At 63.2% G+C, this 57,671-nt stretch carries 21 protein-coding genes and 1 pseudogene (2 of these 22 cut by a window edge); 12 read left to right on the top strand and 10 right to left on the bottom strand.

Features of this window, described 5'->3' with window-relative positions:
• The 10 genes and pseudogenes from AWB69_RS14180 to AWB69_RS14140 all read right to left on the bottom strand — a co-directional run.
• A protein-coding gene (locus tag AWB69_RS14180; protein ID WP_062085638.1) for an acyl-CoA dehydrogenase family protein crosses the window boundary here: on the bottom strand, nucleotides 1–789 show its 5' portion. It extends 444 nt beyond the left edge of the window; 789 of the gene's 1,233 nt are visible here — the first part of the coding sequence; it begins with the start codon at nucleotides 787–789; its stop codon lies beyond the left edge, outside the window.
• 25 nt (nucleotides 790–814) lie between these two features.
• The gene (locus AWB69_RS14175; protein ID WP_062085637.1) at nucleotides 815–1,750 is read right to left on the bottom strand and encodes an ABC transporter substrate-binding protein; all 936 of its coding nucleotides are present in this window, start codon (nucleotides 1,748–1,750) and stop codon (nucleotides 815–817) included.
• Nucleotides 1,751–1,890: 140 nt separating this feature from the next.
• Nucleotides 1,891–3,480 carry a rhodanese homology domain-containing protein gene (locus tag AWB69_RS14170; protein ID WP_062085635.1) on the bottom strand — a complete coding sequence of 530 codons (1,590 nt, stop codon included), beginning with the start codon at nucleotides 3,478–3,480 and terminating at the stop codon, nucleotides 1,891–1,893.
• A pseudogene (locus tag AWB69_RS49325) lies at nucleotides 3,477–3,632 on the bottom strand (cysteine dioxygenase); the annotation flags it as partial. The gene AWB69_RS14170 and the pseudogene AWB69_RS49325, both read right to left, overlap by 4 nt.
• Nucleotides 3,633–3,671: 39 nt before the next feature.
• Entirely contained in the window at nucleotides 3,672–4,748 is a 1,077-nt protein-coding gene (locus AWB69_RS14165) for an LLM class flavin-dependent oxidoreductase (protein WP_062085633.1), read from the bottom strand.
• A 132-nt stretch (nucleotides 4,749–4,880) separates the two neighbouring features.
• The gene (locus tag AWB69_RS14160) at nucleotides 4,881–5,387 is read right to left on the bottom strand and encodes a hypothetical protein (protein ID WP_156528849.1); all 507 of its coding nucleotides are present in this window, start codon (nucleotides 5,385–5,387) and stop codon (nucleotides 4,881–4,883) included.
• 463 nt (nucleotides 5,388–5,850) lie between these two features.
• Nucleotides 5,851–7,245: a cysteine--tRNA ligase gene (gene cysS / locus AWB69_RS14155; RefSeq protein ID WP_062085629.1), complete on the bottom strand. Its 1,395-nt coding sequence runs from the start codon at nucleotides 7,243–7,245 to the stop codon at nucleotides 5,851–5,853.
• A 95-nt stretch (nucleotides 7,246–7,340) separates the two neighbouring features.
• Nucleotides 7,341–10,412 (bottom strand): efflux RND transporter permease subunit, encoded by a 3,072-nt coding sequence (locus AWB69_RS14150; RefSeq protein WP_062085628.1) that lies wholly within the window; start codon nucleotides 10,410–10,412, stop codon nucleotides 7,341–7,343.
• A gap of 10 nt (nucleotides 10,413–10,422) precedes the next feature.
• Nucleotides 10,423–11,610, bottom strand: coding sequence for an efflux RND transporter periplasmic adaptor subunit (locus AWB69_RS14145; protein ID WP_456236556.1), 1,188 nt, complete (start codon nucleotides 11,608–11,610; stop codon nucleotides 10,423–10,425).
• Nucleotides 11,607–13,148 (bottom strand): efflux transporter outer membrane subunit, encoded by a 1,542-nt coding sequence (locus tag AWB69_RS14140; protein WP_082913391.1) that lies wholly within the window; start codon nucleotides 13,146–13,148, stop codon nucleotides 11,607–11,609. The genes AWB69_RS14145 and AWB69_RS14140 overlap by 4 nt, the downstream gene beginning before the upstream one ends.
• A 401-nt stretch (nucleotides 13,149–13,549) precedes the next feature.
• Here AWB69_RS14140 and AWB69_RS14135 point away from each other — a divergent pair, with 401 nt between their 5' ends.
• The 12 genes in view from AWB69_RS14135 to AWB69_RS14080 are tightly spaced (at most 50 nt apart) and all read left to right on the top strand, a layout consistent with a single transcriptional unit that may run on beyond the window.
• Nucleotides 13,550–20,866 (top strand): SDR family NAD(P)-dependent oxidoreductase, encoded by a 7,317-nt coding sequence (locus AWB69_RS14135; RefSeq protein ID WP_062085621.1) that lies wholly within the window; start codon nucleotides 13,550–13,552, stop codon nucleotides 20,864–20,866.
• A complete protein-coding gene (locus AWB69_RS14130) occupies nucleotides 20,856–24,233 on the top strand; it encodes a type I polyketide synthase (protein ID WP_062085620.1) in 3,378 nt (1,125 codons plus the stop codon). Before AWB69_RS14135 ends, AWB69_RS14130 begins: the two co-directional genes overlap by 11 nt.
• Before the next feature lies 1 nt (nucleotide 24,234).
• Nucleotides 24,235–27,897 carry a beta-ketoacyl synthase N-terminal-like domain-containing protein gene (locus tag AWB69_RS14125; RefSeq protein WP_062085619.1) on the top strand — a complete coding sequence of 1,221 codons (3,663 nt, stop codon included), beginning with the start codon at nucleotides 24,235–24,237 and terminating at the stop codon, nucleotides 27,895–27,897.
• Nucleotides 27,894–29,177, top strand: a complete 1,284-nt coding sequence (locus AWB69_RS14120) for a GMC family oxidoreductase N-terminal domain-containing protein (RefSeq protein WP_062085618.1) — start codon at nucleotides 27,894–27,896, stop codon at nucleotides 29,175–29,177. Before AWB69_RS14125 ends, AWB69_RS14120 begins: the two co-directional genes overlap by 4 nt.
• A gap of 50 nt (nucleotides 29,178–29,227) precedes the next feature.
• Complete coding sequence (locus tag AWB69_RS14115) at nucleotides 29,228–29,971, top strand: SRPBCC family protein (protein ID WP_062085617.1); 744 nt, start codon at nucleotides 29,228–29,230, stop codon at nucleotides 29,969–29,971.
• 16 nt (nucleotides 29,972–29,987) lie between these two features.
• On the top strand, nucleotides 29,988–30,818 hold the full coding sequence (locus tag AWB69_RS14110; RefSeq protein WP_197500233.1) for an START domain-containing protein: 831 nt from the start codon (nucleotides 29,988–29,990) through the stop codon (nucleotides 30,816–30,818).
• A gap of 24 nt (nucleotides 30,819–30,842) precedes the next feature.
• Nucleotides 30,843–31,640 (top strand): SRPBCC family protein, encoded by a 798-nt coding sequence (locus AWB69_RS14105; protein ID WP_062085614.1) that lies wholly within the window; start codon nucleotides 30,843–30,845, stop codon nucleotides 31,638–31,640.
• Between the two features lie 33 nt (nucleotides 31,641–31,673).
• Nucleotides 31,674–33,119 (top strand): long-chain fatty acid--CoA ligase, encoded by a 1,446-nt coding sequence (locus AWB69_RS14100; RefSeq protein WP_062085612.1) that lies wholly within the window; start codon nucleotides 31,674–31,676, stop codon nucleotides 33,117–33,119.
• 19 nt (nucleotides 33,120–33,138) lie between these two features.
• The gene (locus tag AWB69_RS14095; protein WP_062085610.1) at nucleotides 33,139–33,876 is read left to right on the top strand and encodes an SDR family NAD(P)-dependent oxidoreductase; all 738 of its coding nucleotides are present in this window, start codon (nucleotides 33,139–33,141) and stop codon (nucleotides 33,874–33,876) included.
• A gap of 14 nt (nucleotides 33,877–33,890) precedes the next feature.
• A complete protein-coding gene (locus AWB69_RS14090; RefSeq protein WP_062085608.1) occupies nucleotides 33,891–34,157 on the top strand; it encodes an acyl carrier protein in 267 nt (88 codons plus the stop codon).
• A 43-nt stretch (nucleotides 34,158–34,200) separates the two neighbouring features.
• Entirely contained in the window at nucleotides 34,201–51,519 is a 17,319-nt protein-coding gene (locus tag AWB69_RS47685; protein ID WP_062085606.1) for an SDR family NAD(P)-dependent oxidoreductase, read from the top strand.
• Nucleotides 51,516–57,671: the beginning of an SDR family NAD(P)-dependent oxidoreductase gene (locus AWB69_RS14080; RefSeq protein WP_062085604.1), read on the top strand. Its footprint extends 8,124 nt past the window's final position; 6,156 of the gene's 14,280 nt are visible here — the first part of the coding sequence; it begins with the start codon at nucleotides 51,516–51,518; its stop codon lies beyond the right edge, outside the window. The genes AWB69_RS47685 and AWB69_RS14080 overlap by 4 nt, the downstream gene beginning before the upstream one ends.

Genomic DNA, 57,671 nt, shown 5'->3' with positions numbered 1-57,671 from the left:
GTTCATCCACAGCGTGGTGAGCGGGTCCATGCCGCTTGCAGCGATCTCGGGAGAATTCAGGTCGACGGCATGAGCAGCGGGAACACGCACGTTCTCGAAGATCACTTCGTGACTGCCGGTTGCACGCATGCCAAGGTGGTTCCACGGCTCGCCGAAACGAATGCCCTCGGTAGCGTGATGTACCAGGAACGTCCCCACGCGCGGCGGGCTTTCGTCGGTGCGGCCCCAGACAGCGAACCATGTCAGGCCCGGACTGCCGGTCGAATAGATCTTGCGGCCGTTGAGAATCCACGCGTCGCCGTTATCGGTCAGGCGCCCGATCGTGCCGGGCAAACCGCCGCGCGAGGGCGAGCCCAGTTCCGGCTCCACGCGCAGCGAGTTGATGAGCGCGCCATTTTCCACCGCGTCGCGCGCGACTTGCTCTTTCAACGCTTGCGGCCAGTTTGGGTTGGCCTGCAGGCGCAGATGATAAAGGCACTGCATCACGAGGATCAGCGCGGTCGATGGCTCACCGCGTGCAACCGCGCGCACTACCTTGAGCACTTGCGGGAGCGTAGCCTGCCGGCCGCCGAGCGCTTGCGGCACCGTCAGCGCGAGCAGACCGGCGCTTCGCAAACGTGCGAGGTTGTCGTGGGGAAAGAGTGCGTCACGATCGAGCGCCCCGGCGCTCGCGGCGAAATCCTGAGTGAGCGCGGTGAGCCATTGATCGGCCGTGGGGCTATCGAGATCGGCGAGGGCGTCGAGCGCAATGGGGTCTTGCAAGGCAGTGGGCGGATGCCGTACGGTCATCGGAAGGTCCGTTGATGGGATGTTCTTAGTGCGCCGTGAACTGGGCGTCGAAGCTCGGTGTCACGTCGAGCGATGTCTTGATCACGCCTGCGCGAACATAGAGATCGGCAGTGTGTTGCTGCTCGGCGATCACCTTGCTGTCGATCGTGATCGGCTTTAACTGCGCTCGTTGATAGACGACCTTCAGTACATCGGCAGGCAAATGCGTGACGCGTGATTGAATGGCCGCGACTTCGTCGGGATGCGACAACGCCCATTGCTGACCAGCCGCTACACGGCGCACGAAGTCATCAATTTCAGCGCGTTTCGTCTTGATCGATTCGTCGGTGGCGGCCTGGAAGCTGAGTCCCGATGAAAGCCCCACACCATTCGCCACGCTGCGGTTGTTGTCACGCAATTCACCGAGCGCGACATACGGGTCCCATGTAGACCATGCATCGACGTTGCCCGACTCCAGCGCCGACTTGGCATCGGCGGGTTGCATGAACTCCAGCGTCACGTCAGAGAGCTTGATGCCCGCACGTTCCAGCGTCGCGATGGCCAGAAAATGGCCGATGGAACCACGCGTAGTCGCAATGCGTTTGCCCTTCAGATCGGCTGCGCTTTTGATGGGGGACCCGGCCGGCACGAGGATCGCAAGGTCGACCGGTTGTGACCGGGTTGCCGCTACTGCACGCACGCGCGCACCGGCGGCGTAAGCGAAGATCAGCGGTGCGTCACCGAGACCGCCTATATCGATTGCACCTGCATTCAACGCTTCACCAAGCGGTTGCGCGGCAGGAAAGTTGAACCACTCGATCTTGTACGGCACGTCTTTCAACTGGCCGGATGCTTCGAGAATGCCGCGTGTCTGCAACTGCTGGTCGCCGACTTTCAGAACGGTTTCGGCAACCGAAGCAAGAGGACGCAGCGAGGTGAATGCAGTCAGCGCGGTGATCAACAAGAGGCTGCGTCGTTTCATGAATCGTCCAGGCAGGAAAAAAGATTCACGATACGATTCGCCGCGGCATTAGACAAACGCATTGTTCTGCTTTGCTAATCGCCGGGATTGGAATGACGCGGACCGGGCCGCGTCAGACCTTATGCGTCAGACCTTTCGCTTCAGATTGCGAAGAAGCCGTGCGTGCCGTCACGTTCCAGTTGCGCAACGAGGCCGTATTCCCATTCAAGGTACGCGTTCATTGCTTCGCGGGGAGCGTCGGTGCCTTCATACGGGCGCCGATACCGGTCTATGCGCGGCGACGCCAAATGGGTCTCGCCCTTGGCAAGCGGCAAGCCTGCCGCAGTCCAGGCAGCGGTTCCGCCTTCGAGCAACAGGACCGGCTTCGATGTGAGCGCCGCCACTTCCGGCCCGGCGAACGCGGCAAGCGCGCCTGAGCCGCACGTGAGCACGTATTGCTTCGCGTCCGGCAATGCGGGCAGGTCGAGCGCAAGCCGCGAGCGCACGGTCCACCATGCGCCCGGGATGTGTCCCCTCACGTGGTTCGCGCTCGCGGTGAAGTCGAGCACGATGGTCTGGCTTGCGGGATCGTCGAGCAGGGCGGCGAGTTCTTTTGCGGTGATCGTGGGCGTGGCTGCGGGCAGCGGTTTCGCGGCGCGCCACGGGCCTTGTTCAGTGAGATCCGTGCTCGTCGCGCCGTCGATCACATACACGTCATTGTTCATCTGCGCGAGCCACGACGCCGTCATGTTGGCGCGCACGCCGTCGTCGTCGAAGAGGACCACGCGGGCGCCTCGGACCGGCGCAAACATCTCTGTTTCCTGCACGAGCTGGCCGCCCGGCGCGCCTTGAAAACCCGCTGCATGCGCGTGTTCGTATTCGGCGGGCGTGCGGACATCGAAGCGATAGGTTGTGCGTTCCGCGTCGTCAGCCCAGCGTTGCGCCTCCACCAGCGTCGTGCGTTTCACGCCCGCGCGATCGGCTACGGCGCGAGCGGATTCGCGCGATGCGTCGTCGGCACGGCCGTCGTCGGTGCCGAACTGCCGCGCGCTGCCATGCGCGAGCGATTGGCCCGCAAGCAGCCAGCCGATCGTGCCGTTGCGCAATGCCGCCACCGGGTTCGGAAGGCCGGCATTCACCAGCGACTGCGTACCGATGATGCTGCGCGTACGCCCCGCGCAATTCACGATCACGCGCGTCCTGGGATCGGGCGCAAGTGCGCGGGCGCGCAACACGAGTTCGGCGCCCGGCACGCTGATGCTGCCCGGGATGTTCATCGTCTGATATTCGTCGTAGCGGCGCGCGTCCAGCACGACTACGTCCTCGCCGCTTTTCAGCAACGCATCGACGGCTTCAGCCGATAACGCCGGCGTATGCCGCTTCGCTTCCACGAACTCGCCGAACGCCTTGCTCGGCACGTTGACATCGCGGAACACTTCGCCGCCCGCACGTTCCCAGCCTTTCAGACCGCCTTCGAGCAGCGCAACATCGGTATAGCCGAGTTCTTCAAACCGTCGTGCGGCGCGTTCCGCGAGACCTTCGCCGTCGTCAAGCAGAACGATCGGCACGGTCTTGCGCGGCAGCTTCGTCAACGCTTCGAGTTCGATCTTGGACAGCGACAGGTTCGCTGCAAACAACGGATGACGTTGCGCGTGCGGATCTTCTTCGCGAACATCAAGGAAGGCTATTTCGCGCTTTGAAAGCAGGGCGTCGCGCACGTCGTTGAAGCTGCGCTGGGGGATGGCGCTCATGAGTCGAGTCGTTCCTTCGAGAGGTTCCAGAGGTTGGGAAGCGTGTCGTTCGTATAGCCCGAGACGAAGGGTTTCGGCGGACCGTCGAGGGGGTAGACGTGCCGCGAGATGCCGCCGGTGTTCGCACCGTACACATGAATGCTGATGGATAAATCCGCGCAGTTTTACATGGCTTATCGTTTAGTGCGGCTTCACGCAGCGTGTGCTATTTGCGAGGTCAGTTCACGCGTGGCCGGGATCAACTCGCGGCCGTAATCGAGCGCGTCTTCCAGCGGATCGAAGCCGCGAATCAGGAACGTGGTGACGCCGAGTGCGTGATATTCGGCCAGCGTTTGCGCCACTTGAGCCGGGGTGCCAACGAGCGCCGTTGAATTCGAGCGGCCGCCAATCTCCTTCGCCACGCCGGTCCACAGGCGATCGTCTGCACGTACGCCGTCGCCCGCTGCAGCCAGCAGGCGGCGCGCGCCTTCGCTTTGCTGCGGCGTTGCTTCACCAAGACCTTGCAACGCACGCAGCCGCCGCGTTTCAGCAAGGATGTGTTCGGCGCGTTCCCAGGCGGCCTTTTCGGTCGCCGCAAGAATTGGCCGGAACGATACGGAGAAGCGCACGTTGCGTCCATGTCTGGCCGCTTCAGCGCGAACGCGGGTGACCTGTTCGCGCACCTGTTCCTTCGATTCGCCCCACAGCGCGTAGACGTCCGCGTGCTTGCCCGCGACTTCAATAGCCGGCGCCGATGCACCGCCGAAATAGATCGGCACGTACGGGGTTTGCTTGGGCTTTACTTCGGAGAAAGCTTTTTTGAAGCGGTAGTAGCGGCCTTCGTGATCGAAGGGTTCGGATTCGGTCCACACGCGTCGCAGGATCTGCAGATATTCGTCGGTGCGGGCGTAGCGTTCGTCGTGCGAGAGAAAGTCGCCGTCGCGACGTTGCTCGACGTCGCTGCCGCCCGAGATGAAGTGGACCGCTAGCCGGCCGCCGCTCAGTTGATCGAGTGTGGCGAGCTGGCGCGCGGCCAGGGTTGGCGCGACGAAACCGGGGCGATGCGCGAGCATGAAGTGGATGCGCTGCGTGACGCCGGCCGCGTAGGCGACGGTCAGCATGGCGTCGGGACTGGTCGATTGATAGGGCACGAGAATGCGGTCGAAACCGGCTTTTTCGTGCGCCTGGGCGAAGTCGCGGAGGTAGTCTATATCGATTGCCGGACCGCGCGCCAAATGCGTTTCCGACACTTTTTGCTGCTGGATCATGCCAATGAATTCGACGCTCACGGAAGACGCTCCTCGTTGATTCGCACGGTGGGGCAGTGCGTGAAGAGACGCTTCAGGACGCTGCCGGTAGCTTCAAAGGCTAACATCGGCTGACGCAGATCTTAAATATCAAAACCAGCTAAAGATATGCCCTTACGACCCCTTGCCCCGACCCGACGATCCCGACTTCGCACTAGCCGGCGAGCGCGCCCGCCACCGGCTGGTTGTCTCTTTCCCGGCGACTTCATCCATTGCCACGGCAATCAGCTCGACCCGTTGCTCGCGCGTAAAACTCGCGTAAGAAACGCCATCGATCGTGCCGTGTTTCTTCAAAAGATGAATTGCAGCCGACCGGTTCGCTTTCTCGAGTTCCAGGTCTTCCTGCGCGCTGAGCAGCGCCGCGGTCAAACTCGCGACTGCTGCTTTTTCCTGCGCGACGTCGAATTTCATCAGGTCCATCCTGACGTCGATGTCCGGTGCATTCGACGACATCCTGACCTGCAATTGCGTCAGTTCGCGTTTCAAGTCGCCTTCGCGCCGAAGCGCGCGTTCAAGCTTCTGCGCCATGCCGGGGTGTGACCGCCCGTGGCTGCGGAAGAACGTGCTGAAGGTGTTTCCAAGAATTCCCATACCGTCATGACCTCGAGGTGATTTGTTCATCGGCAAGCACTGTCCGATGGCCGCAGTTGTGCACTCGACGTGAGAACAAGGTCTCACTCTCGCTAACTACGGCAACTCCCGGCAATTCTTTAGGCTTTTTATGGACCGCCTAATTAACGGTATTTTTTACACAATGAAAGCTGGAGAAAGGATGAAGAAACGCCCGGCAATCGACGTGATAGTGATTTTTTTCGGACACGCGCCGGACACGGGAGACAGGAAATGAACAAGCCTGACGCGGCAAAAGCAGCGGCGGCGAAGGCATGGGATCGGCCTTACAAGCTGATCGGCGGCAACGGCCTGCAATTGCGGGTCGCAACGGACGGCGGCAAGACATGAACAGGCAATGTCGAGCTCCTTATCGCTCGCGACATGGCCCTCCGGATCATAGGAAACACCGCTAGCCCCTGGCGCAGCAGGCCTGGCGTCGAACCAGCAGGCGAGGGTGCGAAAGAATCAACGCTCATGCGCGGCGCCACTCGGTCAGCCCGCCCGGTTTGTCTTCAAGCGCAACCCCGGCCTCGAGCAATTGTGCGCGAATCCCGTCTGCCTCCGCATAATTCTTGGCCCGCTTCGCGGCGGTACGCTCGGCGATCTTCGCCTCGACCGCCGTCGCGTCGAGCACCGCCCCGACATCGCCCGCCGCTTGCTGGAGGAAAGCCCGCGGTGCACGGCCAAGCAGGCCGATCGTCTGCGCCAACGCCCGTAGCTGACGCGCGAGCGCAGCGTCGCGTGTGCGATTGACGCCGCTGGCGAGCTCGAACAGCACCGACACGGCAACCGGCGTATTGAAGTCGTCGTTCATCGCCGCGCGAAAACGCACGGCATGTTCCTCGTTCCAGTCGAGTTCGCCCCCGTCGGGGCTCACATCCTTCAGCGCGGTATAAAGACGCGTGAGCGCCGCGCGTGCATCGTCGAGGTGCACGTCGCTGTAATTGAGCGGCGACCGATAATGCGCACGCGCGATGAAGACGCGCACAACCTCGGGATCGTACTTCGCGATCACCTCGCGAATCGTAAAGAAGTTGCCGAGCGACTTCGACATCTTCTCGTCGTCGATTTTCACGAACCCGTTGTGCATCCAGTAATTGACGAACCTCTGCCCCGTCGCCCCCTCGCTTTGCGCGATCTCGTTTTCGTGGTGCGGAAACTGCAGATCCTGTCCGCCGCCGTGCAGGTCGAAATGCTCGCCGAGCAGCGCGCAGCTCATCGCCGAGCACTCGATATGCCAACCCGGGCGCCCGGGTCCGTACTGTGAATCCCAGCTCGATCCCTCCGGCTCCCCGGGCTTCGCGGGTTTCCACAGCACAAAGTCGAGCGGATCTTCCTTGGCCTCGTTTGCGGTGACGCGTTCACCGGCACGGAGGTCTTCGAGCGACTTGCCCGAGAGCGCGCCGTAACACGCGAACTTGCGCACGGCGTAATTGACGTTGCCGTCCGTCGCCCGGTAGGCATACCCGTTCGCCTCGAGCTTCCCGATCATGCCGAGCATCGGCGCAACGTACTCGGTCGCTCGTGGTTCGATGTCGGGACGCGCCACGCCGAGCGCGTCGGCATCCTCGTGCATTGCTGCGATGAAGCGGTCCGTGAGCGATCTGATCGTCTCGCGATTTTCGATCGCACGGCGGATGATCTTGTCGTCGATATCCGTAATATTGCGCGCGTATGTCACGCGGTATCCGAGCGTGCGTAACCACCGCTGCACGACATCGAACACGACCATCATCCGCGCATGTCCGATATGGCAATAGTCGTAGACCGTGATCCCGCAGACGTACATTCGCACTTCACCTGCGCGGCGCGGCACGAAAGCTTGCTTGTCACGCGTGAGCGTGTTGTAGATGCACAATGATTTCATGGTTACGATGTGTGCGAGCTGCGGGAATTCCCAATCTGGCGACGTTTGAGGCGCCTCGCACGAGAGCGAGCGGACGCTGTCAGAATGGGCCTTAGCTATATCTCTAAGCTCTGCACCGCTGGCTGTACCGCACGCGCTTGCTTATGACGATCGGGTGCAAGAAACAGGTACATAGCCGGCACGACAAACAGCGTGAAGAGCGTGCCGATCGTCAGGCCGGCGAAGATCACGAGCCCCATCGCGTTGCGGCCTGCAGCGCCCGCGCCCGAGGCGACAAGCAGCGGCACCGCGCCAAGCGCCATCGCCGCAGTCGTCATCAGGATCGGCCGCAACCGTACGCCCGCCGCTTCTTCCAGTGCTTCACGCTTGGAGTGTCCGGCGCGCTGCAGTTCGTTCGCGTACTGCACGATGAGAATCCCGTGCTTGCTGATCAGCCCCATCAGTGTCACGAGCCCGACCTGCGTGTAGATGTTCAGCGACGTGAGGCCGACGTTGATGAAAATCATCGCGCCGAACAACGCCATCGGGACCGACACGAGAATCACGATCGGATCGCGGAAGCTTTCATATTGTGCGGCGAGCACAAGGAAGACGATAAGCGTTGCGAACAGCAGCGTCGCGGCGAATCCGCCGGATTCCTGCATGTACTGCCGCGACTGTCCGGCATAGTCGGCCGCGTAGCCCCCGTTTGGCGCGGCCTGCGCCAGCGCTTCGCGCAAGAAGTCGAGCACCTTGCCTTGCGAAAGGCCCGGAAGCGTGACGCCCGAGATCGTTGCCGAGTTGAGCTGCTGGAAGTGGTTGGTCGATTCCGGTACGACACTCTTCTCGAAGTGCGCGACCGTCGACACCGGGATGATGCTGCCGTCAGGCGTACGCAGATGGTAGTCGAGCACCTGCGACGGGTTCAGACGGTCCGTTTGCAGCACCTGAGGGATCACTTTGTACGAGCGTCCGTCGATTGAAAAGTAGTTGACGTAGGCACCGCCGAGCGCATCGCTGAGCGTCTGGCCAATATCGCTTTGCGTGAGCCCGAGCGAGGCGACTTTGTCACTGTCGATGACGAGCGTCGATTGCGGTCTATCGATTTTCAGATCGCTGTCAACGAAAAAGAACATGCCGCTGTCGTTAGCTGTCTTCAACACCGCCTGCGCCACCTCGTCCAGATTTGCGATCGGCTCCGTCGTCGTGATCACGAATTGCATAGGCAAGCCTTGCGAGCCGGGCAGGGGAGGCATCTGGAACGCCGCGACGCGCGCACCGGCCACCACCGAAAACTTCTGCATCAGATCCCGCTGCACCTGGGTGGCGTCCCTCTTGCGCTTGTCCCACGTCTTCAACAGCATGCCGCCGATGACCTGGTTCATGGTGGGTGTGCCGGTGAACTCGAACATCTGCTCGAATTCGGGTTCCTTCTTCGCGATCGAGTACACCTGGTCCGCGTAGGTCTGCATCTGCTGGATCGTCGCATTGGGCGGGCCCTGGACCTGCGCCATCACGATGCCCAGATCTTCTTGCGGTGCGAGCTCCGATGTCGACGTTGAAAACAGATACACGAGCCCGCCGAGCATCAGCACGCCCATCACGGCGAGCACAGGCCACGTATCGAGTGAGCCCTTGAGCGTGCGCGCATAGAGGCGATGCACGCGAGCCAACTGACGATCGATAAACTCTATGAGCCGCCCCGGCCGCTCCTTGCGCAGGATGCGGGAGCACATCATGGGCGACAGCGTCAGCGCAACGATTCCCGAGATCGTCACGGCACCCGCAAGCGTGAACGCGAACTCCGTGAAGAGGGCGCCGGTCAGGCCGCCCTGGATGCCTATTGGAACGTAAGCCGCAATCAGCACGACAGTCATCGCGATGATCGGCCCGCACAGCTGACGTGCCGCCATGCGCGCTGCCTCCAGGGGCGATTTGCCTCCCTCTCTCATGTGGCGGTCGACGTTCTCGACGATGATGATCGCGTCGTCGACCACAAGGCCGATCGCCAGCACGAGCGCGAGCAGCGTCAGCAGATTCAGGGAATAGCCAAGCACCTGCATCACGAAAAACGTGCCGATCAGCGAAATCGGTATCGTGATGACGGGAATGATCACCGCGCGCATATTGCCGAGGAAGAGGAAGACGACTGCCGTGACGATCAGGAACGCCTCGATGAGCGTCTTGACCACCTCGTCGACCGATTTTTCGATGAACTCCGTCGTGTCGTAGACAATCTTTCCAGTGAGCCCCGTCGGAAGCTCTTTCTGCAGGCTCGGGAACACCGCGTGCACACGCTTTGCGATGTCCAGTGCGTTGGCGCCGGGCGCGACCTTGATGCCGATGAACACCGAACGCTTGCCGTCGAGGGAGACGTTGGAGTCGTAGTTGTCGGCGCCGAGCTCGACCTTGGCAACATCCTCGAGCCGCACGAGAACACCGTTTTGTTGCTTGACGACGAGGCGCTTGAAGTCGTCGACCGTATGCAGATCAGTGCCGGCGCTCAGATCGACGTTGACCATCTGCCCCTTGGTTGTGCCGAGGGTGGTCAGGTAGTTATTGTTGGCGAGCGCTGTACTGACGTCGGACGCCGTCACGTTGTGCGCGGCGAGGCGCCTCGGGTCGAGCCAGGCGCGCATTGCAAAGCGCCGGTCGCCGAGCATTTCGGTTCCTTGCACGCCTTCGATTGCATCCAGCTTCGGCTTCACTACGCGCAGCAAGTAGTCGGTGATGTCGTTGGCGGGCAGCACGTTGCTGTAATAACCGATGTACATGGCGTCGGTCGTTTGTCCGACCTGCACCGTCAGCACCGGCTGCTGCGATTGCGGCGGAAGCTGATTCTTGATTGACTGGATCTGCGTGCTGATCTCGGTCAGCGCACGGTTCGCATCGTAGTTGAGCCGCAGCGTGGCGGTGATCGTCGAGACGCCCGTGGTGCTCGTCGACGAGAGATAGTCGATGCCCTGTGCTTGCGCGATCGCGGCTTCGAGCGGTTGCGTGATGAAGCCGGCGACCGTTTTGGCGGGGGCGCCGGGGTAGGTCGTCATGACGACGACGACCGCATTTTGCGTTTTCGGAAATTCGCTGACTTGCAGCACGGCAAGCGCGCGCAGCCCTAGCACGAGGATCAGCAGGCTGATGACCAATGCGAGCACCGGCCGTCGAATGAAGATGTCCGTAAAGTTCATCGTGCTGCCTTCAATGGTCCTGCGGTGTCGGGTTGGCATCGTTCGCGGGATTCGCGCTGTTGTCGATCAGCAGCTGCGTACCGTTCTTGAGCTTCATTTGCCCGCTCGTGACCACCTGCGTGTCGTCCGGGACACCCGTCAAGATGGCGACCTGGTCGCCGCGCGTGGCGCCCGGTGTGACGAACACCTGCTCGGCAACAGGCAGGACTTTGCCTTTCTCGTCCGGCTGTGTACCTGGCTTGACGACGAACACCGTCGCACCATACGAGTTGTAGGTGAGGGCGGTTTGCGGCAACGTCAGGTAGCGCTCGGTCGTGCCCGCTTCGATCTCCACATTTGCATACATGCCCGGCAACAGTTTCTGATCGTGATTGTCCACGCGTGCTTCCACCTGCACTTGACGTGTTGCGCTGTCCACCTTTGGGTCAATCGACGTGATCGTGCCCAGGCGCGTTTTTTCGCCGTGAGCGCCGCTGTCGACGGTGATCGCCTGGCCCAGCGCAAGCTTGCCGAGCTGCTCTTGCGGCACGTGGAAGTCCGCGTAAACCGGCTCGAGCGCTTGAAGCGTGACGATAGCGTCGCCCGGATTCAAATACTGGCCAGGGTTGATCTTCGTGATGCCGAGGCGCCCCGAGAACGGCGCGCGGATCGTCTTTTTGTCGAGCACCGCCTGCTGTTGCGCGACCTGTGCATTCTTGCCGCGCAGGTCGGCGGCATCGGCGTCGAGGGTTGCCTTCGCGATCGCTTTGAATTCGTATTGGGCCTTGTCGCGGTTATAGATGGTCTGCGCGAGGTCCGCCGCGGCTTTCAGCGATTGAAGCTGGGCCACGTCGGCGTCGTCGGTCAGGCGCACGAGGACCTGGCCGGCCTTCACTTCGCCAGACTTGAAATTGACCTGACGAACGAGTCCCGCCACTTCGGTCGTGACTTCGACGCCCTGGGCGGCACGAATGTTGCCCACCGCGGCGATCCGCGGCTGCCAGGTCTGATAGGTCGCGCGCGTCGCGCTCACGGTGACCGGGGCGTTCGCATAGGTCGCCATGTACTTCGCGATCATTTTCGTCTTGACGATGTTGAAGGCGACCAGGAGGCCGAACAGCAGGCAGATCAAGATCAGCATCACCGTCATCCGCTTGCGCAGCCGCCGGTTGCCCGGCGCAGATGTCGTGGTGGTTATCCTGGTCGTCGTGGTTGTCATTGGTCACTCTCCTGTACCTGCTGTGCTCCGGGTTGTCCTGTGTCTTCCCCCGTCCACCATCCGCCGCCGAGCGCCTGGAACAGCGCCGCCGTGTCCGCATAACGCGCGGCGCGAGATTGGGCAAGGCTTACGACCGTTTGCTGGTATTGCCGCTGCGCGTCAACCAACGACAAATAACCCACGGAGCCGATCTTGTACTGGTCGCGCGTGAGCGTAAGCAAGTCGCGCGCGGCGCCGGAGGCGTCGGTTTGCGCATGCAGGGCTTGAGCGTCATGGTCGAGCGCGCGCAGTGCGTCGGCGACATTCTGGAAGGCGAGAAGCACTGTTTCGCGATACTGAGCATCCGCCTGTTCATAGGCGGCCTGGGCGGCGCGTTTTTCTGCCTGCAATTGGCCGCCGTGGAAGAGGGGTTGCGTGAGGCCTGCGCCGAGGCTCCAGATCGCGCTGCCTGCACCAAACAGTTGTGCAGGCGTAAGCGACTGGGCGCCATAGCTGGCCGATAGCGTCAGCTGCGGGTAGAGCGCCGCGGTCGCAACGCCAACTTTTGCGCTTGCCTGATGCAGCAGCGCCTCCGAGGCGAGGATGTCGGGCCGTTGCCGCACCAGCGCCGACGGCAAGCTGACCGGCAATGTGTCCGGCAGCGTGAACATGTCGAGGCGGAATTCAGGCACGGTGGCATCGCTCGGCAGCCGCCCTGCGAGTGCAGCGAGTTGGTGACGCACCTGGTCGAGCGAGTCGCGCAGCGGCGGCAGTGTCGCGGACGTTTGGGCGAGCTGGGTCTGCTGTGCGAGCACGGCCGTGCGCGCCACGCCGCCAACCTCGAATTGCTTGCGCAACACGTCGAGCTGATCCTGCTCACTGGCGACAATTTGCTCGGTCGCCTCGATCTGTGCGCGCAGCGAAGCCTCACGCACTGCGGCGGTCACGATATTGGCCGTGAGCGTGAGATGGGCGCCTTGCAGTTGGTTGTTCTGGTAGTCGATCTGCGCTTTCAGCGACTCGAGCTGGCGTCGCCCGCTGCCGAACAGATCGAGGTTGTACGATACGTTGACCGACGCGTTGTACAGGTTCAGGTCTTCGCTGAAGCCAGGTTGTCCGAACGTCAATCCAGTCAGCTTCTGGCGCTGCGCACCCAGTTGCGCGTCAACGCCCGGCAGCAAGGTGGCGCCCCTTTGCGCGGCGTAATTCTCGCGGGACTGACGCAATGCGGCTTGCGCAGCCGTGATGTTGGGACTGTCGGCGAGCGCCTGGCGGATTAACGCGTCGAGCGGTTCGCAATGAAACAGCGTCCACCAGGCAGCCGGAATATTCTCGCCAGGGGCGAAACGCTGCGATGCGCCGGACGCGCCAGGCGTTTCGACCGTCTGCGCCGGTAATGGCGCAGACGTGTAGCCCTCGGCGTTCGGCGCCGCTGGATGCCGAAAATCCGGCCCCACGGTGCAAGCCGAAAAGACGGAGGCGACGAATATGGCACACAGCACGAGCGACGCGCGCAGCCTGATCTCTTCGCGAGCTCTGCGCCGCGACCCTTCGCTCATTCGACTCACTCCTTAAGGAGGTTAATTAAAGACGAACAACGCTTGCAGTCATTAAGAAGACATTTTTGTCATGTAGGTGAAAATCGTTTTAGTCTTTAATTCAGACATCTTGAAATCAAGATGGAAGTTGAATTCGACCTTTCAAGAACAGCCCGAGCACTATAGCGGCCGCATGTTGTATGCCGGCATGCAGGTGCGAAGCTGAGCGCGAGAACGCGAAGTTTTGCAGGTGCGCGCGATGCCGCGCTGCTTCGCATTGCTCAGAAGCCACACAAAAATCATCTGCTACAGTCGCCGTGGCTGCGAGAACAAGAATAATGGATCAGGGATTAATTGGGTAGCCGATTTATATGAGAAGGTATGCTAATTACATTTAGTGAATCCCATTGACCCGGAACGAAATGCTCAATCATGAACAGTTGCTGGAGCTGACGCTGTCCTATCTCAAGTCGCTCGTGGCGGAGGCTATTGGCGGGCAGCTGTTGGACTTCGATGGTTCGGCGCCGTTCGGAGAGTTGGGGATCGACTCGTTCCGCGTCCTGAAGCTCATCAAAACGCTGGAAGAGGACTTCGGCACGCTGCCCAAGACCCTGCTGTTCGAATATTTCAACGTTGAATCGCTTGCGCGCTACTTCGCCGACAAGCACGGGGCTACGTTGTCAGCCAAGTTCAGTACGCGTGCGCCCGAGGTGCTTGGAGCACCTTCGGCGCCAGCGCAGGTCAGTGTAGCCGTCGTGAGTCAGCCTGCGCCCGTGCAAGCTTCGAGCCTTCGCGTTTTGGAAAAGAATCTGCCGAAGCACCCCGAGCTGCAGGCGGTGGTCGCGGAACTCTCGGTGACCTATAGGAATGAGGGCGGCGCTTCACGCGGCACCCGCAACATCGCACCGAATCTGTTCATCGGCAGTGCGAAGCGAGGCTACTTCAACTACAGCCGCACGAAGAATCTTCTTCTCGTCTATGCCTATACCGGACCGTCAGACTATTTCACTGAAATAGCAGGGGAGCTGAACAGCTACTGCAACCAGAAGGCCTACCAGCTCAATATCTTTACCGACCAATCAATCGGCACGATCGATGGCGTCGAGTTCTCCGCCACGCCGTTCGGCGCCTTGCAGCGCGTGCTGGATATTCGCGCGTTCTCGCTCGAAGGCGGCGCAATGCGCCGCCTTCGGTATCAGGTTTCCAAGTTCGAGAAGGCTGGCGCCTGCCGCACCGTCGAGTATCGGTGCGGCACTGATCCGGCGGTGGACCAGGACATTGCCCGTGTCATCGATCTGTGGTGCGCGACCAAGCCCATGGTCAACCCACTGGTCCATATCGTCAAAGAGGAAATTCTTGCCGCACGCCTGGATTCGCAGCATCGTCTGTTCCTGACCTATCTCGATGACGTGCTGCAAAACGCCATTCTGCTTTCGCCGCTTGCGGCCTCGCTGAATGGCTATTTGATGGATCTCGAGTTCTATTCGGACGACATGCCGCTCGGCGGACTCGAGTATGCGATCGTCAACATCATCTCGGCGCTAGCCGCCGAGGGATGCAACATGCTCAGCCTGGGCGGCACCTACGGCATAAGACTGACAACCGGGGAGAGCGCCGACCCGGAGGTCGATCGGATTCTCGATGATCTGCATAAGCAGAAGATCTTCAACGACGAAGGCAATCTGCAGTTCAAGAACAAGTTCCGTCCGGAGAACCGCACGATCTACCTGTGCCGGCCGGTCGGCGGCGGCAAGGCCGACAACGTCATCGACATCATCATGATGATCGCTGATCCCGCGAAGGCGCAAACCTCCGACGAGGAGAACCATAACGTCGGAGTGGCAGTTGCCGCGGCCCAGGCGGTGCCGGGTGCGCCGCGCGCGTCGGCGAGCGAGCCGCCATTGGCCGGCATGCAGACCGGCGAGGTGATGGTGCTCGAAGGTATTGGGCGCTCGCATGTCCTGGCCGATGCGGGTTTCAATCCGATCAATGTTGCCGCGCAGGAGATTGAGTTCGATCTGAAAACGGACTCCTGGGCGCAGCTGGAAACCGAATACGTCGCGCGGCGCATGGCCAATCTGCGCGCTCAACTGCATCAGCCTCTCGACGTCGAGAGCGTGCTCAAGGACGTGTTCGGCTTCAGCCATTGCTTGCTGACCGACTCCGGCGCCACGGCGGAACAACTGCTTTGCAAAGCCTGGCCCAAGCGTGGTCTGGTGCCGCAGAATATGTTGTTTCCTTCGGGCATCTTCCATCAGATCGATCAGGGCTTCACGCCGCGCGAGCTGCCTCATCCGCAGGCGCTGCGTCCGGAATCGAGCGAGCCCTACAAGGGCAACATCAATCTGGATGCGCTGCGGGAGCAAATCGCACGGCATGCGAACGAGATCGCCTTCGTCTGTATCGAAGTTTGCAACAACGCGAGTGGAGGGCATCCGGTATCCATCGAACACCTGCGCGAGGTCAAGACGCTGCTCGCGCAGCATTCGATCGCGCTCGTCATCGACGGCACCCGGGTGCTCGAGAACGCACAGTATCTGATCGATCACGCGGCCGACGGTGCTGGTAAGAGTGTCTTGACGATGGCGCGGGAGATCCTCGCTTTCGCCGATATTGTCACCGGCGCGCTTACGAAGGATTTCGGCATCAATCGCGGGGGGATGATCGCGACGAACGACGAAGCCCTGTTCCGCAAGCTTCAGGATAGGCTCCATCGCGACGGCGGCCGGCTCGACGTCATTGAAAAGAAACTCATCGGCCTCGCGTTGCTCAATCACTCGTTGATCGAGCGTCAAGTGCAACGTCGTACGCAAGCGGCCCGCACGATCTGGGAGGCGCTGCGCGCACGCGGTGTGCCTGTCGTCGAGCCGGCGGGCGGGCATTGCGTGCTGATCGACGTCAAGCGCATCGCACAGTTTGCCGGTTTTGCGTATCCGGTTGCCTCATTCCTCGCGTGGCTCTACCTCAATACTGGCATCCGCGCCGGTGCCCATAGCGTGGGCATGCAGAAAAACTCTGCCATCAACGACCTGGTCCGGCTGGCGATTCCGGTCGGGCTCAAGCCGGCCGAGGTGGAGGAACTGGTTGCTCGTCTCACACGGCTTTTCGACGAGATCCGCAACATTCCCGAGATTGCGCCGCGCGGCGGTGCCACAGAGGCTTTCGGCAATCTGCATGTCAGGCATGGCTTGATTCGCTATCACCATGCCTCGTCGGCTGTCGTTGCGGCTGTCGTTGCGACTGGACCCGCGTCGTCCCCGATCCTTGCCGCGGCGCCGGTGACGGCACCGGCGCCATCGGTGAGCGTCGTCCGGGCGGCGAACCGCGAGATCGCCATCGTCGGCATGGCGGGCCGCTATCCGAAGTCCGCTTCGCTCGACGAGTTCTGGGACAACTTGCGCCAGGGCCGCGACTGCGTCGGCGACATGCCCGCCAATCGCTTCGAGAAGCGGGTACAGGCAGGGTTCAACCGCCAATACCGCGGTGGATTCATTGAGGCTGTCGACAAGTTCGATTCGCTGTTCTTCAACATCTCACCGCGCGAAGCGGAATTGCTGGACCCGCAGGAGCGCCTGTTCCTCGAGGTCGCATGGGAAGCCGTCGAAGACGCCGGTTATTACCCGGAGGCAGTGGCGGCAGACGGCGCGTCGCGCAATGTCGGCGTGTTTGTCGGAGCGGTCTGGGCGATGTATCAGATCGTCGGCGTCGAGCAGAAGCTGGCCGGCAGCGATGTCAACCCGAACTCGTTCCTGTGGAGCATCGCGAACCGCGTTTCGTACTGGATGAATCTCAACGGGCCGAGCCTTAGCGTCGATACGGCGTGCTCGTCGAGCTTGACCGCGATTCATCTGGCTTGCGAGGCCATTCGTCAAGGCGAGTGTTCGAGCGCCATCGTCGGTGGCGTCAACCTCGATCTGCATCAGCACAAGTTCGATATCAACTCGGCAGGCGGTGCGCTGTCTCCAGATGGGACCTGCCGCACTTTCGGCGCCGGCGCTAATGGCTATGTGGCCGGGGAGGGCGTTGGTGCTCTGTTCATCAAGCCACTCGATCAGGCGCTGCAAGACCGCGACCATATCTACGGCGTGATCAAAGGCGTGACGGTCAATCATGGCGGTCGCACGAGCGGCTACACGGTGCCGAGCCCCAAGGCGCAGGGTGAAGTGATCGCGGCTGCGCTGATCAAGGCCGGCGTCGCGGCCGACACCATCGGCTACATCGAAGCGCACGGCACTGGTACGGAGTTGGGCGATCCGATCGAGATCTCGGGCCTCACGAACGCCTTCGAATCGAGTCAAATCGATCGGCAATCCTGTCCGATCGGCTCGGTCAAGACCAATATCGGGCACCTGGAGGCGGCCGCTGGCGTGGTTGGCGTCAGCAAGGTGCTGCTGCAGATGAAGTACGCTCAGATCGTGCCGTCGCTGCATTCGGCTGAGCCCAATACGCTGATCGATTTCGAACAAACACCGTTCTACGTGCCGCAGCAGCTTCAAGCCTGGACGCCCCGGCACGTCGGTGCGAGCCCGGTGCCGCTGCGCGCCGGCGTGAGTTCGTTCGGCGCTGGCGGGGCCAATGCCCATATCGTCCTCGAAGCGTACCCGCAGCCGTTGGATGAGCCTGACGTGTCGCTCGACACTTATCTCTTCCCCTTGTCGGCGCGTAACGATGAACAGTTGCGTGAGATGGCGGCGCGCCTGCACACCCATTTGCAGCGCGATTTCGTTGCGCATCGTCTCACTGACATCGCCTATACGCTGCAAAACGGCCGGAAGTCCTTCGAGCACCGGATGGTGGTGCTGGCCAGGAGCCAAAAGGAACTGCTGGCGAAACTGGACGTTTTCCTCGCAGGCAAAAGCGATCCGGACGTCCTCACTGGCCACGCGAAGAACGCGGACGGCTTCACCAAGCTGCTCAGCCGCGAGGAGAAGGGGCAGTTCGTCAGCCTGCTTGCGCAAGGCCGCGATCCGCATAGGCTCGCCAAATTGTGGCTGGACGGGCTGCTCCCGGATTGCAAAGGTTTCATGCTGTCAGGCCGGCGCACGTCGCTGCCGACTTATCCGTTCGCCGACAAGCGCCATTGGATCGTGCAAGCGAGCGGCCAGGTGCGCGCGGCGCAGGCGCGCTCGCAGATCCATCCGCTCATCGACAGCAACGAATCGACGTTTAAGCGCCAACTGTTCAAGAAGGCCTTCCGCGCAAGCGACTTTTTCCTGCGTGACCACGTCGTGTCGGACATCCCGACGCTGCCGGGTACGGCCTACCTCGACCTCGCGCGCAAAGCGGGTGAGCTTGCGGCAGGGCGCAAGGTGCGCAAGATCCGCAACGTCACCTGGATCAGTCCGCTGACGGTCCAGGGATCGGGCGTCACCGAGGCATTCGTCGAGCTCAAGCCAAGCGCGGACACGGTGGCCTTCGAAGTGTTCGCCGAGCGCGACGACGGCAGCAAGACGGTCTTCGCGCAGGGCAAGCTGATTTACGAGACCGCGGAGGAAACAGCGGCGAAACCGGAGCATATCGATCTTGCCGCCATTCGCGCGCGCTGCACGAGGGTCACCGGCGCGGAGGAGGCTTATCCGCTCTTCAAGTCGCTGAGCATGCATTACGGCCCGAGCTTCCAGGTGGTGCGCGAGGTCTACAAGAGCGACGACGAGGTCCTGGGTTTGCTCGAGCTGCCGCAAGTGCGTGAAGCGGATTTCGAGGACTTCGTGTTTCACCCGTGCCTGCTCGATGCGTCGATGCAGGCCGGCATCGTGGCGCAACTCGGCCGCGCAAGCGGCGAAATGCGGGTGCCGTATTCGCTTGGCGAAGTGGAGGTGCTCCATCCGTTGACGCGCGTGTGCTACAGCTACCTCACAAAGAGCAAGAACGATCGTGGCGCCGGCTCCGGGGTGTCGCGCGAGGATGTGACGATCGTCGACGAGAGCGGCAAGGTGCTGGCCCGTATCCGCGAAACGGTGGGCGTGGCGCTCACCCGCGTCCATGAGAAGCCGGTTTCGGCTCCGGCTCAGAATGACGATGCGTTTGTTCCCCTCTACTACACGCATGAGTGGGAGACGGCGCCATGCCGGCCGGGCACGGCTGGCACGGCGCCCATCGTGCTGTTCGATGTTGACATGCAATTGCGCGATGCATGCGTGCGACGCGGCCGCAACGTTGCGTTGGTCTTGCGCGGCGAACAGTTCGAAGACCGTGGCGATCGCATCTACGTCGTCGATCCGCGCAATCCGGAACACTTCGCGCGCCTCTTCGCCACACTCGGCCGGGATGGCTTGGGCCTTGAGAAGATCTGCTACGCGTGGCCCGAAGGTGCAGTGAGCGACGACGAAGCTGCGCTCGACGAAGCCCTTGAACGCGGTGTGTACGGATTCCTGTCGGTTTGTCAGGGGCTGATCGAATGCAAGCCATCGGCAAATGTGCAACTGCTGTACGCATACTTCGGCGATGCAAATGCGCTGCAGCCGCACAACGAAGCGATCAACGGGTTCGTGAGGACGCTGCATCTCGAGAACCCGAGGTTCGCCTGCCAGGTGCTCGAGATCCGTCAGGCGCAACGTAATCCGGATCAGACGCTCGATGCCGTACTGGCCGAGTTCGACTCGGGCGTTCACGCAACGGCGACCGTTCGCTACGAGGAGCGCGTCCGTCACGTCCGTACCCTCAAGCGCTTCGAGCTCGCGGGCTCGACCGAACTGGCGCTCAGGCACAAGGGCGTTTATCTGATCACTGGCGGCGCGGGCGGCCTTGGCCTGATCTTTGCCGAGCATTTGAGCCGGCTTTGCCAGGCACGCCTTGTGTTGACGGGGCGCTCCGCGCTGTCAGCCGAACGCCAGGCGCAGCTCGACGCGCTCGTTGCGCTGGGCGCTGAAGTGTTGTATCTGGCGGCCGATGTGTCGAAGGCCGATGACGTCCGGCGCGTTGTCGATGCGGCCAGGGCCAGGTTTGGCGGAATCGACGGCATTATTCACGGCGCCGGCGTGCTGCGCGATTCGCTTATCCGAAAGAAGACCCGCGACGACATGCACGCGGTGTTTGCGCCCAAGGTTCACGGCAGCATGCACCTCGATCAGGCGACTCGCGATGAGAAGCTGGACTTCTTCGTCCTCTTCTCGTCGCTCGCCGCGCTCGGCGGCAACATGGGCCAATGCGATTACGCGTTCGCCAATCACTTCATGGACTCGTTTGCTGCTCGTCGCGAAGCGCTTCGCGCAGCGGGCATGCGCTCGGGCCATACACTGAGCTTCAACTGGTCGCTGTGGGCCGAAGGCGGCATGCAGCTCGATGAGCAGACCGAACTGTTCTTCAGGAAGACGTTGGGCATCCGGCCGCTCACCACGGAGGAGGGCCTGGCCGGGTTCGTCGGCGGCCTCTCGTCGGCGCGCTCGCAAATTGCCGTGCTGTGCGGCGTGCAAGCCAAGATCGAGCAAGCGTGGGGATTGGGCAGCAAGGAGGCCATTCCCGCTGCCGACGAGAAATCCGTCACCAGGGCGCCGGTCGCGGTCGCAGCGGGCGGTGCCGATCTGTACGGCGCTGTCGTCAAGGAGCTGGTGGGCAAGGTGACGGCCATGCTCAAGCTCGATGCCGCTGACCTCTCGCTGGACGCCATCCTGCTCGATCTCGGCTTCGATTCCATCGGTCTTACGACCTTCGCCAACGCCATCAACGAAACGTACGGCCTCGACGTCAATCCGGTTCTGTTCTTCGAGTTTCCGTCGATCAACGCCCGCCGTGCCGGCTGAGCGCCCGGACGCGGAGCTCACCTTCGCGATCGACAAGGGATGGCAGGAGCCGGCTCCTGCCGGCCGCTCGGGCATCTCGCCGGAGCGCCGTTTTATCGACGACACGATTGCCATCGTCGGCATCGCCGGTGTGATGCCGCAGTCGGCGGATCTCAGCGAGTACTGGGACAACCTCAAGAACGGCCGCGACATGGTCACGGAGATTCCGCGCGATCGCTGGATCTGGGAAGACGTGCATGGCGACCCCGTCAAGGAGATCAACAAGTCCTACTCCAAGTGGGGCGGCTTCATGAAGGAGGTCGACAAGTTCGACTCGCTCTTCTTTGGCATCACGCCGCGCGAAGCGCAGATGATGGATCCGCAGCAACGTCTTTTCATCGAGACCGTATGGACGGCGATCGAGGACTCGGGACACAAGGTGTCGGATCTCTCGGGCACGCGCACGGGCCTTTTTGTGGGCGTTTCGTCGAAGGACTACATTGATGTGCTGTCGGAGCATCAGACCTCTTTGGACGGTTATTCGGCATCCGGCAATTCGCATTCGATTCTGGCCAATCGCATCTCGTTCCTGTTCAACCTGCGCGGCCCCAGCGCGCCGATCGACACGGCCTGCTCAAGCTCGCTGATCGCGCTGCATCGGGCCATCGAGTCGATCCACACCGGCAGCAGCGACATGGCCATCGTCGGCGGCGTGCAGGTGATGCTGACGTCTGTCGCGCACATCTCGCTCAGCTCGGCCGGCATGTTGAGCCCGGACGGCAAGTGCAAGACCTTCGACAAGAACGCCAACGGTTACGTGCGTGGTGAGGGCGTGGGTGCAATCCTGATCAAGCGCTTGTCGCAGGCCGTAGCTGATGGCAATCCGATTTACGCCGTGATCAAGGCAACCGCCGAGAACCATGGCGGCCGCGTGACCAACCTGACGGCGCCCAATCCGAAGGCGCAGACCGAGCTCTTGATCGAGGCCTACCAGAAAGCGCAAATCGATCCGGGCACCGTCGGCTATATCGAATGCCACGGCACCGGCACGAGCCTGGGTGACCCGATCGAGATTCAGGCGCTGAAGAAATCGTTCGGCGATCTGTATCAGCAGCATGGCATGCCGGCGCCGCTCAAGCCGCACTGCGGTTTGAGCGCCGTCAAGACCAATATTGGCCACCTGGAGCCCGCAGCCGGCATCGCCAGCCTGCTCAAGGTGCTGCTGGCGATGAAGCATCGGCAGATCCCGGCGCTGCTGCATCTGAAGGAGCTCAATCCGTACGTCGATTTGAGCGGCAGCCCGTTTTACATCGTCGACAAGACAACGCCTTGGGCAGCCGCCTGCGCACCGGACGGCACCGCTTTGCCGCTCCGGGCGGGCGTGAGCTCGTTCGGCTGGGGCGGGGCGAACGCACACGTGGTGCTCGAGGAGTACATCGCGCCGAAGCCGGTGGCGCCCGTTCAGACGCAGGCCGAGCAGATCGTGGTGCTCTCGGCAAAAAACGAGGAGCGGCTGCGCGCGTACGCCGCATCGCTGCTTGCGCATGTGCGCACGCATGCGGTGGAGCTCGACGCTCTCGCCTATACGCTGCAGGTCGGCCGCGACCCCGTGGAAGAGCGGCTGGCCATCGTCACGCGTTCTATCGCCGAGCTGACGGAGCAGCTTGACCGGTTCGTGGCGGCTCAAGGCGAAGTGCCGGGTCTATATTGCGCTCGGGTAGCACGCAAGGGTGCCGACCAGAACCGGAACGACGACATCTCGCGCGGCACGCACGACATGGCAAAAGCCTGGGTGACGGGCGCGGAAATCGACTGGAGCCGGTTGCATACGTCAGGCGAGCGTCTGAAGCGCTTGAGCCTGCCGACCTATCCGTTTGCTCGCGAACGGCATTGGATCGAAACGGCCGCCGCGCCCAAGACGGACAAGCCGGCAGCCAGGGTGTCGGTGCTGCACGCGCCCGAGGTCGGCACCGTGCTGGCGCATCCGGTCTGGGTGGATGCAGCCGGCGCCGTTGCCGCTCCGGCGCCGGCGGACACGATGGTGCAGCACGTGGTCGTTCTCTGTGATCTGCCGCACCTCGACATCGACCGGTTCAGGTCATCGGCGCCCGAAATCGGGCAGATAACACGGCTCGCTCTCCCGCAATCGCTCAGTGCGGCCGAGCGCTACCGTGCGGCCGCCGTGGCCTCGTTCGAGCGGCTTCAGGCAGTGCTGCAGGCGAGAGTCAAAGGGAAGGTGCTGTTTCAGATCGCGGTCGGCTGTGAGGGCGCCGATACTCTTATGGCGGGCTTGTCGGGCCTCATCAGGTCCGCGCGCCTCGAGCAGCCAGGCCTGATCGGTCAGCTCGTTTTGATTGGCGACGCTGCCGACGAGCGCACGCTTGCCGCACGGCTGCGCGCCTGTCGTGCCGCGCCCGCGGAAGCGCTTTTCCGATGCGAGGGCGAGCAGTTGAGAGTGCTGCGCTGGCAGGAGGCGAGCTTGCGGGCCGAAGCGCGCATCGCGATCCGCGATCGCGGTGTCTACCTGATCACAGGTGGCTTGGGCGGCTTGGGGCTGACGTTTGCCCGCGAAATCCTGCGTCAAACGCCGTCGGCGCGCATCGTGTTCACCGGGCGTTCGCCACTGACCGACGAGAAGCGCGAGGCGATCGAGCGGCTGGCCTCGCCGCTTTTGGTGCCATCGAGCCAGCTCATGTACCAATCGCTCGATCTCAATAGCGCAGACGCGGTCGACGCGCTCATCAAGGAGATCGTGAACCGCTACGGCGCCTTGCACGGCGTGATCCACAGCGCGGGCATGACGCACGACAGCATGATCGTCAACAAGAGCGCGGCCACGTTCGCCGAGGTGCTCGAGCCCAAGGTCACCGGGACGTTCCATCTCGATCAAGCGACGAGCGAGCTCGATCTCGATTTCCTGGTGCTGTTCTCGTCCGTCAGCGCGGCGATGGGCAACGTCGGTCAAGCCGATTACGCGACGGCCAACGCATTCATGGACCAATTCGCGCAGCGGCGCAATGCGCTCGCGAGCGCAGGCCAGCGCCGCGGCCATGCGGTCTCGATCAATTGGCCGCTTTGGGAAGAAGGGGGGATGCAGATTGCTCCGAAGGCCCGCGCGCGTCTGCTCGAGGCCACCGGCATGCTCCCGATGAGCACCGGCAACGGTCTTCGGGCGTTCTACGGCGCACTGGACCTGCATGCCGGTCAGGCCATGGTCATGGAAGGACAAGTCAAGCGGCTGCGGCGGCTCCTGTTTCCGGGCACGGCCCGCGACGAGACCGCTGCATCCGAGAGGCGCACCGCGGGCGCCGTCGCGCGCCTCAACGTCGACACGCTCAGGCAGTTGGTCCTCGCCGACCTGCGCGGTTTTAAATCAAAAGGAATCTGACATGTCGAACGCGGCTCCATTGCATGTGCTTCAGCGCCTCACCGGCGTGATCGAGGCAACCATCAAGCTGCCGGCGCAGAACATCGATGCCGATGCGGAGTTTCATGCGCTCGGCATCGACTCCATCATCGTGATGGAGCTGATCAGCGGCATCGAGAGCGAGTTCGACGTCGCGCTGACGCCTGCGCAGTTCGCCGATGTCAGCACGCTGCGTGAGCTTGCCGCCCTGCTGGCAGGGCTCGTGCGCGAAGTCGAACCGGCGCGGGCTCAGGCGCAAGTCGAGGCCCAGGCCCTGATCGAGTACGTCAGCAGCAAATTTTCGGTCGATCTGGCAGGCAACGAGTTCGGCTCGATCGAAGACATCGCCGATGCGCTCGTGTCTGATCATGCCGACGATCTGATGAAGCACTATGGCCTCTCTTCGGCGGCTGATGCGGCCGATGCGGCCGATGCCGACACCGCCCGGCCTCAGCGTGCCACCGATATCGCGATTGTCGGCTTGAGCTGCACGCTCTCCGATGCGCCGAATGCGCAGGTGTTCTGGACCAATCTGCTCGGCGAAAAGAACAGCGTGAGGGAGATCCCGGCTTCGCGCTGGCGCTGGCAGGACTACTATGCTGAAGGCCCGGCGCCCGGCAAGACGGTGTCGAAATGGGGCGCCCTCATCGACGACGTAGATTGTTTCGACGCAGGTTTCTTCGGCCTTTCCGCCAACGAGGCGAAGGAGATGGACCCGCAGCAGCGCCTGCTCTTGCAGCAGACGTACCACGCCATCGAAGACGCCGGCATCGACGTCGAGTCGCTGGCCGGCACGAAGGCGGGCGTGTTCGTCGGCTATCAGTATTCCGAGTATGAACAGCGATTGCGCGAGCTCAACTTTCAGAGTCTCACGGACGGGCCTTTGTTCACCTCGTCGAGTCCGACCTATTACCTGGCCAACCGCATTTCGTTTGCGTTCGACCTGCGCGGCCCGAGCGAGTCGATCAACGTCAACTGCGCGTCCTCGGCCGTTGCGATCAACCGGGCGTACTACTCGCTCGTCAATGGCGAGAGCAATCTGGCGCTCGCTGGCGGTGTGTCTCTGAATCTCTTTGCCGACGACTATGTCGCTTCGTCGCAGTATGGTTTGCTGTCGGCCAACGGCACGAGCGGTGTGTTCGACAACGACGCGAGCGGATTCACGCGCGGCGAGGGTGTCGCCATGGTCGTGTTGAAGCGCCTCGCCGACGCGCAACGGGACAACGACCGGATCTACGCCGTCATCAAGTCGTCGCATCAGAATTACCGCGGTTCGGCCCGCAGCATGTCCGAGGTGCGGCACGAGTCGATCACCGACGTGCTGAGCACCTGCTACAGCCTGGCCGCCGTCGCTCCGGAATCCGTCCGCTACGTCGAGGTTGACGGCTACGCCAGAAAATGGGCCGATTCCTTCGAATACGAAGGCGTCAAGAACGCGTTCACGAGCCGCTCGCAGAATGCGAAGCGCTGCGCACTTGGCAGCGTCAAGGGCAACATCGGCAACGTCGAAGCAGCGAGCGGCGCCGTCAATCTCATCAAGTTGACGCTGTCTTTGCATCACAAGCGCTTTCCAGCCACGATTTCGAAGCAGCGTATCAACAGCTTCCTCGATGTCGATAGCGCCGCCCATCCGCTCTATATCGCCGATCGTGCGATTGCATTCGAGGACATCCGCGAGGGCGATGTGCCCATCAGGGCCGGGATCAACTCCTTCGCCGATAGCGGCACCAACGTTCACATCCTGCTCGAGGAGCACCTGGATGCGCGCGCCACGGCGAGCCCCGATGTGGCTTGCGAGCGGCTCTTCGTCCTGTCTGCGAGCGACGCCGGCCGCCTCGAGGCCTACGTGCGCGGCTATGTCGGCTTCCTGTCCCTCTCGAGCACCGAAGCCGTCGAGGCCGTGCGTTTCGACGATCTCGTTTTTACCGCGCAAGTCGGGCGTCGGGCGCTTGATGCGAGGCTGGCGGTGGTGGCGTCCTCGCGCGAGGCGCTTCTGGCCAAGTTAAGGCGCGTGCTCGAGTCGGGTCTGCGCGAACCGGTGGGGCTGGAGATGGACGGTATTTTCCATGGCCGTGTCGACACCGGACGAAAGAATCCGCTGGCGGCGCTGATCGGCTCGGATATGGCGCGGATGCAATTGAGAGAAGCCGTGCAAAGCGGCGATTGGAAACAGATTGCGTTGCTGTGGGTCAACGGCGTATCGATGCCGTGGCGCACGATCTGGCAAGGCGCATCGGTGCGCGCGGCTACGCTGCCCGGTTATCCGTTTGCGAAGGAGCGGCACTGGATCGACTTTGCTGAGCGCACGAGTTTCCGGCCACGCATGGGGGCGGTGGCGGAGCCGACGAGCCCGGATTTGAGCGAGGCGCTGGCCGACGAATCGGCGGCACCCGATGCGTGGCATTTCTATCGGTTGCCCGTGAGTGCGCCGCACCCTGGCAACGAGGTCCCCATGGCGGCCGTGCAGCGCGTGGCGCTTTTACTCAAGCATGAGGTGGCACGGCAATTGGCGAAGCCTGCGGCCGACATCGCGCCGGACAAAACGCTGATCGAGTTGGGGATGACCTCTATCGGCATTGCCGCGGTGCTTCAGCGCGTCGATGAAGTACTGGGTATTGCCTTGTCGCCCAGCACCGTGTTCCAGCACCCGCGGATCGAAGCGCTCGCCGCCTATCTGGCGAAAACGTATCCGGAACTTGTCGACTCGCTCGTCGTCGCCGCTAGCGGGCCCGTCGCCGATGGCGACACTGCCGGCGGGGACATCGTTGGCAATGAACCGGCGGACGCGCTCGACGTGCCGGTCAACGTCAATGTCTTGATCGCCATTCAGTCAAAAGGCCGCAAGGCGCCCATTTTCGCTTTGCCGGGCGCCGGAGGCAGTGCCTTGTCGTTGCAGCAACTCAGCCACGCGCTGGGCGATGACCAGCCGTTGTACTGTCTGGAGCCGCTCGGTCTTGACGGCAACGCATCGTCGGTGACGAGCATCGAAGCGATGGCCGAGTTCAACCTCGCGCAATTGCGATCCGTGCAGAAAGAGGGGCCGTATAACTTGTTCGGTTACTCGAATGGCGGCGTGGTGGCGTTCGAGATGGCGAGAGCGCTGATGCAACGCAATGAGCGCGTCGCATCGCTGATGCTGCTTGACACACTGTGCCCCACCGCGCGGGACACCGACGTGACGGACATGACCGCCGCCGTGTTCAGGCATTTCGTCAAGTCGCTCGGCGCGGTTTCCGATCTGGACGCGCGCGCGCTGCGGCTATTGTCCGAGGGCGAACGCAGTGCCTTCCTGTACGACAGTCTCTGCCAGTTGGGCGTGACGGTGCCCAAAGCGCAGTTCATGGCGACGGTCGACGTCGCCACGGCGAGCGAGAGGGCCTGCCGCGCCTATGTGCCGGGGCCGTTGCCGCACGAGTCGGTCGTGGTCCTCATCCGTGCGAGCGATGGTTTTGCCAACGTGCCTGACGATTATGGATGGGGCACGCTGGTTGCTGGCCAACTGCGGACCTGTGAGATCCAGTCCGATCACTTCGCGATTCTCGAACGTGAGAGCGCCGCGGACGTGGCGAAGAAAATTAACCAGTACTTGCCGAAGCCGGCCGGCAAATCGGCCTCGCGCTCTGAGCAGCAGCGGAGGCGAGCATGAGCGCCAAGGCCGGGCAGCGCGAATTCGACGTGATCGTCATCGGCTCGGGAACGTGCGGTGGGACGATTGCCAAGGAGCTCGCCCTGCGCAACAAGCGCGTGCTGATTCTCGAGCGCGGCGCCAACCCGCCGCTCAAGGAGACCCTTGGCGCGATCGTCTCGATTGCCGATCGCGTCATTCTCGGCGATCGCGGGCTCTCGACCGTGCGCGCACTGACGACAGGCGGTTCGACAAGCCTCTATTTCGCCGTAGTCAACTATCCGCAGCTCGATACCTTCCGCACGCTGGGCATTGACCTTGCCGGCGATCTCGCGGCCATCAGGAACGAACTGCCGATCGGGCCGCTGCCTGATTCGCTGCTGAACCCGCAAGGATGCGCGCTGAGCGACAGCGCGCGGGCCTTGGGCTACGACTGGCACAAATTCGACATGCTCGTCGACGCTTCGCGATGCACTGCCGGCTATGCCTACGACGCCAAATGGAAAGCGAAGTCATCGGTTCAGGATGCGCTTGCCAACGGCGCCGTGCTCATGAACGGCGCCACCGTTTCCAGGATCCTCGTTGACGGCGAGCGCGCCGTTGGCGTCGAGTACAAGCTCAGAAAGAGCCCGTTCGGCGCTGAGCTCCGCAAAGCTTACGCGAAGAAGATCGTGCTCGCCGCGGGCGAGCTGGCAACGCCGAAGATTTTGCGTGACACCGGCGTCGAGGGCATTGGCGCGCGCGGCTTCTATTGCAACCCCGGCTACGCGATCTATGGCCTCGTGCCCGGCCTCAAGGGCACCGACGGTTTCGTAGGCAGCGCGGGCTGCCAGCTGGATGCGGGCATCGAGTTGAGCGACGCCAACATTGTGCGCGCGCTGCATCGGCCGATGATGGTGGGCGGCATGAAGCTCAAGCATTTGTTCGCTTTTCCCGAGACGATCGGCATTGGCGTCAAGGTCAAGGATGGCCTTGGCGGACAAATGCGCCCGAACGGGCGTTTGCACAAGACATTCGATCAGCACGACCGGGCCAAGCTCGACCGCGGCCGGCAAGCGGCCGTCAAGATCCTCGAGAAAGCGGGCGCCAAGGACATCGTCGATTTCGGCGTCACCGCCGCGGGCCGCGTTGGAGGCCTGGTACGAATTCAAGAGCACGTCGACAGCACGCTTGAAACTCAGTTTCGCGGTCTTCATGTTTGCGACGGCTCGGTGCTCCCCGACGATATGCGCGGCACGCCGACCGTCTCGCTCGTCTGTCTGGCGAAGTATCTGTCGAGGCACCTTCTGAGCGCGCTTTGAACTGGCGCCATCGCGCGCTTAATCCCTAACCACTCGATGGAAACCGAATCATGACACCAGCAAGTGATCCAAGTCTCATCGCCAATTCACCGGCACAGGCCAAACGCAAGAGGGGGTGGTTCAGGTTTGTGCTGTACGGCCTCGCGGCATTGCTCGTGATCGCACTGATTGCGAACTGGGTGTGGGTGGCATCAGGCTCGAATCAATGGAAGCTCGCGACCGACAAGGAAGGCGTTCAAGTCTGGACCTTGAAGACGCCCGGCTCGGGCCTCTTGCTGATCAAAGCGCACACGCGCGTCGACTCCAGGCTCGCGGGCATGATCAAGCTGCTCGAGGATCTCGACAGCTGCGTCGATGCGCACTGCTACGACGGCCGCGTCATCGAGCAACTGCCGAGCGTGCCCGGCCGCTATGCGGCATACGTCACGTTCAAATTCGATCTGAAGGGATTGAAGCCGCGCGAGTACGTGCTGCTGCAAGAGCAGGTGCAGGACCGGGTCACCAGGCAGGTGCGCATCAACATCATCGCCGCACCAGACCGCCTGCCGCGTGACCCATGCTGTGTGCGCATCACGCGCCTGCACAACCACTGGAAATTGACGCCGTTGCCCGACGGCAAGCTCGACATCGATTTCCAGCAAGACACCGATATCGGTGGTCTGCCATACGTCGTAGCCAACCTCGCTTTGATCGAGGGAACGTACCAGATTCTCCACGGCATGCAAGACCTGATGAACATGGAGAAGTACCGCAACGCGCATGTCGGCTACGTCCAAGAGCTCGGCGCCAATTAAATCTATGGGGATCCAGATGGAAGCACAAGTCACGAAGGCGAATATGGAGCCTGATGTGCCGACAGCTCGGCGCAGACGCGGCGGTTTCAGCCTGCGGTCGGTCAAGCGGGCGGCGATGGTATTGGCAGTGATCGTCACGCTGGTCACGCTGGCGAACTGGATCTGGATCATGTCCGGCTCGAACCAATGGAAGCTCGCGATGGACAAGGACGGCACGCAGGTGTACACGCTCAAGTCCCCCGGCTCCGAGTCGCTCAAGGTCCAGGGCGTGCGGGTGTTCCGGGGCATGACCCTCAGCAACCAGATCGCATCGCTTGTCGATGAAAGCATTCAGAACCAGCGAGATTGCGCGAAGTGGGTGACCGGCTGCCTGGGCTACCGGATCATCAAGAACTTTGATAACCGCTCCCTCAGCAACATCACCTTGTGGACGGTCGCCATGTTCCCACCGTTCAAGCCGCGCGAAATGCTGCTTCAGGGTCAGATTCACCAGGATCCGGACACCAAGGTGGTCAGGCTCGAGAACATCGCCGTGCCGAACAAGCTGCCCCCTGATGATTGCTGCGTGCGTATGAACCACATGGACAACATCTGGCGCTATACGCCGCTGCCCGATGGTTCGACCCAGGTCATTGTGGTCTACGACCTCAGTCTGGGCGGTACTTTCCCCGCGATTCTGGAGAATCTGCACGCACCTCAGCTCGTATTCGAACTCCTGTCCAGGGACATCCCGGCATTGCTCGGTCAGCAGAAGTACCGCGATGCCCACCTCGCTTTCCTGGACGAAAGCAAGCCCGTCACGTTCGGCTCGACCAGTCTCGAGGCGTCGCCGGATAACGGGCAATAACGAACTCATCGAATAGAGGTGCAAATGGAAATTCAAACCGTGAACTCGAAGCCCGGGGCCGATGCGCTGGCCGGCACAAGCAAGAAGGGCGGCTTTAGTTTGTTGCGGCTCGTCAAGCGGCTGGTCATCGCGTTGCCGATTGTTGTGATGCTCATCGTGTTCGCGAACTGGCTGTGGCTCATCTCCGGCTCCAATCGCTGGGACCTGAAGATCGACAAGAACGGCACGCAGGTCTACACGATGAAGACGCCGGGCTCCGAGTCGCTCAGGATCCGGGCCGTTACGCAGTCCAGGGAATTCAGCATGAGCAACATCATCGCGCCGGCGCTCGACGAGAGCATCGCGAACGATTGCTCGAAGTGGGTTGCCGGCTGCCAGAGCTACAAGATTCTTACGCCATGGGATCCGCGCAGGCTCAACAACGTGACGATGTGGACCATCAAGCTGTTCCCGCCGTTCAAGCCGCGCGAAATGCTGTTGCAAAACCAGGTGCATGTTGACCCGGTCACCAGGGTGGTGACGCTCGAGAGCCTCGCGGTGCCGAACCATCTGCCGCCCGACAATTGCTGCGTGCGCCTCGAGCACGCTCACAACGTCTGGCGCTATACGCCGATGCCTGATGGTTCCATCCAGGTCGAATTGCTGTACGACCTCGACATGGGCGGCTTCTTCCCGCAGATTCTGCTGAACCTCGGCGCACCCTCTCAGCTATACACGGAGCTCACCGAGCACAATCCGGCCATGCTGCGCCAGGAGAAGTACCGCAACGCCCATTTCGATTTTCTCGACCCGGCCACGAGCGGTGTGAATGCGGCGAATTGACCGGGTGCCGGCGAACACTTTGAGGACACGGTAATGGACTGGATAAAAGAACGTCTCGAGAATTTCGGGGAGCGAATCATCTCGGTCGATGAATCGGGTTCGGCTACCTATGCCGGGTTCGTTGCGAAGACCGAGCAGTGGGGCGAGGCGCTTCGCGGCTGGAACATTGGAGCGGGCGATCGCGTGGGACTGGTGGCGGACTACCACATCGATGTAATTGCGCTCGTCCAGGCGTTGCTCGCGTGCGGATGCATTGTTATTCCGCTTGCCGAGGACGACCGGAGTCTTATCGAGGAGCGCCTGGCCACCGTTGGCGCTTCGCGGCTGATTACCGTTGCGGCACAAGGGCCGATCACGCCCGAGACCACGCAACATCGTGCGCTGCCATCGAGCGGCGCGCCACTGCACGAGCTGCTTGAGCCGATGGTGGCCGAGGGCCGGGCGGGCGTCGTTATCTTCACATCCGGCAGTACGGGCAAGGGCAAAGCCGTGCTGCTCGACTATGAACGCATGGTCAGCAAGTATCGCGAGCGTGTGCGCGCGTCGTTCCGCACGCTGCTGTTCTTGAAGCTCGATCACATCGGCGGCTTGAACACGTTGTTCGCGGTGATCTTCAACGGCGGTACGGTCGTCACTTGCGCTTCACGGCAAGCGAAGGACATTTGCGCCTGCGTCGAACGGTTCCAGGTTGAGCTGCTGCCAACTACGCCGTCGTTCTTGACCATGCTGCTGATGTCGCGCGCGCACGAGCATTACGACCTCTCGTCATTGAAGGTCATCACCTACGGCACGGAGGCGATGCCCGAATCGACGCTCGCCAGCTTGCACGCGACTCTCCCGAACGTGACCTTGAAGCAGACGTATGGCCTCTCCGAGCTCGGCATCCTGGCGACGCAATCGAAGAACTCGTCATCGAAGTGGATGAAGATCGGCGGAGAGGGGTTCGATGTGCAAGTACGCGACGGGGTGCTCTGGATCAAGAGCGCTCAGCCGATGCTCGGTTATCTCAATTCGCCGAGCCCGTTCGATGCCGACGGCTGGTACAACACCGGCGACAAAGTCGAAGTCGACGGCGAGTACTTCAAGATCCTCGGGCGCGAGTCCGAAATAATTAATGTAGCCGGCGAGAAGGTGTTCCCGGTCGAGATCGAGAGCTTTTTGCTCACGCTCGACAACGTGAAGGATGTGGTCGTCCGGAAAAAGCTGAGCCCGGTGGTTGGGCAGATGGTCTGGGCCGAGTGCGTTCTCGAGCGCGATGAAGAGCCGGCGGTTTTCAAGCGCCGCATCATCGAGCAGTGCCAGCAGCATTTGAGCCCGTTCAAGGTGCCAGGGCTCATCACCATCGCAGATCAGCAGAGCCTGGTCGGTACGCGCTTCAAGAAGATCCGCATCAGCAAGACCGAGGCAGTGGCTAAAGACGGAGACGAAGGCGAAGACGACGCAACGCCGCAAGCCGCATTAGAGCAACCCCTTGCATGAGTAAAGCTGAGACAACCAAATGATCGAATCTAGTACACGAGTCGCCGTGGTCAGCGGCGGCAGCAAAGGCCTGGGATTGGCCCTCTGCGAGTCGCTGATTGCAGCCGGCTACAGAGTGGCCACTTTCAGCCGCAACCCGACCTCCGAGCTCGAACTGGCGATCGCGCAAAGCAAAGGCCGGCTCTACTGGGAGTCCGTCGACATCGCCGACGAAGACATGCTCTCGGGCTTCTTGCAACGCGTACGCGAGCAGCATGGCCGCGTGGGCTACCTCGTCAATAGCGCGGGCATGGCGCACGAGGGGATCCTCACGACGATGAAGAGCAAGGACATTTCGCAAATGATCTCCGTCAACCTGGGTGGCGCGATCAGCCTGTCGCAGTTGTGCGTGAAGCAGATGATGGTCCGCGGCGCGGGCGCCATTGTGAATGTGTCATCGGTTGTCGGCGTGCGTGGCTTCAAGGGCGTCGGCGCCTACAGCGCGACCAAGGCCGCGCTCGACGGCCTGACGAGAAGCCTCTCGAGGGAATTGGGGTCCATGGGCGTGCGCGTCAATTCGGTCGCACCCGGTTTCATGGAAACGGAAATGACCCACGGACTCACCGAGCAGCAAAAAGGCCGCATCGTGCGCCAGACGCCGCTGGGTCGCCTGGGGACGGTGGAAGACGTGTCCTCCGTCGTCAAGTTTCTGCTTTCGGACGAATCGAAATTCATCACTGGCCAAACGTTTGTCGTAGACGGCGGATTGACGGTCTGACAGGGGATTAGGAAATGAGCGACGACATCAAGCAAACCATCGAGAAGGTCATCCGCAACATCGCGGCGCAGCGCGATCTCAACCTGCCGGAGCTCACCGACGAGAGCGAAATCGTCGACGACCTCGGCTTCACTTCGCTCACGGTCGCGGCGCTGATCGCCGGCCTCGAAGAGGAACTCGGCATCGATCCATTCCTGCGCGAGGACGTGATGATCACCGACATCCGCACGTTCGGCGATCTTTGCCGCGTCTACACAAGCTGCCTCGAACGCTCCCAGTAATCGGCTGCTGCTGCGAACTGTCTTCTTAAGAGATTAAAGAAAAGTGAATATCAAGGGCGACGATGTTGCGATCATCGGCATGTCCGGAAAATTTCCGGGTGCCGATAGCGTGTCCGCGTTCTGGGACAATCTCTGTGCAGGGCGTGACAGCATCCAGACGATGTCTGATGACGAGCTCAGGCGTAACGGCGTGAGCGAGGCAGACATTGCCGGGCGCAACTATGTGAAAGTCTCGGCGACGTTAAATGACGTCGATCGTTTCGACCCGGGCTTTTTCAAGATCTCGCCATTGGAAGCGGAGCTGATGGATCCCCAGATCCGTCTGCTCCTGCAGTGCGCGTGGGGGACGCTGGAGGACGCCGGCTACGCCGGCCGTGGCCCGCAAAATGTCGGTGTGTTCGCCGGCGGGGGCGGGGTCGCCACCAGCTATTTCGCGAACTTCGTCAACCTTGATGATCGCTTCGAGAAGGTGACTGCCGGCTCGACCCATCTTGGCAACGACAAGGATTTTCTCGCCACCTACGTTTCCTACAAGCTGAATCTGACCGGGCCGAGCATGACGATCCAGACGGCATGCTCGACGTCGATCGTGGCGCTGCATCAGGCGCGGCTCAGCCTGCTTAACGGCGAATGCGACATGGCAATGGCGGGCGGCGTGAGCGTGCGCGTGCCGCACGCTCAGGGCTACCTCTATAAAGATGGCTACATCTTCTCGAAGTCGGGGTGCGTGCGTCCTTTCGATGCGGGTGCCGACGGCGTCGTGTTCGGCAGTGGCGTCGGGCTCGTGCTGATCAAGCGTCTTTCCGACGCTATTCGTGATGGCGACAACATTCACGCTGTCATCAAGGGTTCCGCAATCAGCAACGACGGCAAGGGCAAGATGAGCTATGCCGCAAGCAGCGCGAAAGGCCAGATTGCCTGCATCGGCGCTGCCTTGCGCAATGCCGACGTCGATGCCGCTTCTATCGGGTTTGTCGAAGCCCACGGCACCGGCACCGCGATGGGCGACCCGGAAGAGGTCAAGGCGCTCTCCGCAGCTTTCAAGGAATACACCGGCGAAAAGGGGTTCTGCGCACTCGGTGCGGTGAAGGCGAACATCGGCCACCTCGAAGCGGCGGCCGGCATCGCCGGGTTGATCAAGGCGGTGCTCGTGGTCAAGCACGGCATCGTTCCACCCGCCGTCAATTACAAGGAGCCCAATCCAAGGATCAAGTTCGAGAACACGCCGTTCACCATCGAGCCCGGTCTCCGCCGGCTGGCGCAGGGCCGCACGCCGCGCCGCGCCGCGGTCAACAGTCTCGGGGTAGGCGGTACCAACGCGTTCATTGTGATCGAGCAGCACGCGGCGGCGCAGAGCACGCGCGCAAGGCGCGCGGCCAAACCCGTGATTGTCCCGATCTCGGCCAAATCGCAGGCGAGCCTGCGTGCCTACGCGGAACGGCTGGCCGATTTTCTGGCCGAGCCGGCGGAGCGCATCGATCTGGCCGACGTCGCCTACACGCTGCAAAGCGGCCGCGAGGCGATGGAGTGCCGGGCGGCCTTCGTGGCCGAGGCCGTGCCCGAGCTCATTGCGCTCTTGCGTGCCTACATTGAGAGCGGCGAGACTGTGTTCCCTGAAGGGGAACTGAGCAAGCTCGCGGCGGCTTGGGTTCGCGCGGAGGTGGTGGAATGGCCCAAGCTTCACGCGCTCGCCAAACCCAAACGGGTGTGCCTGCCGACCTATGTCTTCGCCAAAGAGCGCTGCTGGATCGAGGCGACGCCGCCCGCGGCGGGCGTGCTGCAACTGCATCCGCTGCTGCACGCGAACACGTCCGATCTGAATGAGCATCGCTATAGCTCGACCCTGTCCGCGGATGCGTTCTTCCTCAGGGATCACGTGGTACGCGTGAGGCCTCAGGAACAGGGCGACGCGGCGCTCGACAAGGTCCTGCCGGGCGTAGCGGCGCTGGAAATGGCGCGTGCCGCGATCGAGCGTGCCGTCCCCCGGCCGTCGGAGATCCGCGCTTTCGAGCTGCGCGACATCGTGTGGGTCCAGCCGATCATCGTTGCCGCGCACAAGCAAGTCGATATCGCGCTGGTGATGGATGACGCAGACATCGAATTCGAAATCTACAGCGACGACTCCATCATCCATTGCCAAGGTCGTGGCAGTTGGGGCGATCTGCCGGTTCAGGCGAGCGTCAATGTGACCGCGCTCGAGATGTCGATGGGGCTGGACCAATGGGAAGCCGATAGCCTCTATGAGGCCTTCGCGGCCATGGGTTTGCACTACGGGCCTGCGCATCGCGCTATCCAAACCCTGCGGCGCGGCGAGCACGAGTTGCTGGCACGGCTGGCGTTGCCGGCTGCCGCCCGGGCCGGCAGCGAGCATTTCGTCCTTCACCCGAGCCTGATGGACGGCGCCTTGCAGGCCGCAACAGCTTTGCTGGTCGACATGCGCCAGCCGCCCGCCACCGCCGTCGTGCCGTTCGCGCTCGATCGCGTGCGCGTGCTTTCGGCTTGCACCGAAGAGATGTTCGCGTGGGTGCGCCGCACCTCGCAGGCTGAAGCCAATGACAAGTTCGTGAAGCTCGATATCGATTTGTGCGACGTCGAGGGCAATGTCTGCGTGCAGATTCAAGGATTCACGGCGCGCGCGATCGGTCGCGAGCAGCGCGGGGCGCTGCTCGCGACTGAATTATGGAAGCCGGCGATTGCCTCGAGCGTCGCTGCGGCCGATGTCACACGGCACGTCGTGTTGTGCGCGCTGCCCGACATCGACACGCAGGCGTTCGGCTGCGAGACCACGACGTTGCAGGTGAGCGAAGGTAATCTTGCTCACCGCTACGCACAGCTGTCCATGGCATGTTTCGGTATACTGAAGATTGCGATCGAGGATAAGCCGAAGCATCGTACGGTAGTCCAGTTTGTGCTGCCGAGTGGGGAAGAGAATCTGGTGTTCGCCGGGCTTTCTGGACTGTTTAAGACTGCGGCTCTCGAGAATCCGATGGTCGTCGCGCAGCTCGTTTTCACCGATGAGCGTACCGACTCGGCGGCGCTTGCAGCGCATCTCATTGCCGAGAGCAATCAGCCGCACGACGTGCTGATCCGCTATGAAGACCGCGTGAGATATGTCGCGCATTGGCAACTGCTGCAGGAGGAGAGCGCGAATCCGGTCGCCGAAGGCGCTGCGTTCAAGGATCACGGCGTGTATCTCATCACGGGTGGCCTGGGTGGCCTCGGCGCGGTGTTCGCGCGCGAGATCCTGCGGCGCACGGAGCATGCGCGCGTCATTCTGACCGGACGCGCCGCGCCGGCCGATATCGAAGGCTCGGAGGACAAGCGTGCGGTGCTGGCCTCGTTGCAGAGTGGTGGCGGCACGCTCGAATACCGGCAACTGGATCTTGAGGACCCAGACCAGGTCAAGCAGTTGGTTGCCGGGCTCATCAGCGAGCACAAGCAGCTCAACGGCATTTTCCACAGTGCCGGCATGACGGCGGACGACTTCATCCTGAAGAAGACCGCGGACGCGTTCAGCCGCGTGCTCGCACCCAAGGTGCTTGGCACCGCTAACCTCGACGAAGCGACACGCGAGGTCGACCTCGATTTTCTGGTCCTGTTCTCGTCGTTGAGCTCGGCACTGGGCAACCTCGGGCAAGCCGACTATGCCGCCGCCAACGGCTTTATGGATCACTTCGCGACATTGCGCAATCGGTTCGTAGCCGCAGGGCAGCGCTTCGGACGTACGCTCACGATCCGTTGGGCGTTGTGGCAGGACGGCGGGATGCAGGTGAGCGCCAAAGACCGCGCCCGGCTGCGCGAGGAGACCGGCATCGTGCCCATGAGCATGGCGACCGGCTTGCGGATGTTTTATCGCAGCCTCGCGAGCACGTGTGATCAGACGCTCGCCATGGAAGGCGATGTGGCAGCGATGCAGCGGGCTTTGGGTCTTCCGGATGCTGAGGGGGCGCCGTCGCCCAAGCAGGCCCTGGTGGTTCCCGCAGCGCAAGACGTTCTTGCGCACATGCCGGCCGGTGACGTGGCATCGCGGACCCGGGACTACCTGCGCGAGCAGTTGGCCGCGTTGTTGAAGCTGCCGGCGAACAAGGTGGATCCGCAAGCGCCGCTGGAAGATTACGGCATCGATTCGATTCTTGCGCTCGATCTCACTCGCGCGCTCGAGCGCGCCTTCGGTCCGCTGCCAAAGACGTTGTTCTTCGAATACCTGAGCCTTGCCGAGCTCGCCGACTACTTCGTCAAGGCCCATGCGCCAAAGCTCGCGACGCTCCTTGCCAATCACGAGCCGGCGCAGGCATCGGTGCAAGCATTGGCGTCGACGTCTGCCGCATCTGGCGCGAGCATTCGCTTCAGGAGCGTGCGTGCGAACGCGCAGCGCGGCGGCGATGCGGCGCGCGATAGCGCGGATGCGGATCCGATCGCGATCGTCGGCCTGAGCGGCCGGTATCCGGGCGCACCAACTATCGACGCATACTGGGAAGTCTTGCGCGACGGCAAGGATTCCATCATTGAAGTGCCGAAGGATCGGTGGGACTGGCGCGAGTATTACAGCGAGGATCGGACGATCCCGGGGAAGCACTACAGCAAGTGGGGCGGCTTCATCGAAGGCGTCGACGAGTTCGATGCGCGCTTTTTCAATATCTCGCCGCCGGAAGCTGAAACCCTCGATCCGCAAGAGCGTTTGTTCCTGCAGCACGCGTGGATGGCCATCGAGGACGCAGGCTGTACACGCGCCGCCTTGCAGGTGCCGAACCCCGGCGATTTGCCGGCGCAAGTGGGCGTGTATGCGGGCGTGATGTACGGCGAGTATCAACTGCTCGGGGCCGAGGCCAGCCTGCTAGGCAAGCCCATGGGCTTCGCCAGCAATCCGGCGAGCATCGCCAATCGGGTCTCGTATTTTCTCAATCTGCACGGCCCGAGCATGGTGGTGGACACGATGTGTTCGTCGTCGCTGACGGCCATTCACCTCGCCTGCCAGGACTTGAAGCTCGGGCGCACGGCGCTTGCCATTGCCGGTGGCGTGAACGTCACGATTCATCCCAACAAGTATTTGATGTTGAGCGCCGGTCAGTTCATTTCGAGCGACGGGCATTGCCAAAGCTTCGGCGAAGGTGGCGGCGGATACATTCCGGGCGAGGGTGTGGGCGTGGTCGTGCTCAAACGGCTCTCCGACGCCAGGCGCGACGGTAACCAGATCTATGGCTTGATTCGCGGCAGTGCGCTCAGCCACGGCGGCAAGACCAATGGCTATACGGTGCCCAACCCGCAGGCCCAGGCCAGCGCGATTCGCCAAGCCTTGGCCGAGGCGCGCGTCGATCCGCGCCACATCAGTTATGTCGAAGCGCACGGCACCGGTACCAAGCTCGGCGACCCGATCGAGATCGCCGCGCTCAGCAAGGTATTCAACGAACACACCGCCGATACCGGCTTTTGCCTGATCGGCTCGGCCAAGTCCAACATCGGCCATTGCGAGGCTGCCGCAGGCATCGCGGGACTGACCAAAGTGCTGCTGCAGCTCAAGCATCGGCAAATCGTGCCGTCGCTGCATTCGAGCCGCTTGAACCCGCATATCGATTTCGACAGCACGCCGTTCGTCGTCAATCAGACCCTGCGGGCGTGGGACGCGCCGGCGATCGATGGCCGCACGCTCACTCGCATGGCCGGCATTTCGTCGTTCGGCGCAGGGGGGGCGAACGCGCACGTGATCATCGAGGAATACGTGCCTGCGCCAGTGGCGCAGGCAACGCAGCGCCGCGGCGCAGTGATCGTTCCGCTGTCGGCACGTACGGCCGGGCAGCTCGAGCACAAGGCGCGCGATCTGTTGAGCATGCTGCGCGGGCCCGCGCCGATTCCGTCGCTCGAATCCATCGCCCATACGCTCCAGGTCGGGCGCGAGGCCATGAGCGAGCGGTTGAGTCTCGTAGTCGATTCGGAAAACGCCCTGATCGAGAAGCTGCAGGCGTTTCTCAACGGCCAGACCGACGCCGATGGCGTCTATCGCGGACGGCTCAAGCCGGGCCCGGGTGCGGTGCCAGCATCGGGCGAGGCCGCCGCGGGCGAGCTGGACCTGCTCGCGCAGCAGTGGGTCGAAGGCGTCGAGTTGAACTGGCGCAAGCTCCATGCGCTCGCGACGCCGATCGTCAGCCTGCCCGTCTATCCATTCGCCCGCCAACGCCACTGGATCGACGTCAAGGCATTGACCCGGCGCGGCGGCAAGAGTGTCGTGTCTGATGCGCTGCATCCGCTGCTGCATCGCAACGTGTCGGATTTCAACGAGCAGCGCTACGCTGCGAAATTCGATGGCAGCGAGTTCTTCCTGAGCGGCTCGCCCGGCGAGCAACGGCTCGGCGCAGCGGCTTGCCTGGAAATGGCACGCGCGGCGTTCGAAGTTTCGATGCCGGCGAAACGCGAGTTCGGCGTGCTCGAGTTGAGCGAGGTGGCGTGGGCGCTGCCAGGCATCGTCGCCGCGCGGCCTTCGTTATCAATCGCGTTGTTTGATCAGCGCGCTGATCGGGCGAGCTTCGAGATCCATGGCGACGACAATGCCGCACACATGGTCCATTGCCAGGGCCATGTCACGTACGTCGGTGCCCCCGCGCCCGAACGGCTTGATCTCGATGCGATCCGTCGCGCGTTGCCCTCGTCGCTCGTTGAACTGCGGATGCCGGCTGAGCTGGCCGACACGACGGGCGACTACGTTTTGCACCCGGCGCTCTTCGGGGCCGCGTGGGAAGCGGCTGCGGCGTCAGCAGGCGGTGCGGCGCAACCTGTCGCACTTCGTTCGGCAAGGGTCGTACTCGCAGGCACGCAGCCGGTGCTCGCCTCGGTGCGGCCGGCGCCCGGCAAGAGTGCATCTGGCGAGGCGGTGTTTGATATCGACATGTGCGACGCGCACGGGAACGTATGCGTGCAATTGCGCGGCCTGCGCTTTCAGTCGCTCATGTCCGAACACCCTGTCGCTCACGCAGCAATGGTTTCTGGCGCTGCGGTTTTGTCCGCCCCTGCGCAATCCGCACCGCTTGGATTGGCCATCGATGCACCGCGACAGGTCGTGTTCGGCCTCAGCCTGCTGAAGAAACCCAACGCTGTCGCGCTACGCGCGCCGGCCTCGAGCACCGCCGTCGCCGCTCCCCCCGCCACGCGCGGAAAGCCGACGATGGCGCTCGGTGGCGTGCCGTCGGCAGCGGCGCTTCCCGATGAACGCAATGCGGCCGCATCCGTGGAATTGTTCTCCCATGGCAGGGGCGTCTTTGCGATCAAGATCGACGAGCGCGAGAGCGGCAATGTGCTCACGCCTCACCTGATCGATCAATTGCTGGCCGCGATGCGAACGGTCGAAGCGCAGCCGGACGCCAAAGTCTTGATGCTGAGCGGGGCTGACGGCAGCTTCTTGAGGGGGGCTCGCCAGGCGCACGCCGATGCGATCGAGCACAAGCTGTATCGGGTCATCGCCGAGTTCCCTTACCCCGTGATCGCGGTGATGCGCGGTGACGCTTTGGGCGCGGGCTTTATGGTCGGCGCGCTCGCCGACTTCATGGTGTGCGCTCAATCCGCGCACTACGGTTTCACCGATCTGGCCAACGGCCTCAGCCCGGCCGGCGTGCACGCGATCTTCGACGAACGCTTCGGGCGTGCATGCGCGAGCGACCTGCTTTATCTGAACCCGGTGTCCCTTGGCGAGCAGTTGCAGCGCAAAGGCTGGACCTGTCCGGTGCTGCCCGCCGACGAGGTCGATGCCTATGCGCATCGCCTGGCTGCGGATTTGGCGGAGAAGTCGCAGGAATCGCTGCGGCTCTTGAAGCGCCACTTGGCGCGTCACATCGTCCGCGAGGTGCAGGCGCTGGTCCCGGATGTGGCGATGCCACTCGTCGAGACGAGCCCGGGCGCGCTCGCCATCGAGCCGTCGTTCCACTATCTGCAAGTGGCAACGCATGCGCAACAAGCCGTCGTTGTTACGCTTCGCGTTCATCAGCGCGCGCTCGACGCCGACGCGCTCTTAGGGGAGTTCGATGAGCTGGTGCGCCTGATCAACGCGCAGCCGGCTTGCCGCTGCGTCATTCTGGCGAGCGATGATCCGGCTTTCCTGCCTCTTCACGCGGGCAGCAGAGGAGCGGCGCATGTGGCGCTCTCCCTGCAGCGCTCGCTGCAGGCGATCGCTTGTCCCACCATCAGCGTGTTCGATGGCGACGCGATGAGCCTCGCCTGGTTCGTTGGGCTTGGCAGCGACGTGTGCGTGTACAACGGCGACGGCAAGTACGCGTGCGAGGGGTGGCTGCGCGACGGCGCAATCGCGCAAGCAGCGCCCGCCGTTCTTGCCCGGCACTTCGGCGACGAGGCCGCCAAACGGATGTTGATGAACGGCGCCACCTTCTCTGGGGTCGAGCTGCGGCGCCGCTCGGGTGCGATCCAGGTGTTCGAGCCGCAAGAGGTCATGCCGGGCGCTTTGCGTTTGGCCGAAACGTTGGTCTCTTTCCCTGTCGAGGCGTTGGCGGACTGGACTGCCGGAAAGCGCCAGGCCGTGCCGGCACCTGACGATGAACTCGCGCCGGGCGAAGCCGCCGAGGACGTGCCCGCGCCGGAAAATCGCAAACCGATCGTGCTTGAGTTCGGCGTGGTCACGGCCATCTCCCATGCCGATGGCATCCTCGAAGTGCTGATGGAAGATCGTGACGCGAAGAATATGTTCTCCGATGCGTTTTCCGACGGCATGCGCGAAGTCTTCGCACATGTCGAAGCAAGCCACGAGTACAAGGTGGTCGTCATCACCGGCTTCGGCACGTACTTTTCATTGGGCGGCACGTCCGAAACGCTGCTCGCGATCCACGAGGGCCGCGCCAGGTTCACCGACAATCAGGTGTTCCGGCTGCCCCTCTCTTGCAGCGTACCGGTCGTCGCGGCCATGCAGGGTCATGGCATTGGCGCCGGCTGGGCCTTGGGCATGTTCGCGGACTTCGCGATATTCAGCGAGGAGAGCCGTTATTACAGCCCGTATATGAGCTACGGGTTCACGCCGGGTGCGGGCGCCACGCTGATCTTCCCGCGCACGACGGGCTACGACCTGGCGCGCGAAACGCTGTTGACGGCCAGGGATTATTCCGGCACCGATCTCGAAGAGAGGGGGCTGCGCCAAACGGTGCTACCGCGCAACGAGGTGCTCGCCGCTGCGATGGACCTCGCGCGCGCGATCGCGCAAAACGAACGAAAGCGCCTCGTTGAGATCAAGCGCCGATGGACTGAGGCGCAGCAGCTGCCGCTCGAGGAGACACTGGCGCTCGAGCTCGCCATGCACGAGCGTACCTTTGTCGGACAGGCCGATACGTTGGCCCGGATTCAAAGCCGCATCGGGGCTCAAGTTGCCGGTCCGGCGCAGGCCGTGGCGAGGCCGCCGGTTGCCACGCCCGCCAGCGTGCCGCAAGGCAACGCGAGCGTGGGTCTGGATGCTGTCGCAGCTAGCCTGCGGCAACTGCTGGCGCACGAGCTGCGGATACCGGAGCACGAAATCGGCGACGACGAGCCGTTCGTTTCGCTGGGCCTCGACTCCATCACCGGCGTCACATGGATTCGCAAGATCAACGAGATCCATGCGACTGCCATCGAGGCGGTCAAGGTCTACAGCTATCCGACGCTCATTCAGCTTGCGCGCCATGTCCTCGAGCTGACGGGCGCGTCTGTCGCTGACCCTCTCGCGCCTGCTGTGCTGCCTGCAGTCACTCTGGCCGAGGAGGCGGCGCCTCGGGAAGCTGCCGTTCCCGCCATTGCCGCCCATCTGCGCACGCTGCTAGCGCACGAGTTGCGCATGGACGAGCACGAGATCGGTGACACCGAGCAATTTGTCGATCTGGGGCTGGACTCAATCACCGGCGTGACCTGGATCCGCAAGATCAACGAGACGTACGGTACCTCGATCGAAGCGATCAAGGTGTACAGCTATCCGACCCTGGAGCGCTTGAGCGGCTTTGTTGCACAAGAGGCGGCGAAGGCCGGTACGCTCGTCGGGCCGTCGGTTGTCGAGCGCGCCGGTCAGCCGGTCCTTCAGCCCGTCATTCAGCCCGCCACTCACACTATTGTCACGCCGGCCGTCATTTCGCTTGCGTCCTGGCGCGAGCCGAGCCGCACGAAGACGGCAGCGGCACCGCGCGCGGCGAGCGACGACGCCATTGCGGTGATCGGTTTGGCCGGGCAGTTCCCCCACGCGAAGGATCTGGATGCGTTCTGGCGCAATCTCGCGGAAGGACGGGATTGCGTGGACGAGGTGTCGAGAACCCGTTGGGACATCGACCGCCATTACCAAAAAGGCGACGCCGCGCCCGGTAAGACCTACAGCAAATGGATGGGCGCACTCGACGAATACGATCTGTTCGACCCCGCGTTCTTCAACATTTCGCCTCGCGAAGCGAGAAGCATGGATCCGCAGCAGCGTCTGTTCCTGCAGGCCTGCTGGAATGGCATCGAGCACGCCGGCTACGATCCGAAGGCGCTCGCGGGCAGCCGCTGCGGTGTCTTCGTCGGCAGCTCGGCGAGCGACTATCACCAGTTGTCCCGGCGCGAGCAGCTGAGCGGCCAAGGGTTTACCGGCGCAGCGCCGTCGATCCTCGCCGCGCGCATCGCGTACTTTCTCGATTTGCACGGCCCTGGCTTGTCGATCGACACCGCTTGCTCGTCGTCGCTGGTCGCCATTGCCAGTGCCTGCGACAGCCTCCTCTCCGGCGGCAGCGATCTGGCCTTGGCTGGCGGCGTCAACGTACTGTCCGGTCCGTCCATGCACATCATGACTTCGCAACTGGGCATGCTCTCGCCCGACGGACGCTGCAGCACCTTCGACGATCGCGCCAATGGCATCGTACTTGGCGAGGGCGTTGGCGTGGTCGTGCTCAAGCGTTTCGCCGATGCTGAACGCGACGGCGACTGCATCCACGGCATCGTGCGGGGCTGGGGCGTCAATCAGGATGGCAAAACAAATGGCATTACCGCACCGAATGCGGAATCGCAGGCACAGCTGCAGCACGAGGTCTACGACCGGTTTTGCATCGACCCGGCCGGCATTGGCCTGATCGAGGCGCACGGCACCGGCACGCCGCTGGGCGATCCGATCGAAGTGGCGGGGCTGAAGTCGTCCTTCCAACGCTATACGGAGCGTCGCGCTTACTGTGCGCTCGGTTCCGTGAAGAGCAATATCGGCCATTGCCTGACGGCTGCCGGCGTGTCGGGATTCATCAAGGTGCTGCTTGCGCTCGAGCACGAGCAGTTGCCTCCGACGGTTCATTACAAGCGGCTCAATCGACACATCGCGCTGGAGAATTCGCCGTTCTACATCAACGACTCGCTGCGCACATGGCCACGCAATGACGACGAGCCGCGCCGTGCAGCGGTCAATTCGTTCGGCTTCAGCGGCACGAATGCGCACGTCGTCGTCGAGGAACACCGTGACCGGATGCGTCGTGCAGACGAACCCCCCCGTGCCGTGCTGGTTCCGCTGTCCGCACGAAGCGCTGACCAGTTGATGCAAAAGGTGCACGACCTGCTCGCGTTCCTGCGTGCGCGAAAGGGCCCGGCGCTGGATTTGCAGCGCATCACCTATACGCTGCAGGTCGGACGCGAGGCGATGAACGAGCGACTGGCATTCATCGTGGCCTCCGTCGATGAGCTGATCGAGAAATTGCAGGCTGTTGCCGGTCAAGCGCAGACCGATGGCCGTGTGTCGGTCGCAGGTGCCTATCGCGGACAAGTCGCAGACAAGAACGACATGCCGCACGCGTTGTACGCCGACGCCGACTTCCAGACGATGGTCGGCAAGTGGCTCGACCAGAAGGCGTATCCAATGCTCGGCGAGCTCTGGAGCAAGGGCTTGCGTCTCGATTGGACACGCCTGTACACCGACGGCACGCCGCGGCGCACGGCGCTGCCTGCGTATCCGTTCGCGAAGGAACGCTATTGGATCGATGAGGCCGATGATGTGCCGCATGCCTCGGCTGCAACATTGCATCCTCTGGTGCATGTCAATACGTCTAATCTGAGCCGGCAGGCGTACCGCACGGCATTCAGCGGCAGCGAGTTCTTCTTGCATGACGAGTCAGGCCGCAGCTCACGGCAATTGCCGGCATCGGTCTATCTGGAAATGGCTCGCGCCGCGGTGGTGGACGCCACCCCGGATTCGGAGGCGGCTTGCGCACTCGAGCTCCGCGATGTCGAATGGATGCCGGCGGACGGGATCGGGCCGCTCGCAATCGAGCTTGCCGCGCTTCGCAATGGCGCCGTCGCGTTCGAGGTTCGCGATGCGCAAGGCGGCGCGGTCCGCTGCATCGGCAGCGCAACGCTCCTGGCGGGGGCGGCGCCCGTCATGCTGGACCTCGCTCTGCTGCGGCAGCAACTGGCACCGCAAGGCGCGCCGTCGGTTCGCCATCGCGCCGTGCGGGAGATTTTCGCCGGGCATCAAGAGCAGCTGCTTCACCTGGTGGTGCCGGAGTCGGAAGCCGCGACTCTCGCGCAATACGTACTCCATCCGAGCCTTCTGGATGGTGCGCTTCAAGCCGCTTTCGCGCTCGCCGCCGGCACGAGCGCTACGCCGCTCACCACGGCGATGCTGGATTCGCTTCGCGTTCTGTTGCCTTGTGCAAGGGACATGTTCGCGTGGGTTCGGCGTGGGAGCAATACGCACACGATCGACATTGATCTGTGCGATCAGGACGGCCGTGTCTGCGTTTGCATCAAGGGCTTCGCGTTGCGCACGGCGCAAGCCACGGGTGTCGGTCAGTTGAGCGTATCGCCGGCTGCGATCGAGCTGCCCGGGCCTGCGGCGGCAGGCACGGGGCCTCGCGAGGCGGGTCCTGTTGCGGGCTCGCCGTGCATTGATTTGTCGCCGCCGACGGCGGCGTCCGCGCCGGCAATTTCGCAGGAGCAATTGCAACGAGAGCTGAAAGCGAGCCTCGCCGAGGTGCTGTTCATGCAGCCCTCCGACGTCAGCATCAACAAGTCGTTCACGGAGCTGGGGCTGGACTCGATCATCGGCGTCGAGTGGGTGAGCGCGATCAACACGCAGTACGGAACCGATATTGCCGCGACGCGTGTGTACGACTACCCGAGCGTCAAGGATCTCGCGGCCCATCTGGCCGCGCAGATCAGCGCAGCCGCGCCGCTCGACGTTGCTCCGGTTGTGCAGGAGCAGGCCATGGCCGTGCAGCCGGCCCCTCAGCCGGTGCGCGTGGTTCAGGCTGTAACGACATCCGTCCCGGTGATCTCGCTGGAACAACTGCAGCGCGAGCTGAAAGCGAGCCTCGCCGAGGTGCTGTTCATGCAGCCCTCCGACGTCAGCATCAACAAGTCGTTCACCGAGCTGGGGCTGGACTCGATCATCGGCGTTGAGTGGGTCAATGCGATCAACACGCAGTACGGAACCGATATCGGCGCGACGCGTGTGTACGACTACGCGAGCGTCAAGGATCTCGCGGCCTATCTGGCCGCGCAGATCAGCGCGGCTGAGCCAGGCGAGGTCGCCGCGGCTGTCCAAGAGCATCACGCTGTCATGCCGTCTGTTGCGCTCACCACGCCGATCCCGGCGTCCGTGGTGGCGCCGCGTGCTCGCGCTGTAAGCCGGTTCGCGAGGGACGAGGCCATCCGCTTCGCACCCAAGTACGACCAGCACTACAAGGATCTGTACTTTTACAGCCCCGATGGCGAAGGCGACTTCGAGGCTGATGGCGAGTTCTCGGTACGGTACCGCTTCAGCCCCGAGACCAACGTCTGCCTTCAGGAGCACGTCGTGTTCGGCGAGCACCTGCTGCCCACCGATACCTATGTCGAACTGGTCCATAGCGCATGCCGAAGCTACTTCGACATGCAAAACATTTGTCTTTCGCGCATCAGTATCGTCAATCCGCTGCTCGGGAACAAGGGCCGTGACAGTCACGTCAAGGTCGTGTTCCGCCGCAACGGTGACGAGCTGCAGTTCTTCGTCAAGTCGAGCCCGACGCCGGGCTTCGAAAACGACAAGCTGCATATGCAAGGCTTCATCGCGCTTGCGAACGCGTCGCCTCGGCCGGCGTTGTTGCGGGGTTTTGCGGTGGAAAAGACGCTGAGCGGTACGGAGATACCGACCAACGTCGGTATCTACTACGCGCCGCTGCAGACGTTGAGCTTCGGCGCTTCGGCGGCGCACGGAGACATCCGCATCCGCGAGCACGGCTTTACCTTCCTCGTCAGTCCCTTCGCGTTGTATGGAGGCCTGTGCACCGTCATCAACTACGCCGCGCATCTGGCCACCAAGCATTACGGGGTCAGCGACGACCAGTTCCTGCCGCATCGAATCGGCGAGCTCGCCGTGTCCGGCGCACTCGATGCGCGCGAGTACCGTTGCTACGCCGAGATCAGGGCGTTGGAGCGCGACGCGATCGAGTTCTATTTCGAGATCGTCGATGCGGCTGGCCTTGCGGTGCTCGTGGTCGATACCATCACCTTGCGCCGGGTCGGGGGAACCACGATCCGGCAGCAAGCGGCCGCGGCCCGCAGCGTCGTGACGGATCGTCCCGAGCGTGCACGCGCCAGTCGTGGCGTGCAGGAAGAAAAGATCGCGATTATCGGCATGGCCTGCCGTTATCCGAAGAGCGAGGATGTCACGGCGTTCTGGGAGAACCTGAAGGAGGGCAGGGATTGCGTCACCGAAATTCCCGCCGAGCGCTGGGCCGACTTCGGAGATTGGTATCACCCCGATCCGCGGCATCCGCACACGTCCTACTCGAAGTGGGCCGGGATGCTCGAGCGCATCGACACCTTCGATCCTCTCTTCTTCGGCATTTCCCCGGCTGAGGCCGAGCTGATCGAGCCGCAGCAGCGGATCTTCCTCGAGGAATGCTGGAAGACGATCGAAAGCGCGGGCTACGCGCCCGGTGCGCTGTCGAACACTGCTTGCGGCGTGTACGTGGGCTGCGCAAGCGGCGACTACGTCAGAGTCCTGAACAACGAAAACCAGGACACGGCCGGCGCCGCGTTCATGGGCACGTCCACGGCCATTCTCGCGGCGCGGATCTCCTATTACCTGAATCTCAAGGGCGCGGCGCTGGCGATCGATACGGCATGCTCGTCGTCGCTCGTGGCCGTGCATCTCGCCTGTGAAAGCATCCGCTGCGGTGATAACGAGCTCGCGCTGGCGGGTGGCATCAATCTGCTCGCCACGCCGATTGGGCACATCCTGACGTCGCAGGTGGGCATGCCGTCGCACCATGGACGTTGTGCGACGTTCGATGCGGCCGCCGATGGCATCGTCTTCTCCGAAGGCTGCGGCGTGCTGCTGCTCAAGCCGCTGTCGAAGGCGCTGGAAGACAATGACCGGATCCTCGGCGTCATCTCGGCCTCGGGTACCAATCAGGACGGAAGGAGCAACGGGATCACCGCGCCGAGCTCCAAGGCGCAGGAGCAGCTCCTGGGCGAGATCTACGGGAAGTTCGACATCGATCCGCGCCGCATCAGCTTGGTCGAGGCGCATGGAACCGCAACGCCTCTGGGCGACCCGATCGAAGTCGGTGCGCTCAACTCGGTATTCCGCGCCTCAGGCGTCGGGCGCGATGGCTGCGCGCTCGGCTCGGTCAAAAGCAATATCGGTCATACGGGCTTTGCCGCAGGCGTGGCCGGCATGGTGAAGGCGCTGCTATGCATCCAGCACCGCAAGCTCGTGCCTTCGATCCACTATCAAACGCCGAACCCGCATATCGACTTCACGTCTTCGCCGTTCACCGTCAACACCGAGTATCGCGACTGGGAATGCGGCGGGCCGCGTGTTGCAGCGGTCAGTTCGTTCGGTTTCAGCGGGACGAACGCTCATGTGGTGATCGAGGAATACCCGTGCGACGAGACGGCCGAGCCGCGTGCGCACAGCGCCGCGCCGCGCAATGAAGTGGCGGTGCCGTTATCGGCGCGCGCCGGGGCGCAGCTCAAGCAGCAAGTCGCCAATCTGCTGGAGTTCCTGCGCGCGGCGCGAGAGCCCGTCGATTTGCAGCGCCTTGCGCACACGTTGCAGGTCGGGCGCGACGCCATGGAGCATCGCGTTGGCTTTGTCGTCAATTCGGTGGACGAGCTCGAGCGCACGCTGCAGGGCTATCTCGATGGCAAGCAGCGTCTTGACGGAGCCTATCGCGGTGCGACAACGCGCGATGACGAAGCGTTGTCCGTATTTGCCGACGACGAGGACATGCGCCGTGTCATCGAGCAGTGGTTCGCACGCGCCAATCTGCACAAGCTGATGAACCTGTGGGCGCGCGGTATGGATCTGGATTGGAGTGACCTGTATCGCGGTGAGCGTCTGCGGCCGCTCTCGCTGCCTACGTACCCGTTCGCCAAGGAAAGCTACTGGCCCCGCCCGGGCTCGGGGGCGCCGCGAGCCGCCATTGCGCGTGCAGCAGCACACTTGCATCCGCTGCTTCATCGCAATACCTCCGATCTGAGCCATCAGCGCTATGAAAGCCGCTTCGACGGCAGCGAGTTCTTCCTCGCCGCTCACCAGGTCAAGGCACGTCCGGTGCTGCCGGCGGTCGTGTACCTGGAGATGGTGCGCGCCGCCATCGAGGATGCGCTGCCGGCCGGGCATGCCTGCCAGCAGTTGAAGCTGGATCATGTGGCCTGGGCTCAGTCACTCGTCGTCACCGGGCCGCGGCGGGTTGCTGTCGTTGTTTTCGCCGAGACCGACGGGCAGATCGACTTCGAAGTGACGAGCTGCGTTGATGACGATGGCCAGGATGGTCAGGAAATCCTGCACTGCCAGGGGCATGGTGTGCCCGGGCCGGCGGCTGCCGTGCCGCCGCTCGATCTGCCGCAGCTCATGCAGAAGATGACGCGCGGGCGAATCGATGCGGCGGCGCTGTATCCGAGGTTCGCGGCAATGGGCCTCGAGTACGGCCCCGCGTTCCAGGGCATCGTCGCGATCCATCAAGGCGGGGGCGAGCTGCTGGTCGAGCTGCGCCTGCCGGATGCGGCGAGGCAAGCGCAAGACTACGTGCTGCATCCGAGCCTGATGGATTCCGCGCTGCAAGGCTCGATCATGCTGATTGCAGGCGATGACGCTGCCGGTGCGAGGCCCGCGCTGCCGTTCGCGCTCGAGTCGCTGCGCATCGTCTCCGCCTGCACGAGCGACATGTTCGCGTGGGTGCGTCGCACGGACCGTGCGGCGGGCGCTTCACAGGAGTTGATCAAGGTCGACATCGATCTGTGTGATTGCAGCGGCACGGTTTGCGTGCAGATGCACGGCTTTTCCTCAAGGCCGATGACCGCAGCCAGCGTTGCTGCCGACGACGGAAGCCAGCTCCTGTCGATCATCGAACGGGTTCTCAAAGACGAACTTTCCGCCGATGAAGCGGTGGAAATGACCAGGTTGGACATATGAGAAGAGAGCTGGAAGGTATCTATCGCGAATTGACCGCAGGCACACTTTCGCAGCAAGACGCGTTGCGGAGGATCAAGTCGTTGCGAGAGGTCTATCGCAACGAGTCTCACGCTTCGCTGCTGGCATCGGCGAGGTGGGAACCTGCCGCATTGCCGACAGGTATGGCGGCGCCGGCCTCAGCCTCAGCGGATGAGCACTACCACGTTCTCTTTTACGGCCTGCCGGCGACAACCGTGCGGGCAGTGATGCCGGCGCTGGCGGCGCACGAATGCGTGGCGCTGACATCGGAGCCCGGCGACGATGTAGCGCAGGCCTATGCCCGCGTCGCGCTTGCTGTTTTCAGTGCGGTCAAACGTGTCTTGCAGGCGAGGCCGACCACGCGCGTGCGCGTGCAGCTGGTTGTCGGCATGAACGAAAACGCGGAGCTGCTGACGGGCGTAGCGGGCCTGTTCGAAACAGCAGCGCTGGAAAATCCCCACATCGCCGGACAGATCGTATTCGTACAAGCCGATGTCGATGCCGCGAGCCTCGCCGGGCAACTGCGTGCCGATGCGCGGCAGTGGCATGACAAGGTGGTTCGCCATGCCGCCGAGGGCCGCCTCGCGCGGCGCTGGCACAGCGTCGACGATGCCACGCCCGCTGCGGGTGCCGGCGCTCGCCCGCGCGGCATGTTCAAGGAAGACGGCGTCTATCTGATCACGGGCGGACTGGGCGGCCTGGGCCGGTTGTTCGCGAAGGAAATCCTCGGCACGTGCACGCGTGCGCGGGTCATCCTCACCGGCCGCAGCGCGCTTGACGACACGAGGCAGGCGCTCTTGAGATCGTTGCAGCCGCATGGCGAGCTTCGCGCCGAGTATCACCAGCTCGATGTCGTCGACTCCGGGCAGGTGGGAGAGAGGGTGTCGGCGATCGTGCGCGAGCATCGCCAGCTGAACGGCATCATCCACAGCGCCGGACTGTTGCGCGACGAATTCATCCTGAAAAAGAGCGCGGCGACGTTTGACGAAGTGCTCGCGCCGAAGGTCGCGGGCAGCCACCATCTGGATCAGGCCAGCCAGTCGCTCGAGCTGGACTTCTTGCTGCTGTTTTCTTCCATCGCTTCCTGGGCGGGCAACCTGGGACAGGCCGACTATGCGGCCGCCAATGGGTTCATGGATGAGTTTGCCGGCTATCGCAATCGGCTCGTTGCGGCCGGCAAGCGCCGTGGGCAGACGCTGGCCATCGCCTGGCCGCATTGGATCGATGGCGGCATGAATGTCGACGCGCTCAGCATGGAGGCCCTTGAGCAGCGTACAGGTCTGCGTTCGCTCGGGACCGCAGCGGGGATGCAGGCGCTCATGCGCGGCCTGGCGCTTGGACGCGGCCAGGTCATGGTGATGCACGGCGATGAGACGGTCATGCGGCGGGCACTGCTCGGGCAGCCGTCGCCGGCGAGCGTCGTTCAGGAGGCAGCGCCGGGCTCCACGAATGCGCCGCTGTCAGCACCCGGCGACCTGCTCGGAAAGACCCGCGCGTTGCTCTCCAGCGAATTTGCGGTTGTGCTGAAAATGCCCGTGGAGCGCATCGAGCTGCGCGCACCGCTGGAAAAATACGGCATCGATTCGATTCTGGCGATGAGCCTCACAAGCCGGCTCGAAGCCACGTTTGGCACACTTCCCAAGACGCTGTTCTTCGAATACCAGACGGTCGCGGAGCTGGCCGATTATTTCGTTCAAGCCCATTCGCCAAAGCTCGCGACGTTGTTGGCACCGCGCGAGCAAGCACCGGCGGCTCGTTCTCGCGCCGCTGAAAGCGTTTCTGCGCCGGCAGCGATTCCAGCCGCGGCGCCCACGCTCGGCCGACGCCCACGCGCCCGCTATCTGGCGGAGCCCGCCGAAGCGCCGGCGACCAAGGCGTCGGCGGCGAGCCCGCACGCGCACGACGAGCCCATTGCGATCGTCGGCCTGAGCGGCCGCTACCCTGAAGCAGCCGATCTCGAGGCCTTCTGGCAAAACCTGCGTGACGGCAAGGATTGCATCGTCGAAGTGCCGGGCTCACGTTGGAACTGGCGCGACTACTACAGCGAGGACAAGACAAAGGAAGGCGCGCACTTCAGCAAGTGGGGCGGTTTCATCGAAGGCGTGGACGAGTTCGACCCGCGCTTTTTCAACATCGCGCCGCGTGAGGCGGCGGGCATCGACCCGCAGGAGCGCTTGTTCCTGCAGCACGCATGGATGGCCATCGAAGACGCCGGCTACACCCGCGCCGATCTGCAGATTCCCCACGACGGACGGCAGCCGGGCCAAGTTGGTGTGTATGCCGGTGTGATGTACGGCGAGTACAACTTGTCGGGCACGCTGGCGAACATTGCGAACCGGGTTTCTTACTTCCTGAATCTGCATGGACCGAGTCTGACGCTGGACACGATGTGCTCGTCGTCGCTGATGGCGCTGCATCTCGCTTGCCAGGATTTGAAACTCGGGCGCACGAGTCTCGCCATTGCGGGCGGGGTGAATGTCAGCATCCATCCGAACAAGTACACGATGCTGAGCGGCGGGCAGTTCATCTCGACCGATGGGCATTGCCAGAGCTTCGGCGAAGGGGGCGACGGCTACATCCCCGGTGAAGGGGTCGGCGTGGCCGTGCTCAAGCGCCTCTCGGACGCCGAGCGCGACGGCAACGTCATCTACGGGGTGATCAAGGGCAGTGCGCTCAACCACGGCGGTAAGACCAACGGCTACACGGTGCCCAATCCGCAGGCCCAGGCCGATGTCATTCGCCAGGCGCTGGCGGACGCCGGCATCGACGCTCGCCAGGTCGGCTACATCGAGGCGCACGGTACCGGCACCAAGCTTGGCGATCCGATCGAGATCGCGGCGCTGACCAAGGCCTTCTACGATGGGGCGCCGGATTCGTCGCGAGAGTTCGGCTATTGCCGCATCGGTTCGGCTAAATCGAACATCGGCCATTGCGAATCGGCCGCCGGCATTGCCGGGGTGACGAAGGTGCTGCTGCAGATGAAGCACGGCGTCATCGTCCCATCGCTGCATTCGCGCCGGTTGAATCCGCACATCGACTTCGATGCGACGCCTTTCGTCGTGAACCAGTCGTTGACGCCATGGGAGCCTCACCATCTGGACGGGCGCAGCCTGCCGCGGATTGCCGGCATCTCCTCGTTCGGCGCCGGCGGCTCGAACGCTCATGTGATTATCGAAGAATACCGGCCGGCTGCAGCGCGCAACTCCGCCGCGGCCTCGCCGATCGTGGTGCCGCTGTCGGCCCGCACGACGGACGGGTTGCAGCGGCGTGCGCGCGATTTGGCGGCGTTCTTGCAGCGAGACACGCAGATCGATCCTGAAGCGCTGGCCTATACGCTCCAGGTCGGACGCGAGGCGATGGAGGAGCGCGTTGTCTTCGTCGTCGACACGCTCGACGAGTTGAGCAGCAAGCTCCAGGCGTTCCTGCGCGGGGACGCGACTGATTCGACGCGGGACCCGGTGTATCGGGCTCGGGTCAAGCCGCGCGACGTGCGCTCTCTCGCCGACGCCGATGCGCAACTGCAGGCCGAGCTCGAGCAATGCTTCGCCCAACGTGCGTTGGCATTGCTGGCGCAGCACTGGGTGCAAGGGCTCCAGTTCGACTGGCGCCGGTTGCACGCGCGTGCCGCCCGGCCGCGCCTGATGAGCCTGCCGACCTATCCGTTTGCGAAGGAGCGCTACTGGATCGATCCGGTGCGTGCCGTTTCCGCGCCGGCGGAGACTGTGCAGCTGCATCCGCTGGTCCATCTCAATACGTCGATCCTGAGCGAGCAGAGCTACGCATCGTGTTTTGAAGGCAATGAGCCGTTCCTCGACGACGACGGCCCCGGCGTGCCCAAACGGCTGCCCGAGCTGCTGGCGCTGGAGATGATCCGTTTCGCGGTCGAATCGGCCGCGCCGAGAGGCGGCGAGGCCGGCTGCTGGGAGATTTGCGACACCGTCTGGGGCGATGCCATCACGGTGAGCGGCGAGCGCACGGTACGTATGGCGATCCTTGCACGCGAAGTCGACCGGATCGATGTCGAGCTCTTCAGCACGGGTGCGTCCGCAGAAGCGATCCACTGCCAAAGCCGCGCGGAGTTCAGCCGTCAGATCGCATCGGAGCGGCTGGACCTGGCTGGCTTGCGCGGTGCGATGCGTGCAGGCGCGCGCGCGCTGCCTGCCGGTGTCGCGCGGCTGTACGAAGGCGAGGGGCAGTGGCTGGCCGAGCTGGCGTCGAACGCTCGGCCAGCAAGCGAGCCGGCGCAGTGCCTGTTGTCCCCTGAACTGCTCAAGCGTGTTGCGGGGCTGGTCGATCTTCTCGTCGGGCAGCCGGTGACGCCGGTTTCGCTCGCGTGTTTGCGCGTCCTGGGGGCCTTGCCCGACGACGTTGTGCTGTGTATACGTCTTCGAGCGTCGGCGAGCGCGGATATCGACCTGTGCAACGCGCAGGGCGATGTGTGCGCGCAGATGCAGGGTCTGAGCTATTGCACGACCGAGGCATCCCGGATCGCAACCGAGCCTCAGAATCAGCAGGCGCGGCCTACGGTTACCCTCGCGGCTGTCCAGGAGGCGGTTGCGGGCGTCGCGCAGGTCAAGGCGCTCATGCCCGCGCCGGTCGTGCTCATCGCCGAGCCCAGGGAAATCGCCCTTGCAGCGGGCTTCGCGCTGGTGCTGCCGCCCATGCCGCTCAAGCCGGGCGCCATCACCTTGTGTGCGGCAGCCGAAGTGCCGCGCTTATCCTTGGCCGCTAAAGGGACGGTAACGCTGCGCGACACCGGGTTGGGGCGTTCACCGATGAGCGCGCCATCGTCGGCTTGCCTGCACGACCTGGGCGCGGGCGTATTTCGTATCGAGCTTCAGACTGACCTGAACGAATGCCTCGTGCCGCTGGCGCAGGCGTTAGAGCGTGCCCGGCAAGAGGCGTCCTTGAAGGTCGTGCTGCTTGTCGATCGTTGCGCAAAGGGTTGGCACGGCGGCCGGGCCGTCTGCAATGAAGCGATCACGCGAGGTGTGCTGAGCGCCGTCGCCACTTTCCCGTATCCGGTCATCGCGGTGGCGCCGTCGGGCGCGACCGGTGCCGGCGCGCTTCTGGGCGCCGTCTGCGATTTCATGGTTCTCGGCGAGGATAGCGAGTACACCTACACCGACGCCGACACGAGCCTCTTCCCCAGCGCAAGCGAGGAGCGCTTCTTGCGCGAGCGTTTCGGCGATGTTCTGGCCGACGATTTCCTGTATCGATCCGCGCGATTGACCGGCCGGCAGTTGAAGCAGCGCGGCTGGACCTGCCGCATCGCGCCGGCGGCGCAAGCCGAGGCCGACGCGCGGCAATTGGCCGATGACCTGGCGCACAAATCGCCTTTGGCGCTGCGTTTGCTCAAGGCTCACCTGGCGCGCCGCCTGTCGCCGTTGGTCGCTGATCTGGTCGCTGGTCTGGCCGTTGTCGACAGCACGGCCGTGGGCAATGTTGCGCCGAATGCGGACGGCGGGCTGCTCGTCGAGCTGGGTGCGGCAAGCAAATATGAAGGACTGGCCGGACTCGCGGCCGAGCTCAAGGCCGCGTTCGCGAAGGCCGATGCGTCGCCCGAGTGCCGCGTCATCGTGCTCACGAACGCACACGCGGGCTCGCTCGCGGACTTGCTTCAACAAGCCGACCGCGAAGCGCTGGCCGCCTTCACGCAGACGATGCTCGGTTGCCCGCTGCCGCTCGTCGCCGCATTCGACTCCGGCGCCGAGGGGCTCGCCTGGCTGCTGGGCTTGTGGTGCGATGCCTGTGTCTACCAGGCGCACGGCCGGTATAGCCTGAGCGGCCTGGCTGCTCGCCCGGCACTTGAGCGCGAAGCCGCCGCGCTGGCTGTCATGCGCCTCGGTACATCGCTCGGCCAGGAGATCTGTCTGACTGGGGATACCTATACGGGGCTGCAGTTGCAAGCGCGAAGCGGCGCGCTCCTCGTGGCCGAGCCTGCTGAGCTCATGCCGCGGGCCCTGGCATTGGCGGCGTTCTGGAGTCGCTGGCCACGCTCGCTCGCTCGCGAGCGCAAAGCGGCGCACGCTGAACGCCTGCGGACGGCGCTCAGCGGCGCACCGCAGTGGCAGGCGAGCGCGGAGGTGAACGACGGCGCTGTCCTGGTTCCGACGGCAATCGCGTTGCGTTCC

Source organism: Caballeronia udeis (genome assembly GCF_001544555.2).
Taxonomy (GTDB): Bacteria; Pseudomonadota; Gammaproteobacteria; order Burkholderiales; family Burkholderiaceae; genus Caballeronia; species Caballeronia udeis.
Note: the sequence above shows the minus strand (reverse complement) of the source record. Positions and strands in the feature narration are given on the sequence as shown.

Bases quoted from the DNA above. Each gene is read 5' to 3' on its own strand.
- AWB69_RS14175 (WP_062085637.1), bottom strand. From the start codon at position 1,750: ATGAAACGACGCAGCCTCTTGTTGATCACCGCGCTGACTGCATTCACC.
- AWB69_RS14170 (WP_062085635.1), bottom strand. From the start codon at position 3,480: ATGAGCGCCATCCCCCAGCGCAGCTTCAACGACGTGCGCGACGCCCTG.
- AWB69_RS14160 (WP_156528849.1), bottom strand. From the start codon at position 5,387: ATGAACAAATCACCTCGAGGTCATGACGGTATGGGAATTCTTGGAAAC.
- cysS (WP_062085629.1), bottom strand. From the start codon at position 7,245: ATGAAATCATTGTGCATCTACAACACGCTCACGCGTGACAAGCAAGCT.
- AWB69_RS14150 (WP_062085628.1), bottom strand. From the start codon at position 10,412: ATGAACTTTACGGACATCTTCATTCGACGGCCGGTGCTCGCATTGGTC.
- AWB69_RS14145 (WP_456236556.1), bottom strand. From the start codon at position 11,610: ATGACAACCACGACGACCAGGATAACCACCACGACATCTGCGCCGGGC.
- AWB69_RS14140 (WP_082913391.1), bottom strand. From the start codon at position 13,148: ATGAGCGAAGGGTCGCGGCGCAGAGCTCGCGAAGAGATCAGGCTGCGC.
- AWB69_RS14135 (WP_062085621.1), top strand. From the start codon at position 13,550: ATGCTCAATCATGAACAGTTGCTGGAGCTGACGCTGTCCTATCTCAAG.
- AWB69_RS14125 (WP_062085619.1), top strand. From the start codon at position 24,235: ATGTCGAACGCGGCTCCATTGCATGTGCTTCAGCGCCTCACCGGCGTG.
- AWB69_RS14120 (WP_062085618.1), top strand. From the start codon at position 27,894: ATGAGCGCCAAGGCCGGGCAGCGCGAATTCGACGTGATCGTCATCGGC.
- AWB69_RS14115 (WP_062085617.1), top strand. From the start codon at position 29,228: ATGACACCAGCAAGTGATCCAAGTCTCATCGCCAATTCACCGGCACAG.
- AWB69_RS14110 (WP_197500233.1), top strand. From the start codon at position 29,988: ATGGAAGCACAAGTCACGAAGGCGAATATGGAGCCTGATGTGCCGACA.
- AWB69_RS14105 (WP_062085614.1), top strand. From the start codon at position 30,843: ATGGAAATTCAAACCGTGAACTCGAAGCCCGGGGCCGATGCGCTGGCC.
- AWB69_RS14100 (WP_062085612.1), top strand. From the start codon at position 31,674: ATGGACTGGATAAAAGAACGTCTCGAGAATTTCGGGGAGCGAATCATC.
- AWB69_RS14095 (WP_062085610.1), top strand. From the start codon at position 33,139: ATGATCGAATCTAGTACACGAGTCGCCGTGGTCAGCGGCGGCAGCAAA.
- AWB69_RS14090 (WP_062085608.1), top strand. From the start codon at position 33,891: ATGAGCGACGACATCAAGCAAACCATCGAGAAGGTCATCCGCAACATC.